Origin of the sequence: Thiosocius teredinicola (genome assembly GCF_002009425.1) — a bacterium.
Taxonomy (GTDB): domain Bacteria; phylum Pseudomonadota; class Gammaproteobacteria; order Chromatiales; family Chromatiaceae; genus Thiosocius; species Thiosocius teredinicola.
This window is the reverse complement of record NZ_CP019936.1, coordinates 4,678,769-4,735,721: the sequence shown is the minus strand read 5'-3', so window position 1 is coordinate 4,735,721 and position 56,953 is coordinate 4,678,769. Positions and strand designations below refer to the sequence as shown.

Genomic DNA, 56,953 nt, shown 5'->3' with positions numbered 1-56,953 from the left:
CCAGGGTTTAAACCCGGCGCGTAGACCATTCCGCCACGTCCCTAAACAGAAGAAAGCATTGGTCCCCAGGGCGAGATTCGAACTCGCAGGATCCTGTGTTTGAGGCAGGCATGTATGCCGGTTCCATCACCTGGGGAGTGATGATTGGTTGACGGTATCCGGTTCGAACGGATGACATCTGCTTTGCCACGCTGCGCGAGGAGCGTAGATAGGCGAAGTGCTCTACCAGCTGAGCTAACCGTCAAAGAAGAACTGGTCGCTTCGGATGGATTCGAACCATCGACCCCGCGGTTATCGGCCGCGCGCTCTACCGGGCTGAGCTACAAAGCGAGTTATCTGCTGACTAACTGGAGCTGCGAGACAGGATTGAACTGCCGACCTCACCCTTACCATGGGTGCGCTCTGCCGACTGAGCTATCGCAGCGTGTCAAAAATGTTGGAGTGAACGGTGAGATTCGAACTCACGAATAACCTGGATTGCAGCCAGGCGCCTTAGACCACTCGGCCACGTTCACATCAAACCTGGTGGAGGATGAAGGATTCGAACCTTCGTGCCGCCTGTTGGCGACGCACCCGCTTCCAACGGGGCCCGTTCGACCGCTCGGGCAATCCTCCTGAACTGGCAGAGGGCACCGGTACCGACCCGGAAGCCTTGCGGCTCCATACGCTTAGCAGACGTTGCCTGTCCCCGACAGGATTACCCTCTAAAAAGTTGGCGGAGAGCGGAGGTATCGATCCCCAATCGTTGCGACGATCGCTGTGCTTTCGAAACACGCCCGAACCCTGTCCGGTTCACTCTCCTGTTTGGCGGCGGGCCGAGGTGTCGATCCCCATTCGGGACTGGCTACCCAAACGCACCGATTTCAAATCGGGCCTGAAGGCCGCTTCAGTTGACCCGCCAAAAGTGGCGCCCTCGACCGGTTTCGATCCGGCTACCTCGGCCTTGACAGGGCCGCGCTCTCCCGATTGAGCTACGAAGGCTTGCTTGGTGTCCTTGGAGAGACTCGAACTCCCAGTTCTCCCGGTTCGAAGCCGGGTGCCTTCAATCCATTTGGCGACAAGGACATGACTTGTGGACGGGGCAGGTACCGACCCTGCGGCCTCCGGTGCTTCACGCCGGCGCTCTACCGATTGAGCTACCCATCCATTGATTGTTTGCAAGTACCGGTAGGGGTGACCGGTGGGACTCGAACCCACAGCATCCGGAGCCACATTCCGGGGCGTCTACCATTCCGCCACGGCCACACCTACCGGCACTCGCTTGTTGCTTGGCACACCGGGAGGGATTTGAACCCCCAACCTGCGGGTTTGGAATCCGCTGCGCTGCCGTTGCGCAACCGGTGCATTGATTGGTGTCCCATAGGGGTATCGATCCCCTTTTGCTGCCTTGAAAGAGCAGTGTCCTAGCCAGTAGACGAATGGGACGTATCGATCGCACGCGCAACAGCTTCCGAAGGGCCATTGCACATACGTCGTGGTCTGCGTTGCAACCATTGGATAAGGCCAGCCATTCCCTGCGAACTACGCCTTGGCCACAACGTTTGTGCCACTGCTGAGCACTATAGAACTATCCGTATGGCCCTCCGGCCAGTAGACGAATGAGACGGTGAAAGTCAGGCAAGCCGTCGGGCATGGCAGATCGCGATCAGGATCTTGTCGTGATCGCGGTTGTGCGCCAGCCCGCTACGCAGAAACCAACGTGCGTTTTCCGGCGTGCCGCATTTGCGCTCTGCGGGGATGTTCATCCCTGCGACGGCGCGCTCGAATTTTGTCGATTCGGAGGGCATCGCGTTATCCCCTGTCGTAGAAGTTGAAACTGGTGGAGCCAGACGGGGTCGAACCGCCGACCTGTTGGTTGCAAAACAACCGCTCTGCCAACTGAGCTATGGCCCCAATGATTTGGTGGACGAGGTAGGAATTGCACCTACAAGCTCGAAAGAGACGTGAGTTGCAGTCACGAGGGCCCACTACACTGCCCAACTCGTCCAAGATGTCTTGCTGCAATTGGCTGGCAAGGTCGGACTCGAACCGACATACGGCGCATTAACAGTGCGCTCACCTACCGATGGTGCACCTGCCAGTAATGAAGATTTTCAGCAGCCTGAGATTACAGCTGCCGGTATCACGCCGTTTGACGGATTATCCCGGGGCGACCAAGCCCAGGGTTCCCGCGTATCCACCCGTGCCTGCGTAAGCAGCACACGCGTCGCGTGACATGACGGCCTTTGTGCAACAGGAGGCGATACCTGTAAGCGATACGACTACTCGATGTTTTATCTACCGTCTGCCCTGCCGGGCAACAAAGGCTCGCTAGCCACCGTGCGACGCTACATCAAAGACCTTTGGCTTGGGGCCGCCGGCCTCCCTGAATTTCATCCGCAGATGATTCAGGCTTACGCCACTTTCACCGTATCGTGAGACGCAACTTTCCATTTCAGTCTGGAATCGAACCAGCACTCACCGTCGAAGGGTGATGCCCGGCCATCGGGCTTTCAATCAACCTGCCGAGATGTGTGCGTCTCGGTTGCTTCGTTGTGTTTTGCACAACGAAATACAACACACCTCATGTCGTTCACCTGTCGGCTACTTAACCGTTCGTCAGGACCGCGTGCTTTCACACCCGCTGCCCCTGGAACTGCACTCGGCCCTTACCGACAAGGCTCGGACTCAAGCACTCCCCCTTATCCCTTACGGTTGGTGACCGGGTATGACGGTGGTCAGCACCACCTGTTACCGTCGCCGACACCGGTTCCCCTGTATGGGCCGGTAAGCCGACTCGAACCGTCGATCACGTGGCCGCTACCACCAGCCGGACTGATGGCGTGGGGACGAGGTTTTTCTGGACCGTCCTGCATCGCGCAGGTGGGGGTGCGCAGGCTTCCCCCCTTTCACGATGTCGCCACCGCTTATCTGTGCCAGACCACATTGCCTACGCCCACCGTCGTTCCCTATGAACCATGGGCGTGAATTGGAGCGGGAAACGAGATTCGAACTCGTGGCCTCAACCTTGGCATGGTTGCGCTCTACCGACTGAGCTATACCCGCGAAAAGGAATGGCCGACGTAGCCGCCGGCCGACCGAATCCCTTCGGCTGCACATCCGTGTGCCTATTCCTTATTGGGGAGTCCAAACGACAGACGCGACCCACGTTGCGGTCGCCGGGTACATCGATTCCGTCGACGTACCCGTCCCCCGCCATCGCTTTCACAATGGCACTTCAGCATTCCGACTTGTTAAAGATCGCTACATGCCGCGCGTTGGTGGCGGCACGAGGGTTCTCAACGGTCCGAAACGCAAGAACCCCGGCAGTGCGTTTCGAATGCACCAACCGGGGTTCTTTGAAATCCTCGGGAGGTGCTTGTTTTTTCAGCCAACCTCCCGGATATGTTCCTTGGAGGTTATGTCATACCGCGTCCGCTCCGACCGACGTCGGAACACTCGATGGCAATGGCATGTTCATCCGAATAATCACAGGCGAAACTCACCTGCGACCACGCGGCGACGCGTTGCTTCGCAGCGCGCACAAAACTGCCCGACAGGCTTGGTATGCCTGCACAGTGCATCGTGTTGTCGCGTAGTGATAACGAAGTCATGTCAGTCTCAATAAACAAAGGCGCAAGTTCGCCAGCAATTTCTGTTGCGAGTGATTGTATGCGAAGATTTGGAGATTGCAAGCTATAAATCCAAAAAACTTGGATTACGAGAATATGACTGCTCGAACTTCCCATGCCTAAAGCCGCGTCCCCCAGCAAACAAAAGCGCAATCCCGTCTATGAAAAGATCGGCAAGCGCATCCGCCAGGCGCGCATCATGGCCAAGGAAACCAACAGCCGTGCCCTGAGCGAACGGCTCGGCTGGAGCGCCGGTCGCATCAACAACTTCGAAACCGGTATCTCGACGCCGGGTGTCGAGGAAACCCTGCAGTTCTGCGAGGCGGTCGGTGCCGATCCTTGTTGGGTCACCTACGGGGTGGGTTCGCCGCGGGCGTCTTCGCTGCAGGCTACGCGGCATCGCAATCTGATCACGATCGTCGACGAGGCCGAACAAAGCGGTGCCCTGCCGGACCTGCTCGCCGCCATTCAACTGACACCGGAGCGTTTGGCAAAACACCGTGAGAATCCATTCAAGGAGATACCGGACCGATTGGCGCGGCGGTGCGAAAGGTTTACTCAACAACGCCGCGGCTCGATGGACGAATCACCTGCCGAGAGCGGCTACTGTGAGTCGCTGCCCGACGACATGCGTGAACTACTGGCCTTGTATGCCCGACTGAGCGATGCGGACAAACAGAAACTCTTCGCCATGGGCAGACTGTTGATCGAAGAAGATTGAACAGCAGCCTTTGTGCACGCAGATATGATCTTGGTTAAACACCAGGCGTGAACTCTGGCACAATCCCACCCCGCTCTGCGTTCAGCGCGCACGAGCGTTCTTCATTTCGTCAGGTCGCACGGATCAGTAGGAGATCATCGGCATGGAACAGCCCCGCTTCGTTTCCCCTTCCTCTACTTTCACATCTGGGTTGCGTCGGCGAATAGCCGCTGTCCTGGTCGGCAGTCTCGCATGGTTTGCGTTGGCGTTGATGCCAAAAGCTGCCCTTGCCGATGTTGCCGCAGCGACTCCGACGTGGGCGAGTGACGTTCCTTTTACGCTTCCGAACTCTGACGAGCTGCCTTCGGCGCTGCACGAAGGTGGCGTCGAGCACCTGTTGCTCGATCGCCAATGGCGGGTGACGGATCGCGGCCACATCGCGTTCACACACGATGCCAAGCGATTGCTCAGCCTGGATGGTATTGAAGCCATTTCGACGATTGCCGTGCCCTTCCATCCCGAGTTCGAAACAGCCAAGGTTCACCGTTTGGTCATTCATCGCGACGGCGAGATTGTCTACCAGACTGCCAGTGCGCTGGGGAATACGCACATTGAGCCCGCCGAAGGCGCTTCACCCTCTACATTGCGAATCCAACTCGACGACGTACGCGTTGGCGACGTCGTCGAGTACAGCTATAGCGTGGTATCTGAGCATCCCGTCTACGCTGGCAGATTCTCCGAAAAACTCGCGTTTAAATTCGAAGAACCGGTCGCCAATGTCTTCTACCGTTTGCTCTGGCCGAACGTGCGCAGCCTCGGCATGCGTCAGCACAACACCGATATTTCGCCCAATTGCGTACAACACAAGGCCGTCAAGGACTGCACCTGGACTGCCTTGAACACCGTGCCGGTCACAATAGAAGAAGACGCACCGGGCTGGTACGACCCCTATCCCTCGGTGACCGTTGGCGATGAACTGACCTGGGCCGGGGTGGCCGGCGCCTTCGAACCCATGTTTCGTACTGACAGCGCTTCCGGTGAACAGCTTGCCGCATTGATCGAACAGATTCGCAAACCTGCTGCGACGCCGCTGGACCAGGCCAGCGCTGCGGTCACCTATGTACAGCAGCAGATTGCCAATGATGAACAGCCGTTGGCGCCGCTACCGGCTTCGCCGCTGACACCTAACGCGATACTGGAAAAAGGCGTTGCGAGCCGTCGAGATAAGGCTGTGTTGCTGGTCTCACTGCTGCGCAGCCTCGACATCGAAGCATATCCAGCGATGGTGCATACGGAACGCGGCAAGACCCTGCCCGACGCACTGCCCTCCCTCCAGGCCTTCGACGATGTCATCGTCACTATCCTGCTGGAAGGCAAGCAACACTGGGTCGACCCCAAGCGACTCCATCAAAGTCAGCGGATCGATACGCTGTACCAACCTGAACTCAACTATGCACTGACGCTGACACCGACGACCACGCAGCTCACTGCAATGGACGAGAGCGGCCCGGTCTACGACCATGTCGAGGTCATCGAGCGGATTGATCTCAGCCACACCGGGCAGCCGTCCGCCGACCTCGCGATAGAAACCCACTACGACTATTACTACGCCGAAGATACGCGGGCCGAGCTAGACGAAAAAGGCGTGCCACAGCTTGCCGAGGAATACCGGCAGTACACGTCGAATGCGTTCGGCGGCGCCGATGCAACGCAGGATCTGTCGATCGAAGATGATGCCAGGCTCAACCGTGTGAAACTGGTCGAGCACTATCGCTTGCCCGACGTCTGGCAGTCCGAAAGCGGCTTGCACGAGGTGCCGATAACGCCGTTCACGATTCTCGACAACACGGATGACGTATCGCCGGAAACGCTGCGCACCATGCCGTTCTCGCTGGTGCACCCGGTGGAAGTCAAGCACACGGTACGCGTGAAGTTGCCAGACGGTTGGCAGTTCGAAAGCCAACGCGACACGGTAGACGATGCAGCTTTCACCTTCTCCCGTGAGATAACGCAGGTTGGCAACGAACTGCTTGTCGAGTATCGCTACAAGTCATTGGCCGAACATGTCGAGCCACAGAGGTTTGCCGAATTCGCCGGGCATTCGACGACGCTTCGCGAATTGGCCGACTATACGCTGCGTGATCCGACGGCTACGGTCTATTCCAGCCTGGGTCCGCAATTGGAGATCCAACTGTGGGGTGAGGCCGCCATAACCATTCTCGCGCTCATAGGCTTCATCCTGTAACGCCACCTTGCCGCAGGTGGCCGTGTGCCACCCGTTCGTGCGGGCGCTACGGGCGGATTCGCTGCGGTTCGTCCTGTTTCAGATACGCGGCCTCGGCATCGCTCAGGTCGATGTCGTCGTAGCCGGTCACCATTGGCTTCACGTGTTCGCGGAACGAATGGCCGGTCGTCAGCAGGTAGATGTGCAGAATGATGAAGACCGCCATCGCGAACGCTGCGGCGGTGTGCACCAAGGCCACCCAGGTCAGCCCGGCATTGGTGGCTGCGCCCTGCGACCACAGCCCATAGCTCAGGTAGGCAAGGCCTGAGATCCAGATCACCGGAAACAGCACGACCTTCAGCGCAAGGTAGGTAAGTGCCTGCAGCGGGTTGTGCTTGCGCCAGAAGTGCTTGCGATAGGGATGGTCGGCACCTTTGAAGATGTCGACGGCGTAATAGCGTGCAACTTTGAACAGGCCCTGCGTGGTCGGCACATAGTGCCGCCAGGTGCCGGTCGTCAGGTGCCAGAAGATCGCGAACACCCAGAGCACCATCAGGTACAGTGCGGCAACCACATGTACTGTGACCTGCGTGCCGAAGTCGCCCTGGTCATGCAGGCCGTGGATACCGAAGCCGGTGAACAACAACGCGAAGATCGCGGTGGCCTGTGTCCAGTGCCAAAAGCGCTCGAAACGGTTGAAGATCAGAACCTTGTGTGTGGCCATCAGTGTTTCCTCTTGGCGCGGAACGTCAGGCGCAACAGGGCGTGCAGCAGAATCCCGGCAAGCGCAGCAAGCATGGCGAAGATGCCGATGCGATCGAGCCAGACGCTGCGGTCGCGCCCCGGCATGTAGAATCCTTCGAGGTCTTTCAGGCGACCTTGCCGCGAATGGCACTCGGCGCAGCCCAGGGCCTTCTCTTTCGGCGCGACCATGTGATTGATCGGCCAATACGAATACGTTTCGATGAAGCCGTACTCGCCGCTGTAGGGAATGTTGTCATCGGCCATGCCGCGGTTGATGGCGCGTTCAAAGTTGTAGTTCCCCCAGAACGCATCCGGGTCGTTGCCCCACAGGTGCATATACACGAGCGTCTTGTTGCCCTTGTCGTAAGGTTGCACCGTGTGCATCTTCTTGAACGGCCAGATGCGTGCGTTCGGGTCATCGGCCGAGCCCAGCGGTTGATTGATGATGACCGGCTTGCTGTCATCGAACTTGGTGTCGATCGTCGTGTAGTCGACGACGCCGTTGAACCAGGCGTAGCTCGGTTGCAGGTTCTCACCGTACTCGAACGTACCCTTGATCGATTTGTAGGTGTGGCGGTGTTTGCCGTCGCCCTGTGTGTAGCCTTCGAGCTTGAAACCTTCGCCGTCTTTCAGGCGGCCGGCAGTACGCCAGTCCCAATCCGTCTTGGTGGCAACGCCGCCGCGCGCATAAGTGGGGATATGACAGCTTTCGCAGGCGACGCGATCGGTATGATCGTTGAGCTTGATACCGGTCAGGCTCGCCGGGTGCGGGTCGTGTCCATGGCAGCTTTCGCAGGTCGCGGTATCGCGCGGCATGCCGGGCTTACCGGTGCCCTTGGTATCTTTACCGACCATGTTGTAGCGGCTGCCGGACCACTCGTGGCCCTCGCCGACGTGGCAGATGATGCACGAGAAGTTTTCGCCGTCCTCGCCCATGTGCACGTCGATATCGCGGCTCGGTTTGAACAACACCGATGACAGGTCGCCATGCTTGACGTTGTCGCCGCCGCCGCCGTAGAAGTGGCAGGCGCCGCAGTTGTTGCGCCCGGGCAGCGTCACGCTCTGCGCAACCCTGTTAAGGTCAATCGCCGGTTTGCCCTCGAACATCACCGAGCAGGCCTTGTTGCCTTGCGTCGGCGGTGTCTTGTAGTAGGTGCCGGTCGATTCGTGGCAGATCAAACAATCCATGTTGTTGTGATCGTTGAAATCGTAGGTCTTGATGTCGGCCATGCCGTAGCCGGCGTGGCATTGTGCGCACATGCCCTCGTTGCCGCGTGCATTGGTGCAGAAGTTGTTGATCAGCACCCCCTTGCCGAGCTGCTGACCGGTGACCGGGTGCTCGTAGTGCCAGGTCCAGTGCTTGTTCTTGGCGAACTGGTGCCCGGCCTCGTTGTGACACGATAGGCACGCCTTGGTGACTTCCGGCCCGCTGGCGAACGGTCCCTGCAGTTCCTTGAGCTTGCTGTGATCGGTCGTCGAAACCGGCCCTTTGCGTTCGCTCAGGCGGGTGACCGATTTATCGACCGGGCGCTCGCTGGCGGTCTCTTTGTACTCGGAAATCCCCAACTCGGCCTGGTAGTGGGATTCGGCATCGATTGGCGGGAGGCTTGCCTCTTCTGGAGCGTTAGTTGCCCAGGCGGCGGGTACCAGCAAGCACAGGCACACACAAATGATACCGCCGGACCTGCGAACAAGATCCATGTCTTCCCTCCCCAAGGAAATCCGGTTCGCGCATACGGCGAACGCCAGCTCGCAAAGCTAGCACGGCGGTTGGACGGAACTCATTGATAGTCGTCAAGCTCCCCCAGCTCCTTTTTGACGGGCGATACGGGCTGAGGCGCCCTGGAGTAAAGGCGCCAGTACGCGGTCAATGCAATCATCCAACAGATATAGGCTGTTGTTATGTCGTGCGATGGGAAGTGTGCACCGCGCGCCCATTGATCGAGCGCAAAACTCCCGCCGATGGCAAATGCGGGTAAGAGCGCAATCGAGGGTCGGCGGTAACCGTAGCAACGCGCGACGAAGAACAGCGCGAACAGGGCGAATCCCGATGAGCTGTGACCGCCGGGAAAGCAATGACCGCGTGGGGCGTCATCCGGCTTGTCTTGCAACAGCGAGTAGTGCACACGTTGGCCACCGAATTCTGTCAGGTCCCACGGACAATCCATGTTTGTGACCTGCTTGCCGAGGTTAATGGTAATGACGCAGGCCGCCATCGACAGCACGATGAACGTGAGTGGCCGCCTAAGGTGTCGCCAGCGTTGAATACGCATTGCTGCCGCCAGGACAGCCAAAAGCACGATCCCGACGACAAGCATCAGCTCATGACCGCCGTCATGCATGACCGTTTGCGTCCAGAAGTTGTGTTTCAGTGGAAACACATGCCGCTGCGGATCATAAAAAGCCGAAACGATCCACTCGTCGCCGCCACCGATGTGAAGGACGGCGAGCGTGTAGAAGTAGACAACGGTGGGCCAGATCGCCAGCTCGGCCAATGTGAAGCGCTTGTGCGCCCAGACAGCATTCGGCGCAATCGATTTGCAGGTATCCACGGCTTGGAGAGGTCCTCGGCGAATCCAGGGGTAACCATTCAGCGACGCAATCTGCCTGGGTGCGCTTAAGGAAGAATTAAGCCGCCACCGGCAAGGTACGGTCAGACCCGGCTGAGCGGGTTGTTTGACTAGCGTTGCTGTACATCGTCACGAGGGAGAACCGGCAAACGGTGAATATGAAACGACGCCGTATGCGTTGGATGGTTGCCTCTGCACTGCTCATTGTCTCGTTGGGCGCGGGCGCCTCGTACTATTTCTTTGGCCCGCCACTTCTAGAGAAAGGTTTCCACTACGCCATCGTTGCGGGCGACCTGCCCTCGGTGTCCGCTTTGGCGTTCACGCCGGACGGTGACCTGTATGCCACGCTCGAACGCACCCGCGGCCAAGGCAGCCTGGTTCGCATCCACGACGGTGACTATCGAACCGTAGTGGATGGCCTCAACAAGCCCGACGGGCTGTTGATGATCGACGACACGCTCTACATCACCAGCGAAACCGGTCCGGATGCCGTACTGGCATACCGCAATGGCAAGCTTGCCGATATACAGGGCGCGGATTCCGCAGAGGGCATCGCCGAGGACCATGGTCGCCTGCTGGTGATCGAAGACAAGAAGGGCGACGGTCGCCTGCTGCGAATCGACCCCTCCCAACACAAGGTCGACGTCTTAGCCAGGAACCTGACCGAGGCCGAGGGTGTCTGCCAGGGGCCGGACGGCGACATCTACTTCGTCGAAAAGAACGAGCATGCGCTGTGGCGCCTGGCCGGTGGACAACGCACCCAGGTCGTCGCCGGCCTGACTCATCCGGCGTACCTCAATTGCATCGACGATGGTTCGGTGCTGATCACTGAGGATCGTACGAACTTCGGCCGCCTCCTGCGCTATCGCGACGGCCGGGTCGATGTTATCGCGCGCAACCTGCGTTCGCCGCAGACCGTGTTGTTGGGCGACGACGGCGCCTACTACCTTGCCGAACAACGTCGCAACCGCATTCTGAAAATCGATGGCTTTTGAACAATCGCCCATGAAATCCACACCACGCAGCCTGCCGCCCGAGGCGGGAGATGCGCTGTTCCTGTTCGGCTACGTCGCCGTTTACCTGCTGCTCGCTGCAGGGCTGCGAGGCTTGCTGCTATACCTCAACCGAGATCTGGCTGCCGCTATTCCGGTCGCTGATATCGTTACGGCGTTCGCGGTCGGCGTTCGCTTCGACCTGATCGTGGCCTGCGTGCTCGCATCACCGCTAGTGATCGCCTTGCTGTTGCCCGGCGGTTTGCGCAGGCGCCGTGTGGCCCTGGGGTGGTTGATCGCGGTCGGTAGCCTCACGCTGTTCGCCGGCGTCGTCGAACCGGAGTTCTACCGTCAGTTCCATACCCGACTGAACAGCATCGCCATCCACTACATGCAGGAAGATCCCGCAACAGTCAGCAGCATGCTGTGGCACGGTTTTCCCGTGGTTCGCTACCTGTTGATATGGGTGTTTCTCTGCACCGTTTATGCCTACCTGCTGGTGTTGCTCAATCGCTGGACCACCGGCTGGGCGGCGATGCGCTATAGGCCGCTGCTGCGCATCCCGGTATTCATCGTGGTGCTGGCGCTGGCCGTGGCCGGCGGTCGCGGTACCTTGCGTTCCGGGCCGCCGCTGCGTTGGGGCGACGCCTTCCATAGCGCCCACTTGTTCGCCAACCATCTTGCGTTGAATGGCAGCTATACGCTGGCTAAGGCGGCCAACGATATCAACGATCAGAAAGGGCGCGAGTGGCTCGACCGCCTGCCTGAGGTCGACGCGACGACGCGCCTGCGCAACTTGCTGCTGACACCGCGCGATGAGCTTATCGGGTTGGCTGATTATCCTGTGCTGCGCAGGCACACGCCGCTGAACCGCCTGCCGCGTGCGCCGAAGAACATCGTGCTGATCATCATGGAGAGTTTCTCGGGTGCCTTCACCGGCGCATTGGGCAACGACCAGGGCGTGACGCCGCACTTCGACCGGCTTGCCCAGCAGGGCCTGCTCTTCGACCGCTTCTTCTCCAACGGAACCCATACGCACCAGGGGATGTTCGCGACGGTCGCGTGTTTCCCCAATCTGCCGGGCTTCGAGTACCTGATGCAGCAACCCGAGGGGCAACATCAGTTTTCCGGTTTGCCGGCGGTGCTGCGCGAGCGCGGATTCAATGATCTCTATGTCTACAACGGACATTTTGCCTGGGACAACCAAGAAGGCTTTTTTCGAAACCAGGGAATGACGAACTTCGTTGGTCGCGACGACTACGAGAACCCGGTGTTCATCGACGAAACCTGGGGGGTATCCGACCAGGACATGTTCGATCGTGCCGCAAAGGAACTGAACGCACTGCCGGCAGATAAGCCGTTTTATGCGGTGCTGCAGACGCTATCCAACCATACGCCCTACGCCTTGCCGGCAGACCTGCCGGTAGACCGGGTTACCGGCTTCGGCGATCTGGACGAGCACCTGACGGCACAACGCTATTCGGATTGGGCCTTGGGGCGTTTCTTTGATCAGGTCAAGAACCAGCCCTGGTACCAGGATACGGTATTCGTGGTCGTCGGCGATCACGGTTTCTCGGTTGCACAACAGCTTTCGGAAATCGACCTGCTGCGGTTTCGTGTGCCGATGTTGATTCTCGGCCCCGGTATCCGAGAGACCTACGGCGCCGTCAACCATACCGTCGCCTCACAGACGGATGTCGTACCGACGGTCGTCAGCCTGCTGGGCGAGCCTTTCGTGCACCAATGCTGGGGCCGAGACCTGCTTGCCCTGCCGCAGGGCGATCAAGGGTTCGGCGTTATCAAGCCCTCGGGCAGCGACCAGACGGTCGCACTGCTGCGCGGCGGCGAGCTGTTCGTCAAGCCGCCCCAGGGTGACCCTCAACTGGGCAGCTATCGCTTGTCGCCGGCCCCGCAGTTCGTTGCCCACGGCGACACTGATAGTTCCGAGTACGCTTCCGATCTGACCGCCTACATCCAGAGTGCGATGCGGTCATTGATCGACGATCGTTCCGGGTTGTTGGATAGCGCGGCTGGCTCCGGCGCGGCGCGTGACGATTCGGCGTCACACATAAAAAAACCGCCTGACAGGCAGGCGGCGAAAGGTCCACATGATCTACATGTCCGACCGACTGGAAGTCTTACTGTCCCAATCCAATATGGGTCACGCGGATGAGCTCGACATCCTCCGGGTTCACGGCCAGGGTCTCGGCGAAATACGAGCGTTTCGACTTGCCGAAGCGGCGGTGATACTGGGTTTCGATTTCCTGCATCACCTTGCCGTCACTGCCGATCGCAGTCACAAATAGCTTTCCGGGAACCAGGCCGCCGGCATGAAACCGGTTCTCGACGTATCCGTTGACGGCAACCCGGTCGTCGACCACGCGCGTCTGCACCAGCGATACGTGCCCACGGTTCGAGTCTTGCGTGACTACCTGCACGGCATGACTGGTGGTGTGATTCTGGCCCAGCGCTGCGCAGCCGGTAGCCACGAACGTCGAGCCCAAGAGTGCGGCGGCACCGAACCAGGCGCGCCACGACGATGATCTGCGATTCATTTGCATTGGGTTTCCCATACTCGTTATCGGTAGTGTCGGCGCGCATCGTCATGGCGATCCTTATCGCCCCGTCTGCGATGCGTCGACACTGCTCTCCACTGTTGTATTCACGTTAGCTCCGCGACCCTGACCAATCGCTGACAGATGCTGTCAGCGGACTGTCAGCCGTCGCATGTTCGAATCGCCACCGTTATCCAAGCGACCTCTGTCGCGTTGCCCGCAAAGGGAGAAAGAACGGTGTTGAAAGAGAAATGGGCCGCCACGAGCCTGCTGGCTGTCTGGATGTGGAGTACGGCGGCGGTGTCAGCACCGGCGGCGCCGTCGCTCGCCGAGATGGTGGAGAGCGCGATCTCGCGTAATCCCGGTATCGAGTTGGCCGAGGCCGAGCGCAATGTCGGCAAGGCGCTCGAACGCAAGTCGAATCAGGTGTTCGCCGGCGATTTCACGGCGAACGTCAAGTACCAGACCGACACTATCGGCAGCGATCTGGGTTACCGCGAATGGGAAGGCGGTGTCGAGGTGCCGTTGTGGTTGCCGGGCCAGGCCGACAGCTATGCCCGCGAAGCGGACCAGACCCTGCTGGTGTCAGACGTCATGCAATCGGCCAGGCATCTGGAGATCGCCGGCGAGGTACGCGAGCGCCTGTGGTCGGCAGTGATCATGCGCAGCGAATCAGAGCAGGCGCAGGTTGCGCTCGATGCAGCCAAAGAGCTGTTCAACGACGTGCGCCGCCGCGTCGAAGCGGGTGAACTGCCGCGTACCGATCTGTTGCTGGCCGAGCAGGCAATGCTCGAACGCGAAGAAGCGGCGCAGCAGGCGCAGACGCGTGCCCGCCAGGCGGCACAACGATTTACCCGTTTCACCGGCTTCGATCTGCCGGAACAACCCACAGACGAGCAGGCGCAGACCGTCGACTCGATCAAACAAGACCACCCCGCATTGCTGCTCTCGCATGGCCGCGTCGAACAGGCGCGTGCGCGGCGTAACAGGGTGAGCGCCGAGCGCCGCACCGGGCCGAGCGTGTGGGTCGGCGGCAAATCGGCGAAGGCGATGGCCGGCAGTGATTACGATTCGGCAGTCGGTGTCGAGATCAGCATGCCGTTCGGTACCGGTGGCCACACCGCGCCCGCCCTGGCCGAAGCCGAGGCCGCGCTGACTCAGGCCCAGGTCGATCACGCCGCCGCGCAAATCGCGCTCGAAGACAAAGTCGCCGAAACCGGCTTGGAACTCGATCGCGCCAAGACCGCGCTCACCCAGACAGAACGACGCAGCCGCTTGGCAGCCCAAAGCCTGAAACTCAGCCGACGCGCCTTCTCGCTCGGCGAAACCGATCTGATCCGCCTGCTACAGGTGCAGGCCGATGCATTGGCCGCCCGGCATGACCTTGAACTCCGCCAGTTGGAGCTCGGTCAGGCCGTGGCCCGCCTCAATCAAGCTCAAGGAGTCATTCCACAATGAATAAGCGCTTACTGACTATCGTTCTGCTGAGCGCCCTGTGTGCCGGAGCCAACGCTGCGCAAAAGGCCACCATCGACGAGGCCCAGCGCGCCGCATTCGGTATTGAGACCGCTGCGGTCGAACCCGGACAGAGTGCATTGAGCAAACCGTATCCGGCAAAGGTCGCAGTGCCCAATGCACAACACCGCGTCGTCAGTGCGCCGCTCGATGGCGTCGTCGAGTCGCTGTTGGTGGCCGAAGGTGAGTCGGTGAAGGCCGGCCAGCCACTGGCACGCATGCGCAGCCAGGGGCTGCTGGACCTGCAGGCGGCATTCCTTGAATCGCGCACCCGTCGTCTGCTCAGTGGAGAGACCCTGGCGCGTGACAATCAACTGTTCAAAGAAGGCATCGTCGCCCGCCGTCGTCTGCTCGAGAGCCAATCGGCGCATCGCGAGATGGTCACCGCCGAGGCACGCAACCGTCAGGCATTGGTGTTGGCCGGTATGCCTGAAGCGGCGATCGATACCCTGGCGAAGACACAGGATCTGACCACGACGCTGGACGTTACCGCGCCACTCGATGGCGCCGTGCTCGAACAGTTGGCCACGGCAGGTCAGCGATTGGCTGCATCCGACCCACTGTATCGCGTCGGTGACCTGTCGACCTTGTGGATCGAGGTCCATGTGCCGCTCGAGGCGCTTGGCGAGGTAGGCCCGGGCAGCGATGTGCAGTTGTCGCAAGGCCTGTCGGCCAAGGTGATCACCGTCGGCCGCATGGTGCACGGCACCGACCAGGGTGTGCTGGTACGAGCCGAAGTCAGCCAGGGCACCGAGTCGCTGCGCCCGGGCCAGTTCATCGAGGCGCGCCTCGCGCAAACGGCCGATGTGCATGCCTTGCGTGTGTCGGCGAAGGCGCTGCTGCGCATCGACGGTGTTGACCAATTGTTCGTCGAACGTGCCGACGGCTACGAAGCGGTTCCGGTCGAGGTGATCAACCGTGAGGCGGATGCAGTCATCGTCAAGGGCGAGCTGTCGTTGGGTGACAAAGTGGTCGTCAGCGGCACCGTTGCGCTGAAGGCCGCACTCGCTGCAGGTGCTGAGTAATGCTTGCCAGGATCATTCAATTCGCGCTGACCCAGCGCCTGTTGGTACTGCTGTCGATGCTGGTGTTGATAGGCGGCGGCTGGCAGGCGTTTCGTACTACGCCAATCGACGCGTTCCCTGACGTTTCGACGACTCAGGTAAAGATCATCGTCAAGGCACCGGGGATGACACCGGAAGAGGTCGAGACGCGCATCACCGCGCCGATCGAGGTCGAGATGCTGGGTATCCCGCGCCAGGCGATGCTGCGCTCGGTGGCCAAGTATGCGCTAACCGATATCACGGTCGACTTCGCGGAAGGCACCGATATCTTCTGGGCGCGTCAGCAGGTCAGTGAACGCCTGAATGCCATCTGGGGCGACCTGCCGGCCGACATCAGTGGCGGCATCGCACCGATGACGACCCCGCTCGGCGAGATGTTCATGTTCACCATCGAAGGTGGCGATCTCGACACGATGCAGCGACGTGAGCTGCTCGACTGGGTGATCCGCCCTGCCCTGCGCGGCGTGCCCGGTGTGGCCGACGTCAACGCTCTGGGCGGCGAGGTGCGCACCTTCGAAGTCGTACCGGATAACGCACGGTTGACCGCGCGCGGTATCAGCCTCATGCAATTGCGCGCGGCGCTCGAGGCCAACAACCGCAACGACGGTGCCGGCCGACTCAACGACGGCGAAGAATCGCTGTTGGTGCGTACCGAGGGCAGCATCCGCACGCTCGACGACGTCGCACAGATCGTGGTCAAACCGGACGCGGTACAGCCGGTACGTATCGGCGATGTGGCCGAGGTCAATCTCGGGGCGCTGACGCGCTACGGTGCGGTAACCCACGACGGCGTCGGTGAGATCGTCGAAGGCCTGGTGCTCGGCCTGCGCGGTGCCAATGCACGCGACGTTGTGCAGGGCGTGCGCAGCAAGATTGCCGAACTCGAATCCAGTCTGCCAGAGGGCGTCAACATCCGCGTGTTCTACGACCGCGGCAATCTGGTCGAGCGCGCGGTCGGCACCGTGTCCAAGGCGCTGACCGAGGCCATCGTGCTGGTGTTGGTGCTGCTGGTGCTGTTCCTCGGTGATCTGCGTGCCGCACTGACGGTTGCGTTGATCCTGCCGCTGGCCGCATTGGCGACCTTCATTCTGATGAATACCTTCGGCCTGTCGGCCAACCTGATGTCGTTGGGCGGTCTGGCGATCGCGATCGGCATGCTGGTGGATGCGGCCGTTGTGGTGGTCGAAAACGTGGTGACCACGCTGGCGCACCATGGCGAGAAGGCCCGACTGCCGCGTCTGCACCTGATCTATCGTGCATCGCGCGAGGTCGCCGTGCCGGTGACCTCGGGCATCATGATCATCGTGATCGTGTTCCTGCCGCTGCTGACGTTGCAGGGCCTCGAAGGCAAGCTGTTCGTGCCGGTGGCGTTGACCATCGTGTTCGCGCTGACGGCCTCGCTGGTGCTGTCGCTGACCATCATCCCGGTATTGTCGTCATACCTGTTGGGCAAGCCCAAGCACGACGACCCGTGGCTGGTGCGCAAGATCGCGTCGGTCTATCTGCCGCTGCTGCAATGGAGTCTCAAACGCGGTCGCACCGTCGTTGTCGTGGCGATCGGCCTGCTGGTCGGCGCGGGCGCCTTGTACACCCAGGTCGGCAAGGCGTTCATGCCGTCTATGGACGAAGGCGACCTGATCGTACAGCTCGAAAAGCTGCCGTCGATCAACCTGGACAAGTCCATCGAGCTCGACCAGCGCGTGCAACGCGCGATCATGCAGAAGGTGCCCGAAGTGACCGGCATCGTGGCGCGAACCGGTTCCGATGAGCTCGGTCTCGACCCGATGGGCCTCAACCAGACCGACTCATTCCTTGTACTCAAGCCGCGCGAGCAGTGGCGTATGCAGACCAAGGACGAACTGATTGCAGAGATTCGCACGGTGCTCGAGCAGTTTCCGGGTGTCGACTACGCCTTTACCCAGCCGATCGAAATGCGCGTGTCCGAGATGTTGACCGGCGTACGCGGCGACCTTGCGATCAAGATCTTCGGCGACGATCAGGGTGAGCTCAATCGCACCGCCGAACAGATCGTGAGCGTGGTCGAAAAGATTGCCGGCGCCGAAGATGTGTTCACGCCACGCAATGAAGGTGCCTTGTACTACGAGTTGAAGGTCGACCGTCTTGCGGCCGGCCGTCTTGGGTTGGATGTCGATACGCTCGAAGACAGTCTGCGTTCACAGGTCGAGGGCGTGAAGGTCGGCACCGTCTATGAAGGAGCGCGGCGTACGCCGCTGGTGATCCGCGGCCCGGCCGATCTGCGTGATTCGGCTGCCGTGTTCGGCGCACTGCAGCTCACCCTGCCCGACGGTCAGCGCGTGCCGCTGTCGTCGCTGGTCACGCTCGAGCGTACCGAAGGTCCGGTGGCGGTACAGCGCGAGCGCGGCAATCGCATGGCCGTGGTGGTCGCCAACGTGTCGGGTCGTGACTTGGTCGGCTTCGTCGAAGAGGCGCGCCAAAAGGTTGCCGACGAGGTCAAACTGCCGGCTGGGTACTACTACGAATGGGGTGGCGAGTTCGAGAACCAGCAACGGGCTGCGCAGCGCTTGTCGGTGGTGGTGCCGGTCGCGGTCGGCATGATCTTCCTGCTGCTGTTCACCACCTTCCGCTCGATGCGTCAGGCGACGTTGGTGTTGACCAACGTACCGTTCGCGATGATCGGCGGCATCGTTGCCTTGTGGCTGACCAACGAATACCTATCGGTGCCGGCCTCGGTCGGCTTTATCGCCCTGCTCGGCATCGCCGTTCTCAACGGCGTGGTCATGGTCACCTACTTCAACCAGCTGCGTGCCCAGGGCATGCCGATCGAGCAGCTGGTGATCGAAGGCGCCAAACGCCGCCTGCGCCCGGTTCTGATGACCGCGAGCATCGCCGCGTTCGGCCTGGTGCCGTTGTTGTTTGCCAGTGGCCCGGGATCGGAGATTCAACGGCCGTTGGCCATCGTGGTGATCGGCGGGCTGATCTCGTCGACCGCGCTAACCCTGATCCTGCTGCCGATCCTCTACCGCCGCTTCGGCTTCGAGCCGAAAGGAGTCTGAAATGAGCGAAACCTGCCTGTTGAACCTGGTGGTCTCGCCCGAGGTCGAGGATACGGTCACCGACTGGTTGCTCGACCAGCCGACCGTCAGCGGTTTCACCAGCCACCCGATCGCCGGTCACGGCAGTTCGGAACATTCGATGTCGCTCGCTGAGCAGGTGGCCGGTCGGCGTCGCCAGGTGCTGTTCAAGCTGCATCTGCCGTGCGCCGACGCAGCCGACCTGCTGGCGGCGATCAAGGCGGCATTTCGCGGCAGCGGCATGCACTACTGGATGATTCCGGTGCTCGAATCGGGCCATCTGGGTTGATGGCCGATTTGTCGCGGTCGGTGTACGCTTCCTAGATGCTACGAGTAAACCCGAAGAACTGCGTGATCGCGGCACTCGCCGCGGCATGGTTTGCCGCCGGTGTGGCAATGGCATCGCATGACGGAAGCTGGCACGAGGAAGACAGTGCCTATGAGCAGGCGCGCGAGGCCGTGGAACATGGCGAGGCCCTGCCGTTGCACGAAGTACGTCAGCGCCTGCGCGAAACCTTTCCCGGCAAGATCGTCGCAACGCACTACGAGTTCGAGTTTGAACGCTGGGTTTACGAATTCAAGATTGTCGATCCGCAAGGCCAACTGCAAAAGGTTCATCTGGACGCCAAGACCGGCGAGTTCGTCATGAAATCGGACTACTGATGCGTATTCTTTTGGTAGAGGATGACCAAAAAGTTGCAGAAGGCGTCGTTGCCGCATTGGCATCGTCCGGATACGTCGTCGACCATGTGGCCGACGGCGAGACGGCCTGGTTCAAGGGCGGTACCGAACCCTACTCGGCAGTTATCCTCGATCTCGGCCTACCCGGCATGGACGGCTTGAGCATTCTCAAGCGCTGGCGTGAAGAAGGGCGCGATTTTCCGGTACTGGTACTGACCGCACGTGGCAGCTGGAACGAGCGGGTCGAAGGGATCGATGCCGGGGCCGACGATTATCTGCCCAAACCTTTTCGTATCGAAGAACTGTTGGCCCGTCTGCGCGCTATCGTGCGCCGTTCAACCGGACAGGCGACGGCGGTGATCGAGATTGGACCGCTGGCGCTCGACACACGCCAGATGCGGGTAGCGCTCGATGATGAGCCGGTGCACCTCTCGCCACAGGAATACCGCCTGGTCAGCTATCTGATGCAGCATGCCGGGCGGGTGGTCTCGCAACTCGAGCTGACCGAGCAACTGTATTCACAGGACTTCGAACGCGATTCGAATGCGATCGAGGTCATGGTCGGCAGGGTGCGCAAAAAACTCGGCAACAATCTTATCCAGACCCGACGCGGCTTTGGTTACATCATCGAGAAGCCCGAGTCGTGAAATTGCGCTCGCTACGCATCCGCCTGCTGGTCGCGGCGGCGGTATCCATTGGCGTAGCGTTGATCGTCGCCGGCTTCGGTCTGGTCGAGCTGTTCAGCCACCATGTCGAGCGCCGTCTCGACAGTGAACTCGAAACCCATCTGACCGAACTCATCGGCCGCATCGAACCCGACGGCAACGGTGGATTCAGATTGACCCGGCCGTTGTCCGATGCACGATTCGAACAACCACTGAGCGGGTTGTACTGGCAGATTCAGGACGATAAGCACCGTATCCTGAAGCGCTCACGCTCGATGTGGGATGCCCTCTTGCCGCTACCGCCGGACGAACTCACGTTGGGTGTCGTGCATCGCCACGAATTGCCCGGGCCGGCCGATCAATCGCTGCTGGTCCGTGAACAGCAGGTCATCGTATTTCCCACGACCGAGCCGCATCGGCTGCGAATCGTGGTTGCGATCGACCGCACCGATCTCATCAATGCACGCGATGCCTTCGCAGTCGATCTGATGCCCTACCTGGGCCTGTTGGCGGCCGTGCTGCTGATGGGCAGTTGGTGGCAGGTGCGCACCGGCCTTTCGCCGCTCGATCGCATCCGTCGCGGCGTGCATGCCGTGCGATCCGGCAACGATGCGCGGCTGTCGGAAACCTTTCCCGACGAGGTTCAGCCACTGGCCGATGAGATCAATGAATTGCTCGACGCCCGCGATCGCACCGTCGAGGCGGCGCGTGCCTGGACGGCCGATTTGGCGCACGGCTTGAAAACACCGTTGACTGCACTGACCGCCGATGCACAACGTCTGCGCAGCCAGGGCGAAGCAGGTATGGCCGACGATCTGGAACATCTCGCGCAGACGATGCGCCAGCGCGTCGATCGCGAGTTGATACGTGCGCGCCTGCGCAGCGAAGCGGCGGGTCGCGTGCAGCATGCCGATCTGGTCAAGGTCGTTGCCGGGGTCGTCAAGACGCTGCAACGTACACCCGCCGGCGAATCGCTCGATTGGGAGCTGGATCTGCCCGACCATGAAGATGTGCGGCTGCCACCGGCGGATCTCACCGAGCTGTTGGGCAATCTGCTCGACAATGCAACCAAGTGGGCACGCAGCCGCGTGCGTATTCATGCCGAGCTGGACCGTGAATGTATCGTGTTTATCGAAGACGACGGCCCGGGCGTGTCGGAACAGCAACGCCGCCTGATCGGTCAGCGTGGTATGCGTTTGGACCAACAGACATCGGGTACCGGACTCGGCCTGGCGATCGCCAGGGATATCCTCAACGCCTATGGCGGTGAATTGGAGTTCGGTGTGTCGAAGCTGGGAGGATTGAGCGTCTGTGTGCGTTTGCCGCCGCGGCAGACATGACTGAAATGGAATGCGGGCCAAGTGCTGGCTCGCGAACTGCGGCTGTCTTGAGTTGAACGATGACCGCCCTGGCATAGAGCCGCAGGGCGGTCATGTGACGGCTTAGAACTTTACGGTGTTCTCAAACGTCTTCAGCACGATGCGTGCCTTGGCCAGGTTGGCTTTGCTGCGGTCGAGTGCGAGGTAAACGAAGACGTCCGGATGCGCTGCCAGGGGGCGGATCAGGTGATACTGGGTGCCGAGGGAGATAAGGATGTCCTCGATGTAATCGTCTTCCAGGCCGATGTCACGCATGGCGCGCAGCTTTGCCTGGACCACTTCAGTGTTTGCCGCAGAAGCAGCTTCGATGTCGAACGTTCCTTGAACATTCGACTCGATAACCAAGCCGCTGGAAGAATCCACCAACGACATTGCAATGTAGCCATCCAGGGCCGACAGTTTTTCAATATCAGACATTTCAAATCACCTCACTCTATCGATACATTCGAATGCAGTCGGTTCATATCTCTTCCTCGATGGCGAGGCGTCAAAGAGAAATGGCGCTGCGGGTTTTCAACTGAACGCTGGTAGAAACGGGTTGCGACGTTCAAAGAATTTCCGCTATGCAGAGCGAGGCTGTTTTCCTCGAATCGTTGCGGTGCCCAGATACGGGATCTCTTCGTAACGCGATAGCCTCAGTCCGTGTCGTGCAGATCGTGATGGGCACCGGTTCTCGAACAACTGTTCAATGACCCGGGTAACGGCGTAGCCATGCTCAACTTGAGACGAAATTCACAAAAATAACGCTGGAATAATTCCGGTTTTTTGCTTTGTTAAGAACGACTTGCCTGTTTTCCGAAGTGCTTTCCGATTAGCGGTTGTTTGAATCCCAATCGATCGACAACAAGCCACTTAGGTCGATCTGTGCGGTGCGAAAACAGGCACTAGGCTGAGTGCAGCGGAAACACGATAGGAACCAACAGGATCGTGATCAACCACGCGATGATCTGCAGTGGTACGCCGATCCTGACGAAGTCGCTGAAGCGATACTGACCCGGAGCAAGGATCAGGGTATTGACCGGTGAAGCCACCGGCGTGGCAAACGCGGTTGAAGCGGCGATTGCAACGGTCATCAGGAAAGCGGTCGGTTCGTAATTGAGATCGACAGCCAGCCCCAGGGCAATCGGTGCAATCAACACCGTCGTTGCCGTGTTCGAGATGAACTGACTCAACAGCGAAGTGAGAACGAACAGGCCGGTCAGTATCACCAATACCCCGTAGCCCTCGAAAGTGTGGGTCAGCATGTTGATGATCAATGTTGCGCCACCGGTCTTGTCCAGTGCATCGGCGAGCGGCAGCATGCCGGCGATCAAAACCAGGCTTTGCCAGTTCATCGATCGATAGGCCTCTTCCATGTCGATGCAGCGCGTTATGACCATGGCCAGTGCCGCCAACATCACCGCGGTCAGGTTCGGCGTGAGTTGAAACACCATCAACACCAGCATGACGCTAACGATCACCACGGCCCACGGCGCCTGGTTACCGTGCCAGGTGCGCTCGGCGATCTCTTCCGGCATCTCCAGCAATACCATGTCGTTACGTGGTCCACTGAGCTTTTCCAGGTCGGTCCAGGCGCCGGCGACCAGCAGTACATCGCCGGCATGCAGTCGTGTGGTCTGAAAGTCGAACGGCTGCGGCCCGTCGCTACGCCGAATCGACAGGATGTTGAGGTGCTGGCGTTGGCGCAGGTCGCTTTCGTGCACGGTTTTGCCTTCCAGCGGCGAGCCCGGCGCAACGAGTGCCTCGGCAATGCCGAAGCTTTCACGGAAGCGGCGCAACAAGCCATGTGGAAAGCCGAGATCGGTGACACCGAGTTGCTTGGCATACTGTGCGACCGCCGACCCGGTCGCGGACACGATCAGGATGTCGTTGGCCTCCAGTTTGGTTTCGAGCAGCACAGGCTTGAGCGACGTCAGGATCGTGCCCTGCCGTTCGACGGCGATCACCGTAACGGTGAAGTTTCGCCGCAGTCCGACATTGCCGATCGTGTTGCCGACCAACACTGAATCGGGAAACACGCGCAGCCGGTGCAGGTGCGACTCCATCCCATGTGCGCGGGCCAGTTCCTGCAAACGGGGGCGTTGTCTTGTCGCCTGTCGTGTATCGTGTTTCGGCAGCAGGCGACGGCCGATGGTCAGCATGTACGCGACCCCCGCGAGCAGAATGACGCCGCCGATTGCGGTGAAATCGAAAAAGCCGAATCCTTGCCTGCCGGCATCGATCAATGCGCGATTGACGACAAGGTTTGGTGGCGTACCGATCAAGGTCAGCATGCCGCCGATCAATGAGGCGATCGCCAACGGCATCAACAGGCGCGAAGGCGCCAACCCGGCTTCGCGTGCCAGGCTCAGCACCACGGGAATGAACAGCGCGACCACGCCGGTAGAACTCATCAAGCCTGATAGCACGGCGACGACAGGCATCAACATCAAGATCAGTCGCGACTCGTTGCCCCCGGCCAGCGCGGCAATCTTCAATCCCACCCAGGCGGCAACGCCGGTGCGGTAGAGCCCTTCGCTGATCACAAACAGCCCGGCGATCAGCATGACCAGCGGATTGCCGAAACCGGACACCGCCTCGGCCGGCGTCAGGATGCCGGATACCGCCAATGCAATGATGACGAGTGCGGCCGTCAGGTCGAGCCGGACGCGGCCGCTGAAAAACAACACGATCGCGAACACGACCAAGGCATACACAAACCCGATTTGCCAGGACAACATCAGTCTCCGATCGTGTGGTTTAGATTCGTATCAATTCACGCCTGATCGCACGACGAGTCAAGTGTGTGGCGATGCGACAAGCCGATCGCCAGCATTGCGCTGCACATTTCTGGTGCAAAGCCGGCTTTCATCGACTGACCGAAGCGCACAAGAGTGGGCCGAGCTCACGTGTCTGCCGTGCATGTCGTCCGCATTGCTGCTTGCCGTACAAGACAGAGGCGCACTGGACAGCCCGGGCAACGACAGGGAAGATCGTTGCAATCGTCGGACCAACGGACGTGCCGACACTGTCGTCAGGGGAGAGAGCCTATGTTTCCGTGGTGGGTGCAGTGGGCACCGCAAATTCATTTTCCATTCAGCGGCAGTGTGGCGCAGCGCATCGCGCCGAGCACCGATTGGTTCTTCGGCTCGATCGATGCCGATGCGGGTAATGGGCGTATCGAGCAGAAGGCATTCGACATTGCGAGCTACGGCCGGCAGCTCGGCTTGCTGACCGAGGTATTGCTCGATATGGCTGAGCAACAACCGCCCGAGAGTGCCGAGGGTGCGGAGTCGTTGATGCGATTACGCGACATCAAGACGCAGATCGACAGAGTCAAACATCAGGAAACTGCCGACACGGTGGAACGTCTGATCAACGATCTGCGCTATCTGCGCGAGCAGCATCCAGACGACTATCCGCGGATACGTGAGCAGTTGCGCAGCTTGCTCGATGAATAGTGCGCGGCGCCCTGCGCGAATTGCGGATCGCCACCAACGGTAGTTGCCATCATGTTGGAAACCCTCGTCAGATACGTGCACTTCATCGGCATCCTCGCGCTCGCGGCGACGCTGTTCCACGAGTATCTGTCGCTGAGGCCTGCAACACCGGCGGCGACCATCCGCCGGCTGGCGCGCGTCGATGCTGTGTACGGCCTGAGTGCGTTGGCCGTATTGGCGGCCGGTCTAGCGTTGTGGTTTCTGGTCGGCAAGCCTGCTTCTTTCTACTCGGGCAACGTGCTGTTTCATCTCAAGCTGGGGCTGTTTGTCGTGATCGGCGTACTCTCGATCTATCCGACTGTCTTTCTGCTGCGCCAGCGCAACGCCGACGCCAGCACCGTCGTTGTGCCGCGACGCTTGCTGATCGTGTTGAAAGTGGAAATGGCGATGTTGGTCTTGATGCCCCTGTTGGCTGTCTTGATGGCTCGCGGCTACGGCTTGCCGTGACCGATGAGGTTTCGGCAGTGATGCAGGGGGCTCGACGGCGAAGTCGAGCGCAAAAAAACGGGCCTCAACGGAGGAGGCCCTAGGAGGAGATGACGATCTCTCGTTTGGTCTAAAGGGAGGCGCGGTAACTCGCGACCACCTTGTCGAACTGTTCCGGGGTCAGGGTGTCGCGCAGCATGCGCGTGCACAGGCTGCGCATTTCGATCAGCCGTGTCTGCTTCGCGGCAAATTCTTTCTTCAGCGCCTCGCGGGTCATACGGTCGGCGCCGGTAAGGATCGCTTCGCGCAGCTGATCGCGGATCTCCAACGTCTCGGCTTCGAGTGCCTCGCGTTTGGCCGGCGCATCGGCCAGCCAGGCGTCGAGTTTGTCCGACTGCGCTTTCGTCAACTGCAGATCGGCGCGCATCTTTTTGACCTGTGGCATCAGCTCGACGATCGGCTGCCCAAGTTCGGCGACGTCGGCACTACTCGCAGTGGCAGGCATCACAAGGCACAGGGCGAGGATTGAGGCGCCCAGGGTTTTCGAAATTTTCATTTTGCGTCGCTCCAACGGTTGTCGACTGCAGTCGGCGTTTGCGTGTTGCGCCACAGTGAACCGCGAACACCGAAGTGCGGACAATGCGATTCGTCAATTGCCGCCAGCCGACAGCCGTATCCATCGATTAGGCCGTGAATCGACGCTGCACCATGACAAATATCAATTGCGGCACCTCTTCTTGATGCAGCTCAAGTTAATTACCTGAGTCTTTGTGTAGTTTTTTCGCTCAAGCGGCCTCCCGTTCCCCAAGGAAATGTTTGTTCGCGGCAGGATGCTGGGCGTGAGAGCCGTTACCGCCTGGGGAGGCTCGTCATGAAAAGAACGTTCGTGCCACTCGCAATCATGCTGATTGCGGGGTTCGCTTATTTTTCCTCCGCGACCGCAGCGGCCGCAGCCAAAACCGGTTGTGTGAGTTGTCACGACGGCATCGAAGACATCCGTGACGACCAGGCGGTGATGATGTTGCAGATCAAGGCCATCGGCGCCGCCAACGGCGATCCCGAAGGCTGCGTTGTGTGTCATGGCGGCAACCCGACGGCGACTGAAGCCGAGGCCGCGCACAAAGGTGCGCCCGATGCCTTGCTCAAAGGTAACGGACCGAAAACCTTCTACCCCGATCCGGGTTCCGTGTGGATCGCCGAGAACACCTGTGGGCAATGTCACAGCGGCTACGCCTACCGGGTCGAGCGCTCGTTGATGAACACCGAGGCGGGCAAGATCCAGGGCAACCTGCATACCTGGGGTATCGCCGAGGTACAGAACCACAAGGTGCCGTGGGGCAACTACGACGTCAAAGACACCGACGGCCAGGTGCCGCAGGTCGGCTCTGACGAATACAAGGAATACATGAAGGCGATGATCGCCGCGCACGGTGATCAGTTCCCCACTGAACTCACCCAGGTGCCGCAGCCTTCGGTCGAAGAGATCGAGAAGGATCCCAAGCTCGCCGGTTTCACCTACCAGCGTCAGCAATGTCAGCGTTGCCACGTCGGTATCAAAGGCCGTGAGAAGCGCGGCGATTATCGCGGCATGGGCTGCTCGTCATGCCACATCCCGTATGGCAACGAAGGCTATTACGAGGGCAACGACCCGACAATCAATAAAGAAGAAAAGGGTCATATGCTGACCCACAAGATCCAGGCGACCCGCAAGACCAAGGTCAAGCATGGTGACGTCGAATACTCGGGTATCCCGGTTGAAACCTGTAACTCCTGCCACAACCGCGGCAAGCGTATCGGCGTGACCTACCAGGGCCTGATGGAGTTCCCTTACGGCTCGCCGTACAACGAGAAGGGCGGCAAGCAGCCGAAACTGCATACCAAGAACTATCTGTTCATCTCCGACGACCTGCATCACCAGATCGATTCACGTCCGGAGAACCCGAAGGGTGGCCTGCTGTGCCAGGACTGCCATACCTCGATCGACATGCACGGTGACGGCAATATCTTCGGTACCACCTTGGCGCAGGTCGAGATCGAGTGTCAGGACTGCCACGGCACCACCGACAAACTGCCGTGGGAACTGCCGCTCGGCTACTCCGAAGAGTTCGCCAAGGATCTGCCGCAGACCGAGCGTGGCCTGAGCGATACGCCGCAGACCGAAACGGCCGCCTTCGCCACCACCTACGACAAGCGTGAAGGCTATCTGAAGACGGCACGCGGCAATGCCTTCGGCAACGTCGTCAAGGATGGCAAGAAGGTTGTCATGCATTCGGCCACCGGCAACGACTTCGAGGTGCCGCTGCTCAAGCAGCTCAAGCTCGACAACAACTGGAAGAGCCCGGATGCCATGGTGGCGATGGACTCGGTGGTCAAGCACAACGAGAGCCTCGAGTGCTACGCCTGTCATGCCTCATGGGTACCGCAGTGCTACGGCTGCCACGTGCAGGTCAACTACGGCAAGGACGACGACGGCAAGCCGTACCAGGACACCGACTGGCTGGCCGGCGGCTCGATCCGCGACGAATCGGGTCAGACCGCCGAATCGCCGCTGGGCACGCATGGCCTCAAGAGCCCGGGCAAGGTGTTCGAGACGCGCTCCTACCTGCGTTGGGAAGAGCCGGTGCTGGGCATCAACGGCGAAGGCCGCGTGACCCCGCTGATGCCGGGTTGCCAGATCGTGTATACGGTGTTCGACCGCAACAACGAGGTGGTCGCCCTGAACCAGCTCGGCAAATCGTTCGACGAGCAGAAAGAGCTCGGCCAGGAGCGTACGCCGGATGCGATCGATATGGCGCCGGTGCAGCCACACTCGGCACAACGCAAGGCGCGTACCTGCGAGTCCTGCCACAACAACCCGAAAGCGATGGGTTACGGCATCTCCGGCGGCGTGTTCCAGACGCGTTACCCGGTCGACATCGTCGAGGACCTGATCGATCAGAAGACCGGGCAGGTGATCCCGGGTCGTCACCAGATCCAGATCCCGAAGATCGCCGATCTGGACTACGACTGGTCGACCATTATCAAGGATGGCCAGCAGACGCAGACCGTCGGCACCCACTGGCCGCTGTCGCGCTCGTTGCCCAAAGAGATGCGTGACGGCATGGAGCGTACCGGCCTGTGCCTGGGTTGCCACCGTGAGATGACCAACGCCGAACTGTGGGCCAAGGTCTCGACCCCCGGCACGCTGACCGACGCCGAGCATATCGAGATGCTCAACAAATTGCTCAAGACTTACGCCGAGTCGAAGAAGTAACGTTCGCGACGGCATCCCCGGTAATATGCCGGGGATGCTATTTCCACACACCACCAGCAAGCCGATCATGTCTGCCGTACACCTGTCTGCCGCCTCGTTGTGCGTGGCGCTGGCCTTGAGCCCCTATAGCCACAGCGCGCAGCCGCAAAGCAATGCAACCCCAGCTGTCACCGATGAGCAGAGTCAGCGCGATATGACCGCTCCATCGGTGCCGACCATGGTGACGGCAAAGCCACAGCCTGCACCCAAGAAACCCGTCGGTCCGCACGGCCAGCACGACCCGCATGGCAGCCTGGGCCCGGAGAAGTTGGTCAAGGTCGCCTTGCAGCATGAAAGCGAAGGCCGGCTGGAACTGGCCCTGAAGACGCTGGCCGAGGGCATCGAGCGCTATCCGGATGCCGCTGAACTGTATGCGGTGCGCGCCAGCCTGCGTCTGCAGTTGCAACAGGTGGCTGCTGCATTGCGCGATCTCGAAACGGCCGTTGAACTCGCCCCAGATGACGCGCGCATCAGGGTGAATCGCGCGCAGGCCTACCGCAGCTTCGGTCGCTACGACGACGCCATGGCCGACCTCGATCATGCCGTACAACAATCGCCCGACCTGCTGCCGGCCCGCTTCAACCGCGGCGCCTTGTTGTATGCCCAAAACAGGTTCGATGCGGCATTGGTCGACTTCGAGCACTGCATCGCGGTCGATCCACACTCCCCTGCCCCCTATTTCAACCGCGCGTCGACTTATTGGGAACTCGGACGCGCCGATGAAGCCGTGAAGGACATGGAACACTTTCTCGAACTTGCGCAGGATGCGCAGTGGAAAAAGACTGCGCAGGACCTGCTGAGCAATTGGAAGACCGCAATGACGCGGGCCGCCGAACAGAAAAGCGAATCGTGAAGTACCTGGTTGCTTTGTCCCTGCTGATTGGCGGCTGGTGCAATGCCGCACTCGGTACGAGCGCGCCTGATGGCTTTACGGCGTTGCTCGAAGAGGCCGAGCTGGTCTATCAGCCGCCGCAAGGGTTCAGTGCTGCGCCGCCCGGGCGCACGCCGATCATGGACTATGAACATGCGCTGCGCAGCAGTGGCGGCGCGCTGGAGATCCGGGTCGCAGTGCGGCCGTTGAAGCGCCTGCGCATCGACTACGATGATCCGCATGGCTCTGCGCCCGATCCGAACCATGTCTTTCCCCTGGTGTTTGAATCGATGGCTTCACGTCTGGCCGGCGGCACGCATGCGCCGAGCCGTGCCTATTCGCCACAGCAGGCTCGCGCCGATTTCAATGCGGATTGGGCCGCGGCCGCAGTGTTCGATGTGGTCGACGAATTCTCCAGCGACTACCAGCAGGGGCTGCTGTTGGCGATTCATCGCAACAATGTGTCGGATGCCTATGTGGTGTTCTTGTTCGACGACTACAAGGCAGTCAAGCCGACCCTGAACCAGGCGATGCAGACGGTGGTGTTCAAGCCGTTACCTGCTGCCGGCGACAAGCCCTGATCTTCGGCGATCCAGACCGAAGCAACGTCACATAGCGCGCACTCTCTGCGGCGAATCAGGTGTCAGCTGCCGATCGATCGGTCACAATCCGGTCATGCAGACATCTTTTCGTGACAACCGTTTTCTTCAAGCGATGCTGGTGTGGTTGCTCGGGTTGTGGATCGTCACCGCGATCAATCCTTTCGACCGCGGCGACTGGTTCCTCGAGAACCTCCTGGTGTTTATCTACGGCGGCATCCTGATAGCGACCTATCGCACCTTTGCGTTTTCCAATCTCTCCTATGGTCTGTTCGGTATCTTTCTGAGCCTTCACCTGGTCGGTGCGCATTACACCTACGCCGAGACGCCTTTTGGTTTCTGGTTGCAGGATGCCTTGTCGTTGTCGCGCAATCACTACGATCGCATCGTGCATTTCTCGTTCGGTTTGTTGCTCGGCTATCCGTTCCGCGAACTGCTGATCCGTGCGGTCGGCGTCAAACCGGCCTGGTCGTACCTGATGGTCATGATCACGGTGCTCGGCTTCAGCGGCTTTTATGAAGCACTCGAAGGTATCGTGGCCGTCATCGTCAGCCCCGAGCTGGGCGCGGCCTATCTCGGCACCCAGGGCGACGAGTGGGACGCACAGAAAGACACTGCCCTCGCCTTCGCCGGCTCGGTGGTTGCCATGGCCATCACCTGGTGGCTCGTGCGGCGCAGATCCGCTTAGGTCTATCCACCAGCCGCTGGATTCTCTGCGTTCGATGCGTTGCCGGGGTTATGCTTAAAGCATGCTCCTGAACCTGATGCAGGTGCTGGGCGGGCTCGGCCTGTTCCTGCTCGGCATGGTCGTGATGACCGATGGCCTCAAAGGCTTGGCCGGTGATGCCCTGAATCACTGGTTGGCGCGCTTTACCAAGAGCCCCGCGACCGGCGCTATGACCGGCACGGTGACCACAGCTTTGCTGCAATCATCGAGTGCGACCACCGTTGCCGCGGTCGGATTCGTCGGTGCCGGGCTGCTGACCTTCCCGCAAGCACTCGGTGTGATCTTCGGCGCCAACCTCGGCACCACGGTCACCGGTTGGTTGGTCGCCCTGCTCGGTCTGAAACTGCAGATCGGCACGTTGGTCTTCCCGTTGATCTTCATCGGCGCCCTGCTGCGTTTGTTTGCCCGCGGGCGTTGGCGCCACCTGGGATTCGCCCTCGCCGGCTTCGCGTTGTTGTTTCAGGGCATCTCGGTATTGCAGGCGGCGATGGCCGGCTATCACGGCGCGGTCATACCGGCGGACTTTCCCAGCGATACCCTGCTCGGTCGCCTGCAACTGATCGCGATCGGTATTGCGATCACCCTGATCACCCAATCGTCGAGCGCCGGCGTCGCCACCGCTTTGACCGCGGTGAACACCGGCACGATCTCGTTCGGCCAGGCTGCGGCTCTGGTGATCGGTATGGATGTCGGTACCACGGTAACCGCGGCGGTAGCCACGCTCGGCGGTTCGGCCGATACGCGCCGCACCGGTTACTCGCATGTCACCTACAACCTGCTGACGGCGATCGGTGCACTGCTCCTGCTCGACGGCTACACCTGGGCCTGGCAGCAGTGGTTGCCGGGGGCGCTGCAACACAATGCGGAGATCGCATTGGTCGGGTTCCACAGCCTGTTCAACCTGCTCGGTGTGATCGTGGTGTTGCCGTTGGCGCGGCCGTTCGCCCGGTTGATGTTCTATCTGGTACCCGCGCCGAGCGATCCGGTGCTCGATCGTCTCGACCATCAATTGCTCAAAAGCCCGGACGTGGCGCTGGACAATGTCGTGCAGATTGTCGAACGCGCAACACAGGATCTGGTAACGACCGTCGATCGCCTGCTGACCAGTAACGAGATCAACAGTGAACGTTTGCTGCACCTCGATCGTCAGCTCGACGCGACCCATGCGTTCGTCGACCAGATTCATCTGGTTGACGACAAGTCGCCCGAGTGGTCGCGTCTTAACGCCGTTATACATGTGCTCGATCATCTGCAGCGCCTGGTCGAACGCTGCATCGAGGAACCGGAGCGCGCACGCAGCCTGGTGGCGGACGCGGAACTCGGCCGTCAGGCGGCGCGGGTGTCAGACGTATTGCAGCGCATCAACATTGCGCTTGCCGCTGGCGATGACAACGCCGCCGAACAGATCGCATCGGCCAATGCCGCTTACATGCGTGAACATGCAGACCGCCTGCGCAATGCGGTGATGGCCGAGGTTGCCGCCGGCTCGATCGATGTGCCGACCGGTACGCGACGGCTCGAAGGCATACGTTGGTTGCGGCGCGTTGCTTACCACGTGTGGCGTGTCAGCGTGCATCTGCCGGTACTGCGGCGACAGTGAACACCTTCACGCGTTGTGCGTCGTGCCTTGATGTGTCGGGCGATCCATGCCATACAAGCGTTCAAGAAAACAGCTGCCGACCCTACAAATCAGAAAGGCACTGACACAATAATTATTGAGCATTTGTTCGGGATATTCTCCCAACGGCAATGTTCAACGAAGGCGTATCGATTCCAAAAGAACGATGTGTCTCGGCGGCCGTAATCCGAGTTAGACCACTCACGCCACATTCATCGCCACCACCCCCGGCGACCAAGAACCGAAAGCAGCGGGCGCTTGCGACAAACGACCTGCTGCAACGACAACAATGATCTGCCTGACAGGGTGTTCGAGATGGAGACTGAACAGAGCCACTACGATCGCACCGTGGATATCGTACGCAACGCGATTCCGCGTATGTCTGAATTGAAGATACCGATTACGCCGGTTAATTACACGGTGTGGTACGAGTATCTTTCCGACAGCGTTCCCGATCTCACCGCTGCGATGAACGCCTTGCTGCACGACGCAAACACGATTTCGGGCGAGGCGATACGTGATCTCTACGAGCGTTATCTCGAAGATCGCGACGATAAACTTCAGGCGGCGAAAAAAGCGCTGGCCGAAATGGTCAAGGCGTTGATGACCAATCTGGGGAGCGCCGACCAAAGCTTCGATCGTTACTCCAGCGAGTTGCACGACATTGCCGACAGCCTGTCTGACGACACCTCGGCAGAAGATCTCAACGCCTTGATGGATCGCGCCCTGCGTGCGACCAATGTTGCATTGACCCAGGGCGTCGAGATGAAGAAACAGCTCTCGCATCTCGCCGGCGAGATGCAGCACATGCGTGCCGAGCTGGAGCGTGAGCACGAAGCGGCCCGTATCGATGCCTTGACCGGCCTGTTCAATCGTCGTGTATTCGACGAGGCATTGGAATCGCTGTCGGGTGAGTCGAAAGACGATGCGCATACGCCCTGCCTGCTGATCATCGACATCGATCACTTCAAGCGCGTCAACGACACCTATGGTCATCAGGCCGGTGATGAAGTGCTCAAGCAGGTCGCCGACGAGATCAAGGCCAGTGTGCGCGGGCGCGACCTGGTTGCGCGCCTCGGCGGTGAGGAGTTCGCCGTGCTGTTGCGCGATACGCCGCGCTCCGGATGCAAGGCGGTTGCCGAACATATCCGCATCAACGTGCGCCTGCGCGAGGCCGAGGTCATGGATGAGACCTTGTACCCGATCCGTCTGAAGGTGACCTTGTCGGTCGGTGGCGCCTATCTGCGAAGCGAAGAACCTACCGATGCCTTTGTGGCACGGGCCGACCGGGCGCTGTACCAGGCCAAGTCGGATGGTCGCGATCGGGTGAAGTGGGAAGGTCCCGAAACGCCTACGGACTGAGACTGCGGCGCGTCACGCCAGATCGTGTTCGCCGAAGCTCTCGGTGTGGTAGCGGTAGACCTCGACCCGGTCGGACCAATGATTCGCAGCCAGCCCGGCCTTCTGCTTCAGGTGCATCAGAAAGCTTTCCTTGTCCGGCAGGCTCTCCCACACCGACGGTAGAAAGGTTCCGCGGTTCGGCCCGTCCTGCAGGATCAATCCGTCTTCGCCTGCTTCGATCTGGTTGAGCAGATCGCCTTCGTCGGCGAATGTCATGCGCTCCGGTGCCGTCAGAATCGACAGATGGATATCGATCTCGTCGAATTCCGCGGCACGCAGCGGCGCAAAGCGTGGGTCGCGAAATGCGGCGGCGAAGGCGTTTTCGGCCACATCCACGCCCAACGGCTGGACCGCTTCGAGGTGGCCGATACAGCCGCGCAGCTCGCCGTTCTTTTGCAAGGTGACGAAGCTGGCGCGGATCGCCTTGAGGTCGCGTGGGAGTTCCGAGGGTATCACCACGTAGGGTCGACCGAACTGCAGGCCATGCTCGATCGAACGACGTGCGATCTCGATCAATGCGGCGCGCTGCGCAGGCCCGAATTCATTGATGGATTCAGTAGAACTCATAGGCTCCGTATCCCACCACGCGCGATTTATCGCCGGCCGTGTCACCGGAATTGCGCAGATCCAGTGTCTTGACGTGCCAACCGTGGTGTTGCGCCGCCTTCAACAGCCCGCGGATCGGGTAAGCGCCGCAGGCGTCATACGGGCCGATGTCATCCGCCTGCATGGCTTCGATCATCCCGGTGGTGTTGGCGTCGCGCCGTTGTGCCTCCGCATAGCCGTGATAGTGGCTGAGATCCGAGCTGACGACGATCAGGATATCGTCTGCGACCAGGGTTTCGATCACCTGGGCAACATCCTCACCCTCGGCATCGCCGACGATCAGCGGGATCAGGCTGAAGTCGTCGAGCACGCGTTGCAGAAACGGCAATTGGACCTCGAGGGCATGTTCTTCGGCGAAGGCTGCATCCAGGTAACCGACATGCGGCAGCGCCGCCAGCGACTTCACCCTTTCGGTATCGACCGGTATCGCACCCAACGGGGTCTGAAAGGCATCGGCGTTGCTCAGCGCTATGCCGCGGAACGGTACCCGGTGCGACGGCGCCAATACCGCCACATGGCGGATTTCCGCGGCCCAGGGGCGCAGCGAGGCGTAGGCATTTGCAGCAATCGGACCGGAATACTGGTAGCCGGCGTGCGGCGCGATCAAGGCATGCGGCCGCACCTCGCTGTCGGCCGATACGGTCTGCATCAGCCTGTCGACGGTATTGCGTAGTTCTGGCTCCGTGCCGGGGTAGAACAACCCGGCGACGGCGGGTGTTTTGACGTGCATCATGGCTCCCCATGGGCTGCGGGTCTATAGATTTAATGGGTCATTGGCTGTTGGATTGCAAGCATCTTGCGCCGTTTCGGTGAAGTTGTTTGAGCTGCCTCAGTCCGACATCGGACACATAGGGAGGTCTGTCATGATTAGCGACACCGTACCCGGTCGTTTCTGGCACATACGGGATGACGGTCGCATCCAATGCGACCTGTGCCCGCGTTATTGTCATCTGAAGGACGGCCAGCGCGGTCTGTGTTTCGTGCGCGCGCGCGAAGGCGACCAGATGGTATTGACCACCTACGGGCGCTCCAGCGGCTTCTGTGTCGACCCGATCGAAAAGAAACCGCTTAACCACTTTCTGCCGGGCACGCCGGTGTTCTCATTCGGTACGGCAGGCTGCAACCTGGCCTGCAAGTTCTGTCAGAACTGGGATATCAGCAAATCGCGCGAGATCGATACCCTGGCTTCCAGCGCCGCGCCGGAGACGATCGCCGCCACCGCCAAGCGCCTCGGATGCCGCAGCGTGGCCTACACCTACAATGACCCGGTGATCTTCTTCGAATACGCGCTGGATACGGCCGCTGCCTGTCGCGAACAGGGCATCAAGTCGGTCGCGGTCACGGCGGGCTATATCTGCGAAGAGCCGCGACGTGAGTTCTTCTCCCATATGGATGCCGCAAACGTCGATCTGAAGGCGTTCACCGAAGACTTCTATCACAAGTTGACCGGCGGTCATCTGCTGCCGGTGCTGGATACGATCGAATACATCCACAACGAAACCGACTGCTGGCTCGAACTGACCACGTTGCTGATTCCGGGCCACAACGATACGGACGACGAACTGCATCGCCTCGCAGACTGGTGCCTGGAAAAACTCGGGCCCGAGGTGCCACTGCATTTCTCGGCGTTTCATCCCGACTACAAAATGACGGATGTACCGCCTACCCCGCCGGCCACGCTGCAACGGGCGCGACGTATCGCCTTGGATGCCGGCCTGCACTATGTGTACGTCGGCAACGTGCACGACACCGAGGGCGACAGCACCTACTGCCCGCAGTGCGGCACCCGGGTTATCGAGCGCGACTGGTACCAGCTCGGCGATTGGCAACTCAAGGACAACGGCCATTGCGCAAACTGCGGCCACCTGATTGCCGGCGTGTTCGAGAATGAGCCTGGGCACTGGGGGAGCCGGCGTCAGCCCGTGTCGATGCATGAGCCGGTGCAGGAAGCGGCGCACAACCCCGCACACTGAGGGTTACTTGCATTGCCGGCATTCGTTGGCCTGACGTATCGGCGCGGGACAGGTAGATTACGCGGCTACTGCGACCACCGCGCCGAGGAAAGAACCACCATGCCTGAATACCTTGCCCCTGGCGTCTATGTCGAAGAAGTCAGCTTTCGCTCGCGCCGGATCATGTCCACTGCATCGCCGACCACCCTGTTCATCGGGCCGACGGCGCGCGGCACGGCCGGCCGGCTTTCGCGGGTGATCACCAGCTTTCACGCCTATCAGCGCCAATACGGGGGCAGCGAGGACCTGGCGATCGGTGGCCGGCAGCGGCAGATCAACCATATGGCGCATGCCGTGCGTGCCTTCTTTGCCGAAGGCGGAACGCGCTTGCACGTGGTTCGTGTGGCTGGCGGTAACGGTCGAGCACCGTCACTGCGCAACTACCAGGCGGCACTGCGCGCGGTAGCCGGATTGCGTGGTCTGTTTACCCTGGCGGCACCGGGGGCGACGGTGTTGCCGAGACTGGCGCGTGAGGTCAACGGCCTGTTGCTGGATTTTGCCGCCACGGCAGATATCGCAGAACGGGTTTTCGTGCTGCTGGACCCACTACGCGGTGAGGCCCCGGATGAGATCGAACGCTATGCCGCATCGATCGAGTCGCGGTCGGCGGCACTGTACTACCCCTGGCTGCAGTTGGCGGACGGCAAGACGCGCAAGACGGTCACGATACCGCCATCCGGGGTAGTCGCCGGTGTGCTGGCCCGGGTCGATCGGCGCCAGGGAATACACAAGGCGCCGGCCAACGAGGTGATGCGCTCCGTGATCGGTGTGGCGCAGGCGCTCAATGCGGCACAGGCCGATCATCTGAATGCGGTCGGCATCAACACGCTGCGCCAGTTCCCGCAACGCGGGTTGCGGGTCTGGGGCGCGCGCACGCTGAGCAGCGATCCCGAATGGAGATACGTCAACGTGCGGCGTTATTTCATCTTCCTGCAGCACGCGATCAATCAGGGCACCGAGTGGTCCGTGTTCGAGCCCAACGATGAACCCCTCTGGGCGCAGATCCGGCAGATCGTTGAGACCTTTCTCGACGACCAGTGGCGAATGGGGCGTCTGGCCGGCAGCAAATCCAGTAATGCGTTCTTCGTGCGCTGCGATCGCACCACGATGACCAAGGCCGACATCGATGCCGGCCGCCTGATCGTTCAGGTGGGGGTTGCGCTGGTACGCCCGGCCGAGTTCGTGGTGATCCGCATCGGCCAGAAAACAGCCGATGCGCGTCCCTAACTGAAGCAGCCGGTCGTCGCTCAGGTCGACGAGGTCAGCGGTTTGCCCTCGTCGCGTGGCGACGCGGCGCCATCTTCAGTCTCCCCGCCCTGCTCTGCGGCTTCGAGGTCTTTCTGGTGGTCGCGCGCGAGCAGCATGTACACGGCCGGCACGACGAACAGCGTGAACAGTGTGCCGATACCCAGGCCGGTGGTGATCACCAGGCCGATATCGAAGCGACTGACTGCGCCCGGGCCACTGGCCGTCAATAGCGGCACCATCGCAACCAGCATGGCGATGGTCGTCATCAGGATCGGTCGCAGGCGAATAGCCGAGGCCTTTTCAATCGCCTCGCGCTTGCCCAGCCCCTCTTCGATCTGCAACTGGTTGGCGAACTCGACGATCAGGATCCCGTTCTTCGCGATCAGGCCGATCAGCGTGATCAGGCCCACCTGGGTATAGATGTTCATCGTCGCGAAGCCGAGTGTCAGGAATGCCATCGCGCCGGCGATCGACATCGGCACCGACACCAGGATGATCAGCGGGTCGCGCCAGCTCTCGAACTGCGCCGCCAACACCAGGTAGATCACCAACAGCGACATGAAGAAGGTCGCGATCAAGGCGCTGCCTTGTTGGGCGAACTGCCGCGTCTGGCCGGTGTAGTCGAAGCTATAGCCCTGTGGGAACACCTCGCCGGCGATCTTTTCCATCGCCGCCATCGCGTCGCCTTCAGATACGCCGGGCGCCGGCAGGCCCTGCACGGTGATCGCATTGAGCTGTTGGAACTGCGTGCGCTTGCTCGGCTCGACCGCCCGCTCTATGCGCACCAACGACGATAGCGGCACCTGCTCGCCGCTCGCCGAGCGCAGGTAGAAATCACCGAGCATCTCGGGTGTCAGGCGAAATGTCTTTTCGCTTTGTGGAATAACCTTGTAGCTTCGACCCTCGAGGCTGAAGCGGTTGACGTAGTTGCCGCCGAGCAGCGTCGCCAGGTTCTGACCGATGTCGGCCATCGAGATGCCGAGGTCGCCGGCGCGGTCGCGGTCGATCGCGACGACCGCCTTGGGCCGCGAGAACTCGATCGATTTCTGCAGGAACTGGAACTGACCGCTCGCCATGCCCTGCCCGATCAGCTGATCGGCGATCTGATCGAGCTCGCGGAAATCGGCGTCGCTCTGGATCACGAACTGGAATGGCAGACCACGGTTACCCGGCAGGCTCGGCCGCGGGAACATCGCGGTCTGAAAACCGGCAATGCCGGCAAGTTTGCCCTGCAGCTCGGGCTGGACATCCATCTGCGAACGTTCGCGCTGCGAAGGCGGTTCCATCTTGAAGCCACCGAACACGACGTTGTCGTCGCCGCCGAAGCCCACCAGGATGAAGCTCTCGTGATACTCGGGCACCGATTCGAACGTTTCGACGATCTCGCGCGTATACGCCTCGTTATATGGCAGTGAAGCGGTCTGCGGCGCCGTCGCCTGGAAGAACAGGATGCTCTGATCTTCGGTCGGCGCCAGTTCGGACTGGGTCGTGGCAAACATGAAATAGATACTGCCAAGTACGACCGCGGCGAACAGCAACGTTGCCGGCAGGTAGTTCAGCGCACCGCGCAGGCGACGCAGGTAGAAGTTGGCCAGCCCGGTGAAAAAGCGCTCGACCGCGTGTTCGAAGCGCCCTGCCTTGCCGGCCGGTTGCAGCACCTTGGATGACAACATCGGTGACAGCGTCAGCGCGACGATGCCCGAGATCAGCACGGCGCCGGCCAGCGAGAACGCGAACTCGGTGAACAAGGTGCCGACCAACCCGCCCATGAAGCCGATCGGCGCATACACCGCGACCAGCGTCGTGGTCATCGCGATGATCGGCAGGCCGAGCTCGCGTGCACCGTCGATCGCCGCCCGGAAGCGCGACTTGCCCATCTCGATGTGGCGGTGAACGTTCTCGACCACGACGATCGCATCGTCGACCACCAGACCGATCGCCAGCACCATGGCGAGCAGTGTCAGCAGGTTGATCGAAAAGCCGGCCATCAGCATCAGAAACGCAGCGCCGATCAGCGATAGCGGCACGGCGACGCCGGGCACCACGGCAGCACGCATCGAACCCAGCGACAGGAAGATCACGACCAGCACGATCAGCACCGCTTCGACCAGCGTGGTGAACACCTCGTCGATCGACTCCTGGATGAAGGCGCTGGCGTCGTACGGGATGTGAACTTCGAGACCGGTCGGCAATTGGCTGCGGATCTGCTCGATCGCCACGTGGACCTTCTTGGCGACCGTCAGCGGGTTGGCCCCCGGTGCCTGCTCGACACCGACGAAGATCGCCGGCTGGCCCTTGTACCAGGTCGAGGTTTCATAGTCTTCGGCGCCCAAATCGAGGCGTGCGACGTCGCCGAGGCGCACCAGCGTGCCGCCGGTGTCGCGTACCACCAGGCGGCGGAAGTCTTCGACGTTGGCGACGTCGGTCGTGGCCGACAGGTCGATCACCGTGTATTCGCCGCGCGCCTGGCCGATGCCCGACAGGTAGTTGTTGGCGCGCAGCACGTCGGCCACGTCCTTCGCGGTCACGCCGAGTGACGCCATGCGTCGCGGGTCGAGCCAGACGCGCATCGCGAAGCTCTTGTTGCCGATCAGGTTGGCCTTGGCGACGCCGGGGATCGCCTGCAGCTTGGGTTGCACCACGCGCAGCAGATAGTCGTTGATCTGCGACGGCGCCATCGATTCGCTGTAGAACGCCAGATACATCAACGCGGTGGCATCGCCGGTCTGCGAGGTGATGACCGGGTCCTGTGCCTCGGCCGGCAGTACGTTGCGCTGGCTGGCGACCTTCGCCTGGATCTCGGCGACCGCCGCCTCCGGCGGATAGTTGAGCTGCATGTGCGCCTCGATCACCGAGGTGCCCTGGCGGCTGGTCGACGACAGGTAGTCGATGCCCTGCGCCTCGGCGATCGCCTGTTGCAGCGGCGTGGTAATGAAACCTTTGACCAACTCGCCGCCCGCCCCGGGGTAGCTGGTCGTGACCGTTACCACGGTGTTCTGGGTTTCCGGATACTGGCGGACCTCGAGCGAGGTGATCGCCCGCAGGCCGACCACCAGGATCAGCAGGCTGACAACGCTGGCCAGCACCGGACGCTTGATATAGAGATCGGTGAACTTCATGCGCCGGGTGCCCGCTCGGAAGGTGCCGGCTTGTCGTCGACCAAGACCGGCTGACCGTTGCGCAGCTTGTTGTGGCCGGCGCTGACGATCTCGTCACCGACCTGCAATCCGGAGACGACCTCTACCCTGCCGTTGCGTGTATTGCCGGTCTGGATCTGGCGCCGCGAGACCATTTTTTTGCCGTCCTTCTCCTCGATGAGGAATACCGAATCGCCGTACGGCGCGTAACTGATGGCCTCGCCGGGTATCGTGATCACGCTGTCTTCGGTCGGCATCATGACGCGAACGTCGGCGAACATGCCGGGTCGCAGCGATGAGTCAGCGTTTTCGAGCTGCGCCCTGACGCGGAAGCTGCGGCTGCCGACCTGGATGCCGGGATCGATCGCGATAATGTGCCCCTCGAAGCGCCGGTCCGGGTAGGCCTGCACCTGGACCGCGATGGTCTGGCCCTCTGTGATGCGCGAGAGCTCGCGCTCCGGCAGCGTGAAGTCGGCATAGATCGGGTCGAGTTGTTCAAGCGGCACGATGGCGGCGCCCGGTGTCAGGTACTCGCCGAGGTCCACGCGGCGAATCCCCAGGCGGCCGTCGAACGGTGCACGAATCTGCTTTTTCTCGAGCAGTGCGCGCTGCGACTCAACCTGTGCGCTGGTGTTGTCGAGTGTTGCGCGCGCTTCGTCGAAGTCCGACTTCGACACCGATTTGTCTTTGATCAATTGGGCCGCACGCTGGTACTTGAGCAGGGCAAGGCGGCGCTCGGCCTCCAGTCCTTTCAATGCGGCCTGGTCGGTCTCGTCATCGAGTTCGAGCAGCAGTTTGCCTTGAGTGACGTGTTCGCCCGAGTTGAAGTGGATCGCACTGACCAGCCCGCCGACCTCGCTGGAGACTTCAATGCCGGCGACGGCCGACAGGCTGCCCACCACCTGGATGTACGGTCGCCAATTTTCCTGTTTTACGGTCGTCGCGGCGATGGCCGCCGGCGGCGGTCCGCCCGCCTGGGCGGCGGCCATCTGTTGGGCGGTGTGGTATTTCCAGCCGAAGATGCCGCCGAAAATGATGGCGAGCAAGACAACGACAAGGGCTAAACGGGCGAACATCGATGAGAATTCCTAGGCTTATCCGACACGGGTTTGCGGTGGCACGAAGAAAGCGGCAGGACCGGGGTCGGTCGGCGATGCCGGTAGCGGACCTTCGTTTTATTGCACTGCAGTATAAAAGTCGGACACGACGACATTAAGAAAGGTTTCATCGCTGTTGGTACCGAAATTCGCCGGTTTGCAGAAAGATCGTTTCAGTTTTTCCGGTCTCAGGGTGCTGGGCGGCGCGGGCAGCCGTTCTCGATGGTGTGCACCTTCTGTCGACCGCCGAGTTGTTGCATCGAAACCGCAGCGCTAGGCTGAACCCTTTGGCGTAATCCACAACAATCCAAAATGACCGAGACCCAGGCTGGTTCGACGCTTGAATATCTCGTCGCGCGCTGCGCGATGGGAGACCGTATTGCATTCGCCGATCTCTATCAGGCGACGTCGGCGAAACTGTTTGCCGTGCTCCTGCGTATCTTGAAGAACGAAGAGATGGCGGAGGATGCCTTGCAAGACGTTTTCATCAAGGTTTGGCACAAGGCCACCGAGTATCACGTGGGCAAGGGTGCGGTGATGACGTGGTTGTTGAGCATTGCCCGTTATCGCGCCATCGACCTGTTGCGGCGGGCGAAGACTGCGGTGCAGGTCGACGCCGAAGAGGGCCTCGAAGAACGCGCCGCCAACGAGCCGGATGTGGCCGAACTGGCGGGCAGGGCGGTGGACAACGCGCGCCTGAATACCTGTCTTGATGAGTTGGAAGGCCCCAGGCGTGCTTGTTTGGTGTTGGCGTACTGCGAGGGCTATACGCACGACGAGTTGAGCCAACGGCTCGGTTCGCCCGTCGGCACGATCAAAAGCTGGATTCGGCGCGGCCTGAAGGTACTGAAAGCCTGCCTGGACGGGGAGGGCGACTACCGTGGTTGATATGAGTGCCGAAGAACGGGATATGCGGGCCGCAGAGTTCGTGCTCGGTACGCTCGACGGCGAGCAACGGCGAGCGTTCGAAAAACAGATGGACCACGACCCTGCGTTGCGCGACCTGGTGAACCTGTGGGAGGCACGCCTGGTCGGGCTGAACGATACGACGAGCGTCGTGCAGCCGCCACAACGTGTGTGGATTGAGATCGAACGCGTGATTGCCCCGGGGGCGGTCGACGATGCTGTGCAGGCACCATTGAAGACACCATGGTGGCAGTCGCTGATGCTGTGGCGGATGACCACGGCGGCCGCGCTGCTGGCCTTGCTTGCGGTCTTGGTGCCGGTGCTGACCCAAGGCCCGGTGCAAGGCCCCGAAGCCTTGCCGGTCTATGACGTGGTATTGCGTGATACGCAGGATCAGCCGCAATGGATGGTGGTGTGCGATTGGCGGGCGCGCGAGGTGGCGGTCAGTCGGGTGGCGGCGGCCGCGCCGGCTGCCGGCAAGGCGCATGAGCTGTGGCTGGTGCGTGGCGAGGGCGTGGCGCCGATCTCCTTGGGTGTGCTGAGCGGCAACGAGATCCAGCGGTCGTTGCCGGCCAATGCCACCTGGCGTGACACCAAGGCCCTGGCGGTCAGTCTTGAACCGGCCGGCGGATCGCCGACCGGTGTGCCGACAGGGCCGGTTTTGTATGCCGCGCCGGTCAGCATCTAGGCTCACGGCCGAGTCGCCTCGAGCGCCATCGATCCTGCGCTTGGTGCGGGTCGAGTCCTTTTTTCAGTAAAACCAACCCTTTTGCCGGTTTGCGCAGGCGAGTGGTCGCCGCCGACATGGACGCAGATAAATAGCCTCGAAAGGTGTTGCAAGGCAGCGAGTGCCCTGCGCGGCCGAATCGGCTGCCCGGTCATCAACCGTTGAGCTGATCGACAGCCGGCGCAAAAAAGTTGCGTCGAAGTGCATCCGTTTTCGATACCCCTGCGTATCTCCAGGTAAGACATCTGGAGGAGAAAGGGATGCGCGCTTTGCGAGAACTGACACTGCTACTGCTGCTGTCGCAGCCGACCGGGGCGGTGACGGCAGCCGACTGGCAGCCCTACGGGCCAGCCGCATTCGATCAGGCCGAGAAACAAGACAAGCTGATTTTGCTCGATCTGGTCGCCGTATGGTGCCATTGGTGCCACGTCATGGAGTCGACGACGTACCGGGACGCGGGCGTTCTCGAGGCGCTCAGCGAACACTATGTCGCCGTCCAGGCCGACCACGATGCGCGCCCGGACCTGGCTGAACGGTATCGCGACTACGGCTGGCCGGCGACTATCGTCCTGACCCCCGACGGCCGCGAGCTGGTGAAGCGCGCCGGCTATATCGCGCCGGATGAGATGGCCGGTCTGCTACGGCGCACGGCGTCGATCGACCGCAGCGAGCAGCACAAGCCGACCCGCGCTGCACAAACCAGCGCCGTTTCCGCGGCGTTGTCCCCGGCGCTGCGCGACGCCCTGCAACAGCGCCACCTGGATGCCGATGATCCCGCATCCGGCGGTCTGCGCCTGATGCAGAAGTTTCTCGATGCGGATTCGATCGAATGGGATCTGCATCTGGCGGCCAATGGCGACGCGGATGCCGCGCAGCGTGCGCGCCGCCACCTCGATGCCGCCCTGCAGCTGATCGACGCCGAGTTCGGCGGCGCCTACCAGTACTCGACCCACGGCGACTGGGCACATCCGCACTACGAAAAGATCATGGCGACGCAGGCCGCCTACTTGCGTGCCTACAGCCTCGCGTACCACCAGTTCGGCGATCCGCGCTATCGCCTTGCAGCCGAGATGGTCGCGAACTGGCTCAACGACTTCATGCGGGCCGACAACGGCGGCTTGTTCACCAGCCAGGATGCCGATCTGGAGCAGGGGAGCAAGGCGCACGATTACTTCGAGCTGCCGCGTGACCAGCGTTTGGCGCGTGGCCTGCCGCGCATCGACAAGAGCCAGTACGCCGACGCCAACGGCAAGGCGATCGAAGGTCTGGTCACGCTCTACCAGGTGACAGGCCAGGACAAGCACCTGCGCCTGGCGACGCGGGCGCTGGAGTGGGTACTGCGTAATCGGCGTCGCGCCGACGGCGGTTTCAGCCACGGCGCAGACGATAAAGCCGGGCCTTACCTGTCGGACAACCTCTACATGGGCCGCGCGATGCTCGCCGTGTACGAGGTGAGCGGTCAGTCCGTGTGGTTGAAACAGGCGGTACTGGCCGCCGACATCATCGATCGCGAGTTTCGCCACGCCCCAGGCGGGCTGCTGTCTGCCGCGGATAACGGCACCCCGATCAAGCCGACGCCGCAACTCGATCAGAACATCCACGCCGCCCGGTTCATGTACGCGCTCGCGTCGCACACCGGCGAAGACCGGCAGCGGGCCCTGGCCGACCACGTCATGCGTTACCTCGCGACGCCCGAGGTCGCCGTTTCTCGCCTGACCGACGCCGGCATCCTGCTGGCCGACAGAGACCGCATCAGGAACTCAAAAAGTAACTACTCACTTACTCTAATTCCGCGCAATAAGAAAGGAGACCAGGCATGAGTGCCATGCAGCAAAGCCTCGCCGAACAAACCCCGAAAAACTGTTTCGACAGCCTGTACGCGGCGCACAATGATGTGCTCAACCGCGTTGCCTGGATGCTGTGCGGTGACCCCGATCTGGCACGCGACCTGGTGCAGGAGACCTGGATACGCGCCTGGCGTGCAGCCGACTCGCTACAACAGTTCGCCGCCGGCAAAGCCTGGCTGATCACCATTCTGAAACGCGAATACGCGCGGTTGTTCGAGCGTAAGCGGCTCGATCTGGTCGACATCGACGACCATGCCAATGATCTGGGGCACGATGCGGCGCCGGATCAGCGGATCTACCTCGATCAACTCCTCGGCCGGCTCAGTGACGACGAACGCGAGCCGCTGTTGATGCAACTGGCCGAAGGCCGATCCACGGCTGAGATCGCCGATGAGTACGGTGTGAGTCGCAACGCGATGACCATACGCTTGCACCGTATCAAGAAGCGTCTGCAGGCCGTGTGAAAGCTGCGCCCAGCCGCCGGCGAACGTGGCCGCTTAAGTCGTTTGGTTCACATAATGGACGAATGAGGGGCAAGTTTTCGTCCCATCCACCGATACAAAAGCCATTGACCCCGGCTTGTCTGCGATGCGATCCGACATGGTTGCGGCGCACAAAGGGTGACAGGACCGGCTTCTTTCTACGCGTGATGCTATAGGAGCGTTCGCAGTTATGGCGCATATCGACGTCCCCCGAATTCTTCAGATCATGGTGCAGAACAACGCGGCCGACGTGTTTTTCTACACCGGCGCAAAGATCTCGATGAAGACACCCAAAGGCTTTGCACAACTCGGTGAGCCGTTGGATGTAGGCGACGCCGAACGGGCGGTACGCGAGATCCTGACCGACGAGAAGTTGAAGCATTTCGAAGAGCACGGCGAGGTCGATTTCTCACTGTCGTACAAAGGCATCGGCCGTTTTCGTGGCAATGCCTTCCGCCAACGCGGCGAGGCGGCGCTGGTGTTGCGTCACATCAACACCGATGTACCGACGGTCGACACGCTGGGTGTGCCGCCGGTGCTCAAAGATATGGTCATGGCGCGCAACGGCTTGATCCTGCTGGTCGGTGCGACCGGCTCGGGTAAGTCGACCACGCTGGCAGCCATGATCGATCACCGCAACAGCAGTGCCGGTGGGCACATCCTGACGTTGGAAGATCCGATCGAATACGTGCACGAGCATAAGAAATCGATCGTCGCGCAGCGCGAGATCGGCGTCGATACGCTGGATTTCGGCACCGGCATGAAGGCGGCGCTGCGCGAATCGCCCGACGTCATTCTAATGGGTGAGATCCGCGACCACGATACGATGGAATTCGCGCTGAAATTCGCCAACACCGGTCACCTCGCACTGTCGACCCTGCACGCCAACAACGCGATGACGACCATGGAGCGTATCCTCGGTTTCTACCCGAAAGACGGTCTCGAAGCCCAGGCCAAGCGTATCGCACAGAACCTGCGGGCGATCGTCTGTCAGCGCCTGGTGCCGGCCAAAGACGGCGGCAAGGTGGCCGTGGTCGAGGTCATGATCAACACCGGCTATATCGCCGATCTGATCAGCAAGTTGGAAATCGGCGGTATCAAGGACGCCATCGAGCGCGGTGGTCAGTACAAGATGCAGTCGTTCGACCAGCACTTGGTCAGCCTGTATCACGAAGGCCGGATCACCGAAGAGGTCGCGTATGACTTCGCCGACTCGTCGAGCAACGTGAAGATCCAGATCAAGACATCCAACGCCGGTAAGAAGGTCACCAGCACCGATTGGGGCAGCGGCCTGTCGCTCGAACCGACCGAGTCCGGCGACGACGACGGCGTGGTTGCCGAGTTCCGTTAATCCGGCGCGACCCTTTTCAGCTACGAGTACTGCAGCACCCCCGTTCAGGGGGTGTTGTGTTTCTAGGGATTGCGTCTGACCCTCCCGCTTTTCTCCGCTCCTTTGTGGTGCCCAGGCGTTGATTTGCGTGTTCGCAGCATTGCGATTTGCTGCACCGTAACAGGGCGTCGCATTCAGCGACGCTGAACATGCCGCGTGTAGAACACGGCAGCGTACTGAATTCAGTTATTTACGCGCCCAACGTCGGCAAACATCCGGTCGCTAAGATCGCGCCATTCCCCCTGATGCATGCATGGTCTTGAGGCACCAGTATGGTGCGCCACTTTTGTGCGGACGGGCAACGATGGTGCGTTCGCTTTGTCGGAGCGTGCTCGGTTTTCGATTTTCTTGCGTTGAAACAAGTCCTTATGGAATTGGCATAGCTACTGCAGTCACCGGGCATCTGTCGTCCTGGCCGGATTCACAACCCGACCGGCCGTGCCGAGCCGGTGACTATTCGCTGGGTGCCGGCTGGCGACAGTTTCGCTAAATCCGAAAGGGGAGAAATTCAAGAATGAGCTTTGTTACGCAACTCCGCCGAATGTCATTGGCCGTATCGGCCGTCACGGCGATGAGTGTTGCCGGCGCGGTCAGCGCTGCCGACACCATCAAGGTCGGTGTCCTGCACTCGTTGTCGGGCACCATGGCGATCTCCGAGACGACGCTGAAAGACACCATGCTGATGCTGATCGAGGAGCAGAACAAAAAGGGCGGTGTGCTCGGTAAAAAACTTGAAGCGGTGGTTGTAGACCCGGCTTCCAACTGGCCACTGTTTGCTGAAAAGGCGCGCGAGCTGATCGAGAAAGAGAAGGTTGCCGCCACGTTCGGGTGCTGGACCTCGGTGTCGCGCAAGTCGGTGCTGCCGGTGTTCGAAGAACTCAACAGCCTGTTGTTCTACCCGGTGCAATACGAGGGCGAAGAGTCGTCCAAGAACGTGTTCTACACCGGTGCCGCGCCGAACCAGCAGGCGATCCCTGCCGTCGATTACCTGATGGAACAAGGCGTCGAGCGCTGGGTTTTGGCCGGTACCGACTATGTGTACCCGCGCACCACCAACAAGATCCTCGAGGCCTACCTCAAGGGCAAGGGCGTCGCGTCTGCCGACATCATGATCAACTACACGCCGTTCGGTCATTCCGATTGGCAGTCGATCGTTGCCGAGATCAAGAAGTTCGGTTCGGCCGGCAAGAAGACCGCGGTCGTCTCGACCATCAACGGCGATGCGAACGTGCCGTTCTACAAGGAACTGGGTAACCAGGGCATCTCGGCCGAAGATATTCCGGTCGTGGCCTTCTCGGTCGGCGAAGAGGAACTCTCCGGCATCGACACCAAGCCACTGGTCGGTCACCTGGCCGCGTGGAACTACTTCATGAGTGTCGAAGACGAGAACAACGACAGCTTCATCGAAGCCTGGCACAAGTTCATCAAGAACGAAGACCGCGTCACCAACGACCCGATGGAAGCGCACTACATCGGCTTCAACATGTGGGTAAAAGCGGTTGAGAAGGCCGGCACGACCGATCCGGACGCCGTTGCCGACGCCATCATCGGTGTGGCCGTACCGAACCTGTCGGGCGGTACCTCGGCAATGATGCCCAACCATCACATCACCAAGCCGGTGCTGATCGGCGAGATCCTCGACGACGGTCAGTTCCAGATCGTTTCGCGTACCCCCGGTCTGGTGGTCGGCGATGCCTGGTCCGACTTCCTCGAAGGTTCGAAAGACCTGATCTCCGATTGGCGTGCGCCGCTTTCCTGCGGCAACTACAACGTCAAGACGGCGAAGTGCTCGGGTCAGAACTACGAGTGATCTGAGTTAGCTGTGCAAAGCTGTGGCGCCGATGCCCCGTACATCGGCGCCACCCCTCCGATAACGATAAAACGAAGCCGGAACCATGCTGCGATTCGTCCTTGCCGCACTCCTGTTGTGTCTGCTGTCTCCCTCGCATGCGGCCGAGATTCAGACGGGCGACGCAACGCTGGACGCTGCCTTCGAACAGATCCTGGATCGCAACTTCGGCGTGAAAGACGAAGGTGTGGTCGCGATTGCCCAATCCGGTCACGAAAAAGCCACTGAATTATTGCGCGGTTTGCTCGACGGCGAATTGCGCTACCTGAAACAAAACAACCGCCTGGTCGTCATGGCGCGCGAAGGCGGGGAGACGGTCGCCATCGATGCGCTTACCGGCGAAAGCTACGGTAAGACCAGCAAACGCAAATTCAAGCGTTTCACGATCAACAATGCCATGCGCGGACATATCCGCAGCCTGCTGGCCGAGATCGGTCTGTCGAATGCGGACCCTGAGATGCGCCTGCGCGCAGTCAAAGAGATGTTGTCGAACAGCGAGCCGGAACACGCTGCACTGTTCGAGCGGCTGCTGCAAACCGAAGAGGACAAGGCGGTACGTGCCGTGATGCAGGATGCGATGGAGTTGGCGCGGTTGAGCAACCCCGACCCGGAAGTACGGCGCGCTGCAATCGAAGGCGTATCGGGCAGCCTGGAGCAGGGCGTGCGTAACCAGCTGACCCGCCTGGCGGCTGACGATCCGGACGAGTCGGTGCGCGCTGCGGCCGCTGCTGCGATGAAGAAGATCGAAGACCGTGTCGCGTTCTATGGTCATGTCGAGACCTTCTTCTTCGGCCTGAGCGCCGGTTCGGTACTGGTATTGGCCGCGATCGGCCTGGCGATCACATTCGGCGTCATGGGCGTGATCAACATGGCGCACGGCGAGCTGATCATGCTCGGCGCCTACACCACCTATCTGATCCAGCAGGCGATGCCCGACATGATCGGCCTGTCGATCCTGCTGTCGATACCTGCCGCCTTCCTTGTATCGGGTGCAGTGGGCGTGGCGATCGAGCGCGGCGTGATCCGTTTCTTGTACGGTCGCCCGCTGGAGACACTGCTTGCGACGTTCGGTATCAGCCTGATCCTGCAGCAGCTGGTGCGTACCGTGATCTCGCCGCAGAACGTGCCGGTGTCGAACCCGGATTTTCTCAGCGGCTTCTGGCAGATCAACAGCGTGCTGTCGCTGACCTACAACCGCCTATACATCTTCATCTTCTGCCTGCTGGTATTCGCCGGCCTGTTCATGGTGCTCAAGTACACCCGGCTGGGTCTGCAGGTGCGCGCGGTGTCGCAGAACCGGGCCATGGCGCGCGCGATGGGCGTGCGCTCGTCGCGGGTCGATGCGATGACCTTCGGTCTCGGTTCGGGTATCGCCGGCATCGCAGGCGTGGCCCTGTCGCAGCTGACCAACGTCGGACCGAACCTGGGGCAGTCGTACATCGTCGACAGCTTCATGGTCGTGGTGTTCGGCGGTGTCGGCAACCTGTGGGGCACATTGGTCGGCGGCCTCAGCCTCGGGATCGCCAACAAGATCATGGAGCCCTGGGCGGGTGCGGTGCTGGCCAAGATCCTGGTGCTCGTGTTCATCATTTTGTTCATTCAGAAGCGGCCGCGCGGATTGTTCCCGCAGAAAGGCCGTGCTGCCGAGGGTTGATTGTGAAGTTGATCGTCGATTGGCGCTTTGACAGTGAGGTGTCGATGCCTTTGCAGGTACGGCGACCTGGAGTGCGACGGCCATGTTGTTGACGCGTAGCCTGAAGGGAGACCGGGGTGGGCAGGTCTTTCTGTTGATCCTGATCGCCGTGATGATCGCGGTACCAATCCTCAACAGTCTGCCGACGGACAACCCGCTGTATCTCTCGACCTACACGGTGACCCTGCTCGGCAAGTACCTCACCTATGCCTTGCTCGCTGTGGCCGTCGACCTGGTGTGGGGCTATCTCGGCATTCTGAGCCTCGGCCATGCCGCGTTCTTCGCGCTCGGCGGTTACGCCATGGGCATGTACCTGATGCGCCAGATCGGCGAGCGCGGTGTCTACGGCAATCCGTTGCTGCCCGACTTCATGGTGTTTCTGAACTGGCAGGAACTGCCCTGGTTCTGGCACGGCTTCGATCAGTTCTGGTTCGCCGCGTTGATGGTGTTTCTCGCACCGGGGCTGCTCGCCTTCGTGTTCGGTTGGCTGGCTTTTCGCTCGCGCGTGACCGGCGTTTATCTGTCCATCATTACCCAGGCGTTGACCTACGCCCTGATGCTGGCGTTCTTCCGCAACGAGATGGGTTTCGGTGGCAATAACGGCCTGACCGACTTCAAGGACATACTTGGCTTCAGTCTGCAATCCGATAGCACGCGTATCGGTTTGTTCATTGCGTCCGGCGTCGCGTTGGCCATTGGCTACATCGCCTGTCGCGCCCTAGTGAAATCGCGTCTCGGTCGGGTGGCGGTGGCGATCCGCGATACCGAAGATCGCACGCGCTTCATCGGCTACAAGGTTGAACACGTCAAGCTCGCCATATTCACGTTCTCGGCGATGCTTGCCGGTGTCGCCGGTGCACTGTACGTGCCGCAGGTCGGCATCATCAATCCGGGTGAATTCGCCCCGCTGAACTCGATCGAGGTCGTGATCTGGGTGGCGATGGGCGGGCGCGCCACCTTGTATGGTGCCGTACTCGGCGCGGTCGGCGTGAACTATGCGAAAAGCTGGTTCACCGCGGCCTTTCCCGAGTTCTGGTTGTTTGCCCTCGGCGGCCTGTTCGTGCTGGTTACCCTGCTGTTGCCGCGCGGTATCGTCGGACTGTGGCGGCGCAAGGAGGCCGAGTCATGAGCGGCGTTCAGGGCGTTTTTCGTCGCGACCGCGTCTTCAACTTCATGGTGTCGAAGACGGTCGACGGTCTCGACCTGTCGCACGGCACCGTGCTGTACATGGAAGACGTGTCAGTCGCATTCGACGGCTTCAAGGCGATCAACAATCTGAATTTCTATGTCGACGCCGGTGAGCTGCGTTGCCTGATCGGGCCGAACGGCGCAGGCAAGACCACCATGATGGATATCATCACCGGCAAAACGCGCCCGGACACCGGGGCCTGCTGGTTCGGATCGCGCATGAACCTGCTGCAGATGAGTGAGCCGGAGATCGCGCAGGCGGGCATCGGTCGCAAGTTTCAGAAGCCGACGGTATTTGAACACCACACGGTGTTCGAGAACCTGGAATTGTCGATGGCCGGGCCGAAAGGTGTGTGGCGCACTTTGCGCGCCAAACTCAACGCCGAACAGCGCGAGCACATCGACGAAGTACTCGAACTCACCGGCCTCAGTACCGAGGCGCAACGACTCGCCGGTGCCTTGTCGCACGGTCAGAAACAGTGGCTGGAGATCGGCATGCTGCTGATGCAGAACCCCTTGTTGTTGCTGGTCGACGAACCCGCCGCGGGTATGACGCACCAGGAGATGGACCGCACAGTGGAACTGCTGACGTCGCTCGCCGGCGAGCATTCGGTGGTAGTCGTCGAACATGATATGGACTTCGTGCGTGCACTGAACTCGCGGGTCACGGTGTTGCACCAGGGCACCGTGCTGGCCGAAGGATCGATGGACCAGGTGCAGAACGACCCGAAGGTCGTGGAGGTCTACCTTGGCGAGTAACCGCTACCGCGTCGGAATCGGGTCATGTTGAAGATCGAGCAACTCAACCAGTTCTACGGCCAGTCACACACCCTGTGGGATCTCGATCTCGAGGTGCCGGAAGGCCAGTGCACCGTGTTGATGGGGCGCAACGGGGTCGGTAAGACCACGTTGCTCCAGTGCATCATGGGTCTGTTGCCGGTCAAGTCGGGCGGCATGAACTACCTCGGGCACGATCTGACCGGTGCGAGCGCCGAACAGCGCGCCGGCCTGGGCATCGGCTATGTGCCGCAGGGCCGGCAGATCTTTCCGTTGATGTCGGTCGAGGAGAACCTGTTGATCGGCCTGCCGGCGCGGCGCGACGGCCTGCGCAAGATCCCGGATTTCATCTTCGAACTGTTTCCGGTGCTCAAAGAGATGATGGGCCGGCGTGGCGGCGACCTGTCCGGTGGACAGCAACAGCAGCTTGCGATCGGCCGCGCCCTGGTCACCGATCCCAAGCTGCTGATCCTGGATGAGCCGACCGAGGGCATCCAGCCCAATATCGTCGCGGATATCGGCAACATCGTGCGTCGTCTCAACCAGGAGATGGGCCTGACGGTGTTGCTGGTCGAACAAAAGCTGCCGTTTGCGCGCAAGGTGGCGGACCGTTTCTGCCTGCTTGACCGCGGGCGGGCGGTTGCAACCGGCGATATGCCGGAGTTGAATGAAGAGCTGATACAACAATACCTGACCGTCTGATCTTTCCGAGGGGGGAAACATGCGCAAGTTCGTTTCGATCATGGGTCTGATGAGCCTTGCTGCAAGCAGCCAGGCTCACGTCGCCGATATACCGGTGGCGCAACATGTGGTTGAGCATGCGTGGCTGGTCTTGACCCTTGTTCCCCTGCTGGCGGTCGCGATCCCGTGGGTCAAGCGCCGTCGCTGAGCAATTGCAAATGACGGCATCCGTCGCAACGCTTCCGCGTACCGAAGGCTGGCAGGCCCGCCTTCGGCTCGGCTTTGCAGTACGCGGCGAACGCACCGTGCTGGTTGACCGGGAGCGCCACGGTCCGTTGGCCGTGCAGCGGCCGTTTTACCCCGAAGGCGATATCTGTCACGTATACCTGCTGCATCCACCGGGCGGTGTCGTCGCCGGCGATGCCCTCGACATCTCGGTAGATGTCGGCGCCCGTGCCCATGCTGTGTTGACGACACCGGGCGCGACCAAGTTCTACCGCAGCGCGGCCGGTCATGCCTCGCAAACCCAGCGCATCAACGTGCAGCCGGGGGCGACCTTGGAGTGGTTGCCGCAGGAAAATATCCTGTTTCCGGGCGCCGATGTGCGCTTGCAGACCGACATTGATTTGCTCGGCGATGCGCGGTTGTGTGCTTGGGAGATTCAATGCCTGGGTCGCCCGGCGATCAAGGAGCTGTTTGAACACGGTCGCTTGGACAGCCGCCTGACGATTCAGCGCGACGGCATGCCGCTGGTCATCGACCGCCTGCGTGTCGATGCCGACAACCGCGCCCGTTTGTCGTTGATGGCCGGCATGGCGGTCGGCGCCACCTTGTACATCAGCAATGCCGACGAGCAGAGTATTGAGCGTTGCCGCGATCTGCTGTTGACCGACGGGCCGGATTACACCGGTGCCACGTTGCTCGAAGATATCCTTGTGGTGCGGTATCTTGGCAATTCGACCGAAGGCGCGCGGCGGATGTTTACCGCGATCTGGCAGGCATTACGCGAACAAGCGATCGGGCGGATGCCCCACCTGCCGCGTATCTGGGCCACCTAAACAACGAGATCGAGAATTAAGACGCTATGGAGCTGACGCCTCGAGAGAAAGACAAGCTGTTGTTGTTCACGGCAGCGCTGTTGGCCGAACGGCGCATGGGCCGCGGGCTGAAACTCAACTACCCGGAAGCGGTCGCCTACATCAGCGCAGCCATCATGGAGGGTGCGCGCGACGGTCGCAGCGTGGCCGAGCTGATGGATCACGGGCGCACCCTGCTCAAGCGTGAAGACGTGATGGACGGTGTCGCCGAAATGGTCACCGAGGTGCAGGTCGAGGCGACATTTCCCGACGGTACCAAGCTGGTGACCGTGCACGATCCGATCGTGTGAACTCACGCATTGCCTGTTCGAGGTCGGTGCACGCCGACGAGGAGAGCCGCAAATGATCCCCGGTGAAGTGATCGCTGCAGATGGCGAGATCGAATTGAATGCCGGCCGCAAGACCGTGACTGTGTCGGTGGCCAATACGGGTGACCGGCCGATCCAGGTCGGATCGCATTACCATTTTTTCGAGACCAACCAGGCGCTGGACTTCAAGCGCGAGAAGGCGCGTGGTTATCGCTTGAATATCCCGGCCGGCACTGCCGTGCGGTTCGAGCCGGGACAGACCCGCGAAGTCGAACTGGTCGAGTATGCCGGTGATCGTCATGTGTACGGATTTCGCGGGCACGTGATGGGCCCGCTCGAGCGAGGTGACAGCTAATGGCCAGCATCAGCCGGCAGGCCTATGCAGAGATGTACGGCCCGACCGTCGGTGACCGGGTGCGTCTTGCCGATACTGAATTGTTCATCGAAGTCGAAGAAGACCGCACCATCTACGGCGACGAGGTCAAGTTCGGCGGCGGCAAGGTTATCCGCGACGGTATGGGTCAGAGCCAGCAGCCATCCTCGCAGACCGTCGATGTCGTGATTACCAATGCGCTGATTCTCGACCACTGGGGTATCGTGAAGGCGGATGTCGGCATCAAGAACGGTCGCATCGTCGGCATCGGCAAGGCCGGTAATCCGGACGTGCAACCCGGCGTGGATATCGTGATCGGGCCGGGCACCGAGGCGATCGCCGGTGAAGGTCAAATACTGACCGCCGGCGGGATCGATTCACATATTCACTTCATCTGTCCGCAGCAGGCCGAAGAGGCGCTGATGTCGGGCGTGACGACCATGCTGGGTGGCGGCACCGGTCCTGCCACCGGCACCAACGCGACCACCTGTACGCCCGGGCCGTGGAACATTCAGCGCATGCTGCAGGCCGCCGACGCGATTCCGGTCAACCTCGGCTTTCTCGGCAAGGGCAATGCCTCGCGTCCTGGCCCGTTGTCCGAGCAGATCGTTGCCGGTGCGATTGGTCTGAAGCTACATGAAGACTGGGGCACGACGCCGGCCGCCATCGATAATTGCCTGACCGTTGCCGAGAACTTCGATGTGCAGGTCGCGATCCATACCGACACGCTCAACGAATCGGGCTTTGTCGAAGACACCCTGGCCGCGATGGCCGGGCGCACGATCCATACCTATCACACCGAAGGTGCGGGTGGCGGCCATGCGCCGGACATCATCAAGGCGGCGGGCTACAGCAACGTGTTGCCGTCGTCGACCAATCCCACGCGGCCCTATACCGTCAACACGGTCGACGAACACCTCGACATGTTGATGGTCTGCCATCACCTGTCTCCCTCGATTGCCGAAGATGTTGCCTTCGCCGAGTCGCGTATCCGCCGCGAAACGATCGCGGCCGAAGACATCCTGCACGATCTGGGCGCCTTCTCGATGATCGCCTCGGATTCGCAGGCCATGGGGCGTGTCGGCGAGGTGGTTATTCGCACCTGGCAGACCGCGCATAAGATGAAGGTGCAGCGCGGCAGCCTGCCCGGTGACACCGCGAAGCACGACAACCTGCGGGCCCGCCGCTATGTCGCCAAGTACACGATCAACCCGGCGATCACGCATGGCATCGCGCACGAGGTCGGTTCGGTCGAGCTCGGCAAGCTGGCCGACCTGGTGTTGTGGAAGCCCGCCTTCTTCGGCACCAAGCCGAGCCTGATCATCAAGGCCGGCATGATCGCCGCGGCGCCGATGGGCGACCCGAATGC

48 protein-coding genes and 17 tRNA genes (2 of these 65 cut by a window edge) are annotated in these 56,953 nt (G+C 61.0%); 36 read left to right on the top strand and 29 right to left on the bottom strand.

What is annotated here, in order from left to right:
• The 18 genes from B1781_RS22445 to B1781_RS22370 form a co-directional block, all read right to left on the bottom strand.
• Nucleotides 1-43, bottom strand: a tRNA-Leu gene (locus B1781_RS22445); it reaches 45 nt to the left of the window's first position.
• 16 nt (nt 44-59) lie between these two features.
• Nucleotides 60-136: transfer RNA gene (locus tag B1781_RS22440), tRNA-Leu, on the bottom strand.
• 9 nt (nt 137-145) lie between these two features.
• Nucleotides 146-244 (bottom strand) — tRNA-OTHER (locus tag B1781_RS22435).
• Between the two features lie 9 nt (nt 245-253).
• Nucleotides 254-330: transfer RNA gene (locus B1781_RS22430), tRNA-Ile, on the bottom strand.
• An 18-nt stretch (nt 331-348) separates the two neighbouring features.
• A tRNA-Thr gene (locus tag B1781_RS22425) sits at nt 349-424 on the bottom strand.
• Nucleotides 425-437: 13 nt separating this feature from the next.
• Nucleotides 438-515: transfer RNA gene (locus B1781_RS22420), tRNA-Cys, on the bottom strand.
• Between the two features lie 8 nt (nt 516-523).
• Nucleotides 524-615 (bottom strand) — tRNA-Ser (locus B1781_RS22415).
• Between the two features lie 290 nt (nt 616-905).
• A tRNA-Asp gene (locus B1781_RS22410) sits at nt 906-981 on the bottom strand.
• A 5-nt stretch (nt 982-986) separates the two neighbouring features.
• Nucleotides 987-1,065, bottom strand: a tRNA-Arg gene (locus B1781_RS22405).
• Nucleotides 1,066-1,073: 8 nt separating this feature from the next.
• A tRNA-Phe gene (locus B1781_RS22400) sits at nt 1,074-1,146 on the bottom strand.
• A 26-nt stretch (nt 1,147-1,172) separates the two neighbouring features.
• Nucleotides 1,173-1,245 (bottom strand) — tRNA-His (locus B1781_RS22395).
• Between the two features lie 24 nt (nt 1,246-1,269).
• Nucleotides 1,270-1,344 (bottom strand) — tRNA-Trp (locus B1781_RS22390).
• Between the two features lie 6 nt (nt 1,345-1,350).
• Nucleotides 1,351-1,425 (bottom strand) — tRNA-Glu (locus tag B1781_RS22385).
• Between the two features lie 188 nt (nt 1,426-1,613).
• Entirely contained in the window at nt 1,614-1,787 is a 174-nt protein-coding gene (locus B1781_RS23310) for a hypothetical protein (protein WP_164513514.1), read from the bottom strand.
• A 30-nt stretch (nt 1,788-1,817) separates the two neighbouring features.
• Nucleotides 1,818-1,893 (bottom strand) — tRNA-Ala (locus B1781_RS22380).
• Between the two features lie 7 nt (nt 1,894-1,900).
• Nucleotides 1,901-1,987, bottom strand: a tRNA-Cys gene (locus tag B1781_RS23305).
• An 18-nt stretch (nt 1,988-2,005) separates the two neighbouring features.
• Nucleotides 2,006-2,080, bottom strand: a tRNA-Asn gene (locus B1781_RS22375).
• 889 nt (nt 2,081-2,969) lie between these two features.
• A tRNA-Gly gene (locus B1781_RS22370) sits at nt 2,970-3,045 on the bottom strand.
• Between the two features lie 681 nt (nt 3,046-3,726).
• Here B1781_RS22370 and B1781_RS22360 point away from each other — a divergent pair.
• Together B1781_RS22360 and B1781_RS22355 are read left to right on the top strand one after the other, a co-directional pair.
• A complete protein-coding gene (locus B1781_RS22360) occupies nt 3,727-4,332 on the top strand; it encodes a helix-turn-helix domain-containing protein (protein ID WP_078121804.1) in 606 nt (201 codons plus the stop codon).
• Between the two features lie 250 nt (nt 4,333-4,582).
• On the top strand, nt 4,583-6,556 hold the full coding sequence (locus tag B1781_RS22355) for a DUF3857 domain-containing protein (RefSeq protein ID WP_164513513.1): 1,974 nt from the start codon (nt 4,583-4,585) through the stop codon (nt 6,554-6,556).
• A gap of 46 nt (nt 6,557-6,602) precedes the next feature.
• On the opposite strand, the gene B1781_RS22350 is transcribed toward B1781_RS22355, so the two are convergent.
• The 3 genes from B1781_RS22350 to B1781_RS22340 form a co-directional block, all read right to left on the bottom strand.
• Nucleotides 6,603-7,259, bottom strand: a complete 657-nt coding sequence (locus B1781_RS22350) for a cytochrome b/b6 domain-containing protein (protein WP_078121802.1) — start codon at nt 7,257-7,259, stop codon at nt 6,603-6,605.
• On the bottom strand, nt 7,259-8,980 hold the full coding sequence (locus B1781_RS22345; protein ID WP_078121801.1) for a tetrathionate reductase family octaheme c-type cytochrome: 1,722 nt from the start codon (nt 8,978-8,980) through the stop codon (nt 7,259-7,261). The genes B1781_RS22350 and B1781_RS22345 overlap by 1 nt, the downstream gene beginning before the upstream one ends.
• Before the next feature lie 80 nt (nt 8,981-9,060).
• A complete protein-coding gene (locus B1781_RS22340) occupies nt 9,061-9,831 on the bottom strand; it encodes a phosphatase PAP2 family protein (protein ID WP_078121800.1) in 771 nt (256 codons plus the stop codon).
• Between the two features lie 170 nt (nt 9,832-10,001).
• Between B1781_RS22340 and B1781_RS22335 the strand changes: the two genes are divergently transcribed.
• Together B1781_RS22335 and B1781_RS22330 are read left to right on the top strand one after the other, a co-directional pair.
• A complete protein-coding gene (locus B1781_RS22335) occupies nt 10,002-10,844 on the top strand; it encodes an NHL repeat-containing protein (protein WP_125932231.1) in 843 nt (280 codons plus the stop codon).
• A 10-nt stretch (nt 10,845-10,854) separates the two neighbouring features.
• The gene (locus B1781_RS22330) at nt 10,855-13,014 is read left to right on the top strand and encodes an LTA synthase family protein (RefSeq protein ID WP_078121798.1); all 2,160 of its coding nucleotides are present in this window, start codon (nt 10,855-10,857) and stop codon (nt 13,012-13,014) included.
• On the opposite strand, the gene B1781_RS22325 is transcribed toward B1781_RS22330, so the two are convergent.
• Nucleotides 12,980-13,396: a hypothetical protein gene (locus B1781_RS22325; protein ID WP_078121797.1), complete on the bottom strand. Its 417-nt coding sequence runs from the start codon at nt 13,394-13,396 to the stop codon at nt 12,980-12,982. The genes B1781_RS22330 and B1781_RS22325 overlap by 35 nt on opposite strands.
• Before the next feature lie 237 nt (nt 13,397-13,633).
• On the opposite strand from B1781_RS22325, the gene B1781_RS22320 reads away from it, so the two are divergent.
• Genes B1781_RS22320 through B1781_RS22290 form a run of 7 tightly spaced genes read left to right on the top strand, consistent with a single transcriptional unit; the run spans nt 13,634 to nt 21,714 of the window.
• Nucleotides 13,634-14,854: a TolC family protein gene (locus B1781_RS22320; protein WP_164513512.1), complete on the top strand. Its 1,221-nt coding sequence runs from the start codon at nt 13,634-13,636 to the stop codon at nt 14,852-14,854.
• Nucleotides 14,851-15,936, top strand: a complete 1,086-nt coding sequence (locus B1781_RS22315; protein ID WP_078121795.1) for an efflux RND transporter periplasmic adaptor subunit — start codon at nt 14,851-14,853, stop codon at nt 15,934-15,936. Before B1781_RS22320 ends, B1781_RS22315 begins: the two co-directional genes overlap by 4 nt.
• Nucleotides 15,936-19,010: an efflux RND transporter permease subunit gene (locus B1781_RS22310; protein ID WP_078121794.1), complete on the top strand. Its 3,075-nt coding sequence runs from the start codon at nt 15,936-15,938 to the stop codon at nt 19,008-19,010. Before B1781_RS22315 ends, B1781_RS22310 begins: the two co-directional genes overlap by 1 nt.
• Nucleotide 19,011: 1 nt before the next feature.
• Complete coding sequence (locus tag B1781_RS22305; RefSeq protein ID WP_078121793.1) at nt 19,012-19,317, top strand: DUF3240 family protein; 306 nt, start codon at nt 19,012-19,014, stop codon at nt 19,315-19,317.
• A 35-nt stretch (nt 19,318-19,352) separates the two neighbouring features.
• Nucleotides 19,353-19,691, top strand: a complete 339-nt coding sequence (locus tag B1781_RS22300; RefSeq protein ID WP_078121792.1) for a PepSY domain-containing protein — start codon at nt 19,353-19,355, stop codon at nt 19,689-19,691.
• Nucleotides 19,691-20,356, top strand: a complete 666-nt coding sequence (locus tag B1781_RS22295) for a response regulator (protein ID WP_078121791.1) — start codon at nt 19,691-19,693, stop codon at nt 20,354-20,356. Before B1781_RS22300 ends, B1781_RS22295 begins: the two co-directional genes overlap by 1 nt.
• Nucleotides 20,353-21,714 carry a sensor histidine kinase gene (locus B1781_RS22290; RefSeq protein WP_078121790.1) on the top strand — a complete coding sequence of 454 codons (1,362 nt, stop codon included), beginning with the start codon at nt 20,353-20,355 and terminating at the stop codon, nt 21,712-21,714. The genes B1781_RS22295 and B1781_RS22290 overlap by 4 nt, the downstream gene beginning before the upstream one ends.
• A 102-nt stretch (nt 21,715-21,816) precedes the next feature.
• Here the strand turns inward: B1781_RS22290 and B1781_RS22285 are convergent, their stop codons facing one another.
• Together B1781_RS22285 and B1781_RS22280 are read right to left on the bottom strand one after the other, a co-directional pair.
• The gene (locus B1781_RS22285) at nt 21,817-22,170 is read right to left on the bottom strand and encodes a hypothetical protein (RefSeq protein WP_078121789.1); all 354 of its coding nucleotides are present in this window, start codon (nt 22,168-22,170) and stop codon (nt 21,817-21,819) included.
• A gap of 467 nt (nt 22,171-22,637) precedes the next feature.
• Nucleotides 22,638-24,473 carry an SLC13 family permease gene (locus B1781_RS22280; protein WP_334223826.1) on the bottom strand — a complete coding sequence of 612 codons (1,836 nt, stop codon included), beginning with the start codon at nt 24,471-24,473 and terminating at the stop codon, nt 22,638-22,640.
• A gap of 309 nt (nt 24,474-24,782) precedes the next feature.
• Here B1781_RS22280 and B1781_RS23350 point away from each other — a divergent pair, with 309 nt between their 5' ends.
• Entirely contained in the window at nt 24,783-25,193 is a 411-nt protein-coding gene (locus tag B1781_RS23350; RefSeq protein WP_125932229.1) for a hypothetical protein, read from the top strand.
• 51 nt (nt 25,194-25,244) lie between these two features.
• Entirely contained in the window at nt 25,245-25,679 is a 435-nt protein-coding gene (locus B1781_RS22270) for a DUF2214 family protein (protein ID WP_078121788.1), read from the top strand.
• Nucleotides 25,680-25,788: 109 nt separating this feature from the next.
• On the opposite strand, the gene B1781_RS22265 is transcribed toward B1781_RS22270, so the two are convergent.
• On the bottom strand, nt 25,789-26,214 hold the full coding sequence (locus B1781_RS22265) for a Spy/CpxP family protein refolding chaperone (protein ID WP_078121787.1): 426 nt from the start codon (nt 26,212-26,214) through the stop codon (nt 25,789-25,791).
• Between the two features lie 315 nt (nt 26,215-26,529).
• Here B1781_RS22265 and B1781_RS22260 point away from each other — a divergent pair, with 315 nt between their 5' ends.
• The 6 genes from B1781_RS22260 (at nt 26,530) to B1781_RS22235 (ending at nt 34,127) form a co-directional block, all read left to right on the top strand.
• Complete coding sequence (locus B1781_RS22260; protein ID WP_078121786.1) at nt 26,530-28,911, top strand: cytochrome C; 2,382 nt, start codon at nt 26,530-26,532, stop codon at nt 28,909-28,911.
• 67 nt (nt 28,912-28,978) lie between these two features.
• A complete protein-coding gene (locus B1781_RS22255) occupies nt 28,979-29,803 on the top strand; it encodes a tetratricopeptide repeat protein (protein ID WP_164513511.1) in 825 nt (274 codons plus the stop codon).
• The gene (locus B1781_RS22250; protein ID WP_078121784.1) at nt 29,800-30,402 is read left to right on the top strand and encodes a hypothetical protein; all 603 of its coding nucleotides are present in this window, start codon (nt 29,800-29,802) and stop codon (nt 30,400-30,402) included. The genes B1781_RS22255 and B1781_RS22250 overlap by 4 nt, the downstream gene beginning before the upstream one ends.
• Nucleotides 30,403-30,496: 94 nt before the next feature.
• Nucleotides 30,497-31,108, top strand: coding sequence for a DUF2238 domain-containing protein (locus tag B1781_RS22245; RefSeq protein ID WP_334223825.1), 612 nt, complete (start codon nt 30,497-30,499; stop codon nt 31,106-31,108).
• 61 nt (nt 31,109-31,169) lie between these two features.
• Nucleotides 31,170-32,747 carry a Na/Pi cotransporter family protein gene (locus B1781_RS22240; protein WP_078121783.1) on the top strand — a complete coding sequence of 526 codons (1,578 nt, stop codon included), beginning with the start codon at nt 31,170-31,172 and terminating at the stop codon, nt 32,745-32,747.
• Between the two features lie 333 nt (nt 32,748-33,080).
• Nucleotides 33,081-34,127, top strand: coding sequence for a GGDEF domain-containing protein (locus tag B1781_RS22235; protein ID WP_125932228.1), 1,047 nt, complete (start codon nt 33,081-33,083; stop codon nt 34,125-34,127).
• 12 nt (nt 34,128-34,139) lie between these two features.
• Here the strand turns inward: B1781_RS22235 and amrA are convergent, their stop codons facing one another.
• Together amrA and amrB are read right to left on the bottom strand one after the other, a co-directional pair.
• Nucleotides 34,140-34,733, bottom strand: coding sequence for an AmmeMemoRadiSam system protein A (gene amrA / locus B1781_RS22230; RefSeq protein ID WP_078121781.1), 594 nt, complete (start codon nt 34,731-34,733; stop codon nt 34,140-34,142).
• Nucleotides 34,720-35,505, bottom strand: coding sequence for an AmmeMemoRadiSam system protein B (amrB, locus tag B1781_RS22225; RefSeq protein ID WP_078121780.1), 786 nt, complete (start codon nt 35,503-35,505; stop codon nt 34,720-34,722). The genes amrA and amrB overlap by 14 nt, the downstream gene beginning before the upstream one ends.
• 130 nt (nt 35,506-35,635) lie before the next feature.
• Between amrB and amrS the strand changes: the two genes are divergently transcribed.
• The gene (gene amrS / locus B1781_RS22220; protein WP_078121779.1) at nt 35,636-36,745 is read left to right on the top strand and encodes an AmmeMemoRadiSam system radical SAM enzyme; all 1,110 of its coding nucleotides are present in this window, start codon (nt 35,636-35,638) and stop codon (nt 36,743-36,745) included.
• 99 nt (nt 36,746-36,844) lie between these two features.
• Nucleotides 36,845-38,011, top strand: a complete 1,167-nt coding sequence (locus B1781_RS22215) for a phage tail sheath family protein (RefSeq protein ID WP_078121778.1) — start codon at nt 36,845-36,847, stop codon at nt 38,009-38,011.
• Nucleotides 38,012-38,031: 20 nt separating this feature from the next.
• Here B1781_RS22215 and B1781_RS22210 read toward each other — a convergent pair whose 3' ends face one another.
• Complete coding sequence (locus B1781_RS22210; protein WP_078121777.1) at nt 38,032-41,151, bottom strand: efflux RND transporter permease subunit; 3,120 nt, start codon at nt 41,149-41,151, stop codon at nt 38,032-38,034.
• Nucleotides 41,148-42,245, bottom strand: a complete 1,098-nt coding sequence (locus tag B1781_RS22205; protein ID WP_078121776.1) for an efflux RND transporter periplasmic adaptor subunit — start codon at nt 42,243-42,245, stop codon at nt 41,148-41,150. Before B1781_RS22205 ends, B1781_RS22210 begins: the two co-directional genes overlap by 4 nt.
• Before the next feature lie 333 nt (nt 42,246-42,578).
• Here B1781_RS22205 and B1781_RS22200 point away from each other — a divergent pair, with 333 nt between their 5' ends.
• From B1781_RS22200 to ureC, 15 genes are all read left to right on the top strand, one after another.
• Nucleotides 42,579-43,154, top strand: a complete 576-nt coding sequence (locus tag B1781_RS22200; RefSeq protein WP_078121775.1) for a sigma-70 family RNA polymerase sigma factor — start codon at nt 42,579-42,581, stop codon at nt 43,152-43,154.
• A gap of 1 nt (nt 43,155) precedes the next feature.
• The gene (locus B1781_RS22195; RefSeq protein ID WP_078121774.1) at nt 43,156-43,860 is read left to right on the top strand and encodes an anti-sigma factor; all 705 of its coding nucleotides are present in this window, start codon (nt 43,156-43,158) and stop codon (nt 43,858-43,860) included.
• 299 nt (nt 43,861-44,159) lie between these two features.
• Nucleotides 44,160-45,719, top strand: a complete 1,560-nt coding sequence (locus B1781_RS22190) for a DUF255 domain-containing protein (RefSeq protein ID WP_078121773.1) — start codon at nt 44,160-44,162, stop codon at nt 45,717-45,719.
• The gene (locus B1781_RS22185; RefSeq protein WP_078121772.1) at nt 45,716-46,210 is read left to right on the top strand and encodes a sigma-70 family RNA polymerase sigma factor; all 495 of its coding nucleotides are present in this window, start codon (nt 45,716-45,718) and stop codon (nt 46,208-46,210) included. Before B1781_RS22190 ends, B1781_RS22185 begins: the two co-directional genes overlap by 4 nt.
• A gap of 208 nt (nt 46,211-46,418) precedes the next feature.
• On the top strand, nt 46,419-47,579 hold the full coding sequence (locus B1781_RS22180) for a PilT/PilU family type 4a pilus ATPase (RefSeq protein ID WP_078121771.1): 1,161 nt from the start codon (nt 46,419-46,421) through the stop codon (nt 47,577-47,579).
• A gap of 580 nt (nt 47,580-48,159) precedes the next feature.
• Nucleotides 48,160-49,428: an urea ABC transporter substrate-binding protein gene (urtA, locus tag B1781_RS22175; protein WP_078121770.1), complete on the top strand. Its 1,269-nt coding sequence runs from the start codon at nt 48,160-48,162 to the stop codon at nt 49,426-49,428.
• An 85-nt stretch (nt 49,429-49,513) separates the two neighbouring features.
• A complete protein-coding gene (urtB, locus tag B1781_RS22170; protein ID WP_078121769.1) occupies nt 49,514-51,121 on the top strand; it encodes an urea ABC transporter permease subunit UrtB in 1,608 nt (535 codons plus the stop codon).
• Nucleotides 51,122-51,203: 82 nt separating this feature from the next.
• Nucleotides 51,204-52,289, top strand: coding sequence for an urea ABC transporter permease subunit UrtC (gene urtC, locus B1781_RS22165; RefSeq protein WP_078121768.1), 1,086 nt, complete (start codon nt 51,204-51,206; stop codon nt 52,287-52,289).
• Nucleotides 52,286-53,107 (top strand): urea ABC transporter ATP-binding protein UrtD, encoded by an 822-nt coding sequence (gene urtD / locus B1781_RS22160; protein WP_078121767.1) that lies wholly within the window; start codon nt 52,286-52,288, stop codon nt 53,105-53,107. Before urtC ends, urtD begins: the two co-directional genes overlap by 4 nt.
• A gap of 24 nt (nt 53,108-53,131) precedes the next feature.
• On the top strand, nt 53,132-53,827 hold the full coding sequence (gene urtE, locus B1781_RS22155; protein ID WP_078121766.1) for an urea ABC transporter ATP-binding subunit UrtE: 696 nt from the start codon (nt 53,132-53,134) through the stop codon (nt 53,825-53,827).
• A gap of 19 nt (nt 53,828-53,846) precedes the next feature.
• The gene (locus B1781_RS23295) at nt 53,847-54,014 is read left to right on the top strand and encodes a hypothetical protein (RefSeq protein WP_164513510.1); all 168 of its coding nucleotides are present in this window, start codon (nt 53,847-53,849) and stop codon (nt 54,012-54,014) included.
• Nucleotides 54,015-54,024: 10 nt separating this feature from the next.
• Nucleotides 54,025-54,864, top strand: coding sequence for an urease accessory protein UreD (locus B1781_RS22150; RefSeq protein ID WP_078121765.1), 840 nt, complete (start codon nt 54,025-54,027; stop codon nt 54,862-54,864).
• Between the two features lie 26 nt (nt 54,865-54,890).
• Nucleotides 54,891-55,193: an urease subunit gamma gene (ureA, locus tag B1781_RS22145; protein WP_078121764.1), complete on the top strand. Its 303-nt coding sequence runs from the start codon at nt 54,891-54,893 to the stop codon at nt 55,191-55,193.
• A gap of 52 nt (nt 55,194-55,245) precedes the next feature.
• Nucleotides 55,246-55,566 carry an urease subunit beta gene (locus B1781_RS22140; protein ID WP_078121763.1) on the top strand — a complete coding sequence of 107 codons (321 nt, stop codon included), beginning with the start codon at nt 55,246-55,248 and terminating at the stop codon, nt 55,564-55,566.
• Nucleotides 55,566-56,953, top strand: partial view of an urease subunit alpha gene (ureC, locus tag B1781_RS22135; protein ID WP_078121762.1) — the 5' portion only. Its footprint extends 316 nt past the window's final position; only the first 1,388 of its 1,704 coding nucleotides appear in the window; its start codon is at nt 55,566-55,568; its stop codon lies beyond the right edge, outside the window. The genes B1781_RS22140 and ureC overlap by 1 nt, the downstream gene beginning before the upstream one ends.

Excerpts from the sequence above, each read along its gene's own strand:
- B1781_RS23310 (WP_164513514.1), bottom strand. The coding sequence starts at position 1,787 with ATGCCCTCCGAATCGACAAAATTCGAGCGCGCCGTCGCAGGGATGAAC.
- B1781_RS22360 (WP_078121804.1), top strand. The coding sequence starts at position 3,727 with ATGCCTAAAGCCGCGTCCCCCAGCAAACAAAAGCGCAATCCCGTCTAT.
- B1781_RS22355 (WP_164513513.1), top strand. The coding sequence starts at position 4,583 with ATGCCAAAAGCTGCCCTTGCCGATGTTGCCGCAGCGACTCCGACGTGG.
- B1781_RS22350 (WP_078121802.1), bottom strand. The coding sequence starts at position 7,259 with ATGGCCACACACAAGGTTCTGATCTTCAACCGTTTCGAGCGCTTTTGG.
- B1781_RS22345 (WP_078121801.1), bottom strand. The coding sequence starts at position 8,980 with ATGGATCTTGTTCGCAGGTCCGGCGGTATCATTTGTGTGTGCCTGTGC.
- B1781_RS22330 (WP_078121798.1), top strand. The coding sequence starts at position 10,855 with ATGAAATCCACACCACGCAGCCTGCCGCCCGAGGCGGGAGATGCGCTG.
- B1781_RS22325 (WP_078121797.1), bottom strand. The coding sequence starts at position 13,396 with ATGAATCGCAGATCATCGTCGTGGCGCGCCTGGTTCGGTGCCGCCGCA.
- B1781_RS22315 (WP_078121795.1), top strand. The coding sequence starts at position 14,851 with ATGAATAAGCGCTTACTGACTATCGTTCTGCTGAGCGCCCTGTGTGCC.
- B1781_RS22310 (WP_078121794.1), top strand. The coding sequence starts at position 15,936 with ATGCTTGCCAGGATCATTCAATTCGCGCTGACCCAGCGCCTGTTGGTA.
- B1781_RS22305 (WP_078121793.1), top strand. The coding sequence starts at position 19,012 with ATGAGCGAAACCTGCCTGTTGAACCTGGTGGTCTCGCCCGAGGTCGAG.
- B1781_RS22300 (WP_078121792.1), top strand. The coding sequence starts at position 19,353 with ATGCTACGAGTAAACCCGAAGAACTGCGTGATCGCGGCACTCGCCGCG.
- B1781_RS22295 (WP_078121791.1), top strand. The coding sequence starts at position 19,691 with ATGCGTATTCTTTTGGTAGAGGATGACCAAAAAGTTGCAGAAGGCGTC.
- B1781_RS22285 (WP_078121789.1), bottom strand. The coding sequence starts at position 22,170 with ATGTCTGATATTGAAAAACTGTCGGCCCTGGATGGCTACATTGCAATG.
- B1781_RS22280 (WP_334223826.1), bottom strand. The coding sequence starts at position 24,473 with ATGTTGTCCTGGCAAATCGGGTTTGTGTATGCCTTGGTCGTGTTCGCG.
- B1781_RS23350 (WP_125932229.1), top strand. The coding sequence starts at position 24,783 with ATGTTTCCGTGGTGGGTGCAGTGGGCACCGCAAATTCATTTTCCATTC.
- B1781_RS22270 (WP_078121788.1), top strand. The coding sequence starts at position 25,245 with ATGTTGGAAACCCTCGTCAGATACGTGCACTTCATCGGCATCCTCGCG.
- B1781_RS22265 (WP_078121787.1), bottom strand. The coding sequence starts at position 26,214 with ATGAAAATTTCGAAAACCCTGGGCGCCTCAATCCTCGCCCTGTGCCTT.
- B1781_RS22260 (WP_078121786.1), top strand. The coding sequence starts at position 26,530 with ATGAAAAGAACGTTCGTGCCACTCGCAATCATGCTGATTGCGGGGTTC.
- B1781_RS22255 (WP_164513511.1), top strand. The coding sequence starts at position 28,979 with ATGTCTGCCGTACACCTGTCTGCCGCCTCGTTGTGCGTGGCGCTGGCC.
- B1781_RS22245 (WP_334223825.1), top strand. The coding sequence starts at position 30,497 with ATGCAGACATCTTTTCGTGACAACCGTTTTCTTCAAGCGATGCTGGTG.
- B1781_RS22240 (WP_078121783.1), top strand. The coding sequence starts at position 31,170 with ATGCTCCTGAACCTGATGCAGGTGCTGGGCGGGCTCGGCCTGTTCCTG.
- B1781_RS22235 (WP_125932228.1), top strand. The coding sequence starts at position 33,081 with ATGGAGACTGAACAGAGCCACTACGATCGCACCGTGGATATCGTACGC.
- amrA (WP_078121781.1), bottom strand. The coding sequence starts at position 34,733 with ATGAGTTCTACTGAATCCATCAATGAATTCGGGCCTGCGCAGCGCGCC.
- amrB (WP_078121780.1), bottom strand. The coding sequence starts at position 35,505 with ATGATGCACGTCAAAACACCCGCCGTCGCCGGGTTGTTCTACCCCGGC.
- amrS (WP_078121779.1), top strand. The coding sequence starts at position 35,636 with ATGATTAGCGACACCGTACCCGGTCGTTTCTGGCACATACGGGATGAC.
- B1781_RS22215 (WP_078121778.1), top strand. The coding sequence starts at position 36,845 with ATGCCTGAATACCTTGCCCCTGGCGTCTATGTCGAAGAAGTCAGCTTT.
- B1781_RS22210 (WP_078121777.1), bottom strand. The coding sequence starts at position 41,151 with ATGAAGTTCACCGATCTCTATATCAAGCGTCCGGTGCTGGCCAGCGTT.
- B1781_RS22205 (WP_078121776.1), bottom strand. The coding sequence starts at position 42,245 with ATGTTCGCCCGTTTAGCCCTTGTCGTTGTCTTGCTCGCCATCATTTTC.
- B1781_RS22200 (WP_078121775.1), top strand. The coding sequence starts at position 42,579 with ATGACCGAGACCCAGGCTGGTTCGACGCTTGAATATCTCGTCGCGCGC.
- B1781_RS22195 (WP_078121774.1), top strand. The coding sequence starts at position 43,156 with ATGAGTGCCGAAGAACGGGATATGCGGGCCGCAGAGTTCGTGCTCGGT.
- B1781_RS22190 (WP_078121773.1), top strand. The coding sequence starts at position 44,160 with ATGCGCGCTTTGCGAGAACTGACACTGCTACTGCTGCTGTCGCAGCCG.
- B1781_RS22185 (WP_078121772.1), top strand. The coding sequence starts at position 45,716 with ATGAGTGCCATGCAGCAAAGCCTCGCCGAACAAACCCCGAAAAACTGT.
- B1781_RS22180 (WP_078121771.1), top strand. The coding sequence starts at position 46,419 with ATGGCGCATATCGACGTCCCCCGAATTCTTCAGATCATGGTGCAGAAC.
- urtA (WP_078121770.1), top strand. The coding sequence starts at position 48,160 with ATGTCATTGGCCGTATCGGCCGTCACGGCGATGAGTGTTGCCGGCGCG.
- urtB (WP_078121769.1), top strand. The coding sequence starts at position 49,514 with ATGCTGCGATTCGTCCTTGCCGCACTCCTGTTGTGTCTGCTGTCTCCC.
- urtC (WP_078121768.1), top strand. The coding sequence starts at position 51,204 with ATGTTGTTGACGCGTAGCCTGAAGGGAGACCGGGGTGGGCAGGTCTTT.
- urtD (WP_078121767.1), top strand. The coding sequence starts at position 52,286 with ATGAGCGGCGTTCAGGGCGTTTTTCGTCGCGACCGCGTCTTCAACTTC.
- urtE (WP_078121766.1), top strand. The coding sequence starts at position 53,132 with ATGTTGAAGATCGAGCAACTCAACCAGTTCTACGGCCAGTCACACACC.
- B1781_RS23295 (WP_164513510.1), top strand. The coding sequence starts at position 53,847 with ATGCGCAAGTTCGTTTCGATCATGGGTCTGATGAGCCTTGCTGCAAGC.
- B1781_RS22150 (WP_078121765.1), top strand. The coding sequence starts at position 54,025 with ATGACGGCATCCGTCGCAACGCTTCCGCGTACCGAAGGCTGGCAGGCC.
- ureA (WP_078121764.1), top strand. The coding sequence starts at position 54,891 with ATGGAGCTGACGCCTCGAGAGAAAGACAAGCTGTTGTTGTTCACGGCA.
- B1781_RS22140 (WP_078121763.1), top strand. The coding sequence starts at position 55,246 with ATGATCCCCGGTGAAGTGATCGCTGCAGATGGCGAGATCGAATTGAAT.